The 57,671-nt window shown below is 37.9% G+C and carries 54 protein-coding genes, 1 tRNA gene and 1 pseudogene (1 of these 56 running past the window's edge); 21 read left to right on the forward strand and 35 right to left on the reverse strand.

Annotated features, from left to right (window positions below; translation table 11 throughout):
- The 4 genes and pseudogenes from H5120_RS13655 to H5120_RS13670 all read right to left on the reverse strand — a co-directional run.
- Positions 1-2,370: FimV/HubP family polar landmark protein (locus H5120_RS13655; protein WP_310735979.1), on the reverse strand; the 2,370-nt coding region annotated here is incomplete at its 3' end.
- 354 nt (positions 2,371-2,724) lie between these two features.
- Complete coding sequence (locus H5120_RS13660) at positions 2,725-3,741, reverse strand: aspartate-semialdehyde dehydrogenase (RefSeq protein ID WP_182675037.1); 1,017 nt, start codon at positions 3,739-3,741, stop codon at positions 2,725-2,727.
- Positions 3,742-3,788: 47 nt separating this feature from the next.
- The gene (locus tag H5120_RS13665) at positions 3,789-4,910 is read right to left on the reverse strand and encodes a 4-phosphoerythronate dehydrogenase (RefSeq protein WP_182673111.1); all 1,122 of its coding nucleotides are present in this window, start codon (positions 4,908-4,910) and stop codon (positions 3,789-3,791) included.
- 265 nt (positions 4,911-5,175) lie between these two features.
- A pseudogene (locus H5120_RS13670) lies at positions 5,176-7,398 on the reverse strand (TonB-dependent receptor).
- A 409-nt stretch (positions 7,399-7,807) separates the two neighbouring features.
- Here H5120_RS13670 and H5120_RS13675 point away from each other — a divergent pair.
- Positions 7,808-8,398: a LuxR C-terminal-related transcriptional regulator gene (locus H5120_RS13675; protein WP_182675039.1), complete on the forward strand. Its 591-nt coding sequence runs from the start codon at positions 7,808-7,810 to the stop codon at positions 8,396-8,398.
- Here the strand turns inward: H5120_RS13675 and H5120_RS13680 are convergent.
- The 6 genes from H5120_RS13680 to H5120_RS13705 are packed head-to-tail and all read right to left on the reverse strand — an operon-like array spanning position 8,388 to position 14,110.
- Positions 8,388-9,239, reverse strand: coding sequence for a hypothetical protein (locus tag H5120_RS13680; protein WP_182675042.1), 852 nt, complete (start codon positions 9,237-9,239; stop codon positions 8,388-8,390). The two genes, H5120_RS13675 and H5120_RS13680, sit on opposite strands and share 11 nt — an antisense overlap.
- On the reverse strand, positions 9,229-11,637 hold the full coding sequence (locus tag H5120_RS13685; protein WP_182675044.1) for a fimbrial biogenesis outer membrane usher protein: 2,409 nt from the start codon (positions 11,635-11,637) through the stop codon (positions 9,229-9,231). Before H5120_RS13685 ends, H5120_RS13680 begins: the two co-directional genes overlap by 11 nt.
- A gap of 2 nt (positions 11,638-11,639) precedes the next feature.
- Entirely contained in the window at positions 11,640-12,314 is a 675-nt protein-coding gene (locus tag H5120_RS13690; protein WP_259396093.1) for a hypothetical protein, read from the reverse strand.
- 41 nt (positions 12,315-12,355) lie between these two features.
- Positions 12,356-13,054: a molecular chaperone gene (locus tag H5120_RS13695; RefSeq protein WP_182675046.1), complete on the reverse strand. Its 699-nt coding sequence runs from the start codon at positions 13,052-13,054 to the stop codon at positions 12,356-12,358.
- 56 nt (positions 13,055-13,110) lie between these two features.
- A complete protein-coding gene (locus tag H5120_RS13700; RefSeq protein ID WP_182675048.1) occupies positions 13,111-13,587 on the reverse strand; it encodes a hypothetical protein in 477 nt (158 codons plus the stop codon).
- A gap of 52 nt (positions 13,588-13,639) precedes the next feature.
- Complete coding sequence (locus tag H5120_RS13705; RefSeq protein ID WP_182673104.1) at positions 13,640-14,110, reverse strand: hypothetical protein; 471 nt, start codon at positions 14,108-14,110, stop codon at positions 13,640-13,642.
- Positions 14,111-14,573: 463 nt separating this feature from the next.
- Here H5120_RS13705 and H5120_RS13710 point away from each other — a divergent pair, with 463 nt between their 5' ends.
- Complete coding sequence (locus H5120_RS13710) at positions 14,574-15,704, forward strand: porin (RefSeq protein WP_182675050.1); 1,131 nt, start codon at positions 14,574-14,576, stop codon at positions 15,702-15,704.
- A 12-nt stretch (positions 15,705-15,716) separates the two neighbouring features.
- Positions 15,717-16,124, forward strand: coding sequence for a hypothetical protein (locus H5120_RS13715; RefSeq protein ID WP_002962772.1), 408 nt, complete (start codon positions 15,717-15,719; stop codon positions 16,122-16,124).
- Positions 16,125-16,350: 226 nt separating this feature from the next.
- On the opposite strand, the gene H5120_RS13720 is transcribed toward H5120_RS13715, so the two are convergent.
- From H5120_RS13720 to rlmE, 8 genes are all read right to left on the reverse strand, one after another.
- On the reverse strand, positions 16,351-17,976 hold the full coding sequence (locus tag H5120_RS13720; protein ID WP_182675052.1) for a methyl-accepting chemotaxis protein: 1,626 nt from the start codon (positions 17,974-17,976) through the stop codon (positions 16,351-16,353).
- Between the two features lie 208 nt (positions 17,977-18,184).
- Positions 18,185-18,269 (reverse strand) — tRNA-Leu (locus H5120_RS13725).
- 80 nt (positions 18,270-18,349) lie between these two features.
- On the reverse strand, positions 18,350-18,703 hold the full coding sequence (gene secG, locus H5120_RS13730; protein WP_182675054.1) for a preprotein translocase subunit SecG: 354 nt from the start codon (positions 18,701-18,703) through the stop codon (positions 18,350-18,352).
- 1 nt (position 18,704) lies between these two features.
- Positions 18,705-19,454: a triose-phosphate isomerase gene (tpiA, locus tag H5120_RS13735; RefSeq protein ID WP_182672336.1), complete on the reverse strand. Its 750-nt coding sequence runs from the start codon at positions 19,452-19,454 to the stop codon at positions 18,705-18,707.
- Between the two features lie 71 nt (positions 19,455-19,525).
- Positions 19,526-20,875: a phosphoglucosamine mutase gene (glmM, locus tag H5120_RS13740; protein WP_182675056.1), complete on the reverse strand. Its 1,350-nt coding sequence runs from the start codon at positions 20,873-20,875 to the stop codon at positions 19,526-19,528.
- Entirely contained in the window at positions 20,875-21,720 is an 846-nt protein-coding gene (gene folP, locus H5120_RS13745; RefSeq protein WP_182675058.1) for a dihydropteroate synthase, read from the reverse strand. The genes glmM and folP overlap by 1 nt, the downstream gene beginning before the upstream one ends.
- 79 nt (positions 21,721-21,799) lie before the next feature.
- Entirely contained in the window at positions 21,800-23,743 is a 1,944-nt protein-coding gene (gene ftsH / locus H5120_RS13750) for an ATP-dependent zinc metalloprotease FtsH (RefSeq protein ID WP_259395785.1), read from the reverse strand.
- A gap of 66 nt (positions 23,744-23,809) precedes the next feature.
- Positions 23,810-24,439: a 23S rRNA (uridine(2552)-2'-O)-methyltransferase RlmE gene (gene rlmE / locus H5120_RS13755; protein WP_002963155.1), complete on the reverse strand. Its 630-nt coding sequence runs from the start codon at positions 24,437-24,439 to the stop codon at positions 23,810-23,812.
- An 88-nt stretch (positions 24,440-24,527) separates the two neighbouring features.
- On the opposite strand from rlmE, the gene yhbY reads away from it, so the two are divergent.
- Positions 24,528-24,824: a ribosome assembly RNA-binding protein YhbY gene (yhbY, locus tag H5120_RS13760; protein ID WP_002963153.1), complete on the forward strand. Its 297-nt coding sequence runs from the start codon at positions 24,528-24,530 to the stop codon at positions 24,822-24,824.
- Positions 24,825-24,906: 82 nt separating this feature from the next.
- Here the strand turns inward: yhbY and H5120_RS13765 are convergent, their stop codons facing one another.
- Complete coding sequence (locus H5120_RS13765) at positions 24,907-25,407, reverse strand: histidine phosphatase family protein (protein WP_002963152.1); 501 nt, start codon at positions 25,405-25,407, stop codon at positions 24,907-24,909.
- A complete protein-coding gene (locus H5120_RS13770) occupies positions 25,404-26,558 on the reverse strand; it encodes a serine hydrolase (RefSeq protein WP_024597089.1) in 1,155 nt (384 codons plus the stop codon). Before H5120_RS13770 ends, H5120_RS13765 begins: the two co-directional genes overlap by 4 nt.
- Positions 26,559-26,670: 112 nt before the next feature.
- Here H5120_RS13770 and H5120_RS13775 point away from each other — a divergent pair, with 112 nt between their 5' ends.
- From H5120_RS13775 to H5120_RS13800, 6 genes are all read left to right on the forward strand, one after another.
- On the forward strand, positions 26,671-27,474 hold the full coding sequence (locus tag H5120_RS13775) for a hypothetical protein (protein WP_002963149.1): 804 nt from the start codon (positions 26,671-26,673) through the stop codon (positions 27,472-27,474).
- A gap of 478 nt (positions 27,475-27,952) precedes the next feature.
- Positions 27,953-28,735, forward strand: coding sequence for a MipA/OmpV family protein (locus H5120_RS13780; protein WP_004335751.1), 783 nt, complete (start codon positions 27,953-27,955; stop codon positions 28,733-28,735).
- On the forward strand, positions 28,725-29,108 hold the full coding sequence (locus tag H5120_RS13785; protein ID WP_024597091.1) for a DUF3019 domain-containing protein: 384 nt from the start codon (positions 28,725-28,727) through the stop codon (positions 29,106-29,108). Before H5120_RS13780 ends, H5120_RS13785 begins: the two co-directional genes overlap by 11 nt.
- A gap of 24 nt (positions 29,109-29,132) precedes the next feature.
- A complete protein-coding gene (locus H5120_RS13790) occupies positions 29,133-29,837 on the forward strand; it encodes a response regulator transcription factor (RefSeq protein WP_039484510.1) in 705 nt (234 codons plus the stop codon).
- 19 nt (positions 29,838-29,856) lie between these two features.
- Positions 29,857-31,149, forward strand: coding sequence for a HAMP domain-containing sensor histidine kinase (locus H5120_RS13795; RefSeq protein WP_182675062.1), 1,293 nt, complete (start codon positions 29,857-29,859; stop codon positions 31,147-31,149).
- Positions 31,150-31,353: 204 nt separating this feature from the next.
- The gene (locus H5120_RS13800; protein ID WP_182672328.1) at positions 31,354-32,709 is read left to right on the forward strand and encodes a sodium-dependent transporter; all 1,356 of its coding nucleotides are present in this window, start codon (positions 31,354-31,356) and stop codon (positions 32,707-32,709) included.
- Between the two features lie 78 nt (positions 32,710-32,787).
- Here the strand turns inward: H5120_RS13800 and H5120_RS13805 are convergent, their stop codons facing one another.
- Both H5120_RS13805 and H5120_RS13810 read right to left on the reverse strand, forming a co-directional pair.
- On the reverse strand, positions 32,788-33,237 hold the full coding sequence (locus H5120_RS13805) for a GNAT family N-acetyltransferase (protein WP_004335742.1): 450 nt from the start codon (positions 33,235-33,237) through the stop codon (positions 32,788-32,790).
- A gap of 69 nt (positions 33,238-33,306) precedes the next feature.
- Complete coding sequence (locus H5120_RS13810; protein ID WP_004335740.1) at positions 33,307-34,050, reverse strand: sporulation protein; 744 nt, start codon at positions 34,048-34,050, stop codon at positions 33,307-33,309.
- Positions 34,051-34,316: 266 nt separating this feature from the next.
- On the opposite strand from H5120_RS13810, the gene H5120_RS13815 reads away from it, so the two are divergent.
- Positions 34,317-35,891, forward strand: coding sequence for a cation:proton antiporter family protein (locus H5120_RS13815; protein ID WP_182675064.1), 1,575 nt, complete (start codon positions 34,317-34,319; stop codon positions 35,889-35,891).
- 350 nt (positions 35,892-36,241) lie between these two features.
- Entirely contained in the window at positions 36,242-36,463 is a 222-nt protein-coding gene (locus H5120_RS13820; RefSeq protein WP_024594942.1) for a DUF3820 family protein, read from the forward strand.
- 91 nt (positions 36,464-36,554) lie between these two features.
- Here H5120_RS13820 and H5120_RS13825 read toward each other — a convergent pair whose 3' ends face one another.
- The 6 genes from H5120_RS13825 to ilvY form a co-directional block, all read right to left on the reverse strand.
- A complete protein-coding gene (locus H5120_RS13825) occupies positions 36,555-37,802 on the reverse strand; it encodes an ATP-binding protein (protein ID WP_182672327.1) in 1,248 nt (415 codons plus the stop codon).
- A 25-nt stretch (positions 37,803-37,827) separates the two neighbouring features.
- On the reverse strand, positions 37,828-38,520 hold the full coding sequence (locus H5120_RS13830) for a response regulator (RefSeq protein ID WP_004335729.1): 693 nt from the start codon (positions 38,518-38,520) through the stop codon (positions 37,828-37,830).
- Positions 38,521-38,534: 14 nt separating this feature from the next.
- The gene (locus tag H5120_RS13835; protein ID WP_024594944.1) at positions 38,535-38,915 is read right to left on the reverse strand and encodes a DUF3019 domain-containing protein; all 381 of its coding nucleotides are present in this window, start codon (positions 38,913-38,915) and stop codon (positions 38,535-38,537) included.
- A gap of 1 nt (position 38,916) precedes the next feature.
- On the reverse strand, positions 38,917-39,729 hold the full coding sequence (locus tag H5120_RS13840) for a MipA/OmpV family protein (RefSeq protein ID WP_182675066.1): 813 nt from the start codon (positions 39,727-39,729) through the stop codon (positions 38,917-38,919).
- A 395-nt stretch (positions 39,730-40,124) separates the two neighbouring features.
- Positions 40,125-41,171: a GGDEF domain-containing protein gene (locus H5120_RS13845; RefSeq protein WP_182675068.1), complete on the reverse strand. Its 1,047-nt coding sequence runs from the start codon at positions 41,169-41,171 to the stop codon at positions 40,125-40,127.
- Positions 41,172-41,287: 116 nt separating this feature from the next.
- The gene (ilvY, locus tag H5120_RS13850) at positions 41,288-42,193 is read right to left on the reverse strand and encodes an HTH-type transcriptional activator IlvY (protein ID WP_024594947.1); all 906 of its coding nucleotides are present in this window, start codon (positions 42,191-42,193) and stop codon (positions 41,288-41,290) included.
- A 138-nt stretch (positions 42,194-42,331) separates the two neighbouring features.
- Here ilvY and ilvC point away from each other — a divergent pair, with 138 nt between their 5' ends.
- Entirely contained in the window at positions 42,332-43,804 is a 1,473-nt protein-coding gene (gene ilvC / locus H5120_RS13855) for a ketol-acid reductoisomerase (RefSeq protein WP_004335714.1), read from the forward strand.
- A 192-nt stretch (positions 43,805-43,996) separates the two neighbouring features.
- Positions 43,997-45,916, forward strand: a complete 1,920-nt coding sequence (locus tag H5120_RS13860; protein WP_182675070.1) for a methyl-accepting chemotaxis protein — start codon at positions 43,997-43,999, stop codon at positions 45,914-45,916.
- A 94-nt stretch (positions 45,917-46,010) separates the two neighbouring features.
- Here H5120_RS13860 and H5120_RS13865 read toward each other — a convergent pair whose 3' ends face one another.
- A complete protein-coding gene (locus tag H5120_RS13865; RefSeq protein ID WP_004335709.1) occupies positions 46,011-46,340 on the reverse strand; it encodes a GIY-YIG nuclease family protein in 330 nt (109 codons plus the stop codon).
- A gap of 107 nt (positions 46,341-46,447) precedes the next feature.
- Between H5120_RS13865 and H5120_RS13870 the strand changes: the two genes are divergently transcribed.
- Positions 46,448-46,807 (forward strand): outer membrane protein assembly factor BamE, encoded by a 360-nt coding sequence (locus tag H5120_RS13870; protein ID WP_004335706.1) that lies wholly within the window; start codon positions 46,448-46,450, stop codon positions 46,805-46,807.
- A 132-nt stretch (positions 46,808-46,939) separates the two neighbouring features.
- Here the strand turns inward: H5120_RS13870 and H5120_RS13875 are convergent, their stop codons facing one another.
- Positions 46,940-47,263 (reverse strand): RnfH family protein, encoded by a 324-nt coding sequence (locus H5120_RS13875; protein ID WP_004335703.1) that lies wholly within the window; start codon positions 47,261-47,263, stop codon positions 46,940-46,942.
- The gene (locus tag H5120_RS13880) at positions 47,260-47,700 is read right to left on the reverse strand and encodes a type II toxin-antitoxin system RatA family toxin (RefSeq protein WP_004335701.1); all 441 of its coding nucleotides are present in this window, start codon (positions 47,698-47,700) and stop codon (positions 47,260-47,262) included. The genes H5120_RS13875 and H5120_RS13880 overlap by 4 nt, the downstream gene beginning before the upstream one ends.
- A 147-nt stretch (positions 47,701-47,847) precedes the next feature.
- Here H5120_RS13880 and smpB point away from each other — a divergent pair, with 147 nt between their 5' ends.
- Together smpB and H5120_RS13890 are read left to right on the forward strand one after the other, a co-directional pair.
- Positions 47,848-48,327 carry an SsrA-binding protein SmpB gene (gene smpB, locus H5120_RS13885; RefSeq protein WP_004335699.1) on the forward strand — a complete coding sequence of 160 codons (480 nt, stop codon included), beginning with the start codon at positions 47,848-47,850 and terminating at the stop codon, positions 48,325-48,327.
- A 426-nt stretch (positions 48,328-48,753) separates the two neighbouring features.
- On the forward strand, positions 48,754-51,345 hold the full coding sequence (locus H5120_RS13890) for a TonB-dependent receptor (protein ID WP_182672322.1): 2,592 nt from the start codon (positions 48,754-48,756) through the stop codon (positions 51,343-51,345).
- A gap of 87 nt (positions 51,346-51,432) precedes the next feature.
- On the opposite strand, the gene H5120_RS13895 is transcribed toward H5120_RS13890, so the two are convergent.
- Both H5120_RS13895 and fadR read right to left on the reverse strand, forming a co-directional pair.
- Complete coding sequence (locus H5120_RS13895; protein WP_007378637.1) at positions 51,433-52,038, reverse strand: peroxiredoxin; 606 nt, start codon at positions 52,036-52,038, stop codon at positions 51,433-51,435.
- Between the two features lie 362 nt (positions 52,039-52,400).
- The gene (fadR, locus tag H5120_RS13900; protein WP_182672321.1) at positions 52,401-53,114 is read right to left on the reverse strand and encodes a fatty acid metabolism transcriptional regulator FadR; all 714 of its coding nucleotides are present in this window, start codon (positions 53,112-53,114) and stop codon (positions 52,401-52,403) included.
- Positions 53,115-53,641: 527 nt separating this feature from the next.
- Between fadR and dsbB the strand changes: the two genes are divergently transcribed.
- Both dsbB and H5120_RS13910 read left to right on the forward strand, forming a co-directional pair.
- Positions 53,642-54,160: a disulfide bond formation protein DsbB gene (dsbB, locus tag H5120_RS13905; protein WP_182675072.1), complete on the forward strand. Its 519-nt coding sequence runs from the start codon at positions 53,642-53,644 to the stop codon at positions 54,158-54,160.
- A gap of 1 nt (position 54,161) precedes the next feature.
- Positions 54,162-54,464 carry a DUF6170 family protein gene (locus tag H5120_RS13910; protein WP_004335687.1) on the forward strand — a complete coding sequence of 101 codons (303 nt, stop codon included), beginning with the start codon at positions 54,162-54,164 and terminating at the stop codon, positions 54,462-54,464.
- 24 nt (positions 54,465-54,488) lie between these two features.
- Here H5120_RS13910 and H5120_RS13915 read toward each other — a convergent pair whose 3' ends face one another.
- Positions 54,489-54,785, reverse strand: coding sequence for a helix-hairpin-helix domain-containing protein (locus tag H5120_RS13915; RefSeq protein WP_182675074.1), 297 nt, complete (start codon positions 54,783-54,785; stop codon positions 54,489-54,491).
- Positions 54,786-55,100: 315 nt separating this feature from the next.
- On the opposite strand from H5120_RS13915, the gene H5120_RS13920 reads away from it, so the two are divergent.
- Positions 55,101-55,418 carry a YebG family protein gene (locus tag H5120_RS13920; RefSeq protein ID WP_004335683.1) on the forward strand — a complete coding sequence of 106 codons (318 nt, stop codon included), beginning with the start codon at positions 55,101-55,103 and terminating at the stop codon, positions 55,416-55,418.
- 273 nt (positions 55,419-55,691) lie between these two features.
- On the opposite strand, the gene putP is transcribed toward H5120_RS13920, so the two are convergent.
- Positions 55,692-57,170: a sodium/proline symporter PutP gene (putP, locus tag H5120_RS13925; protein ID WP_182672319.1), complete on the reverse strand. Its 1,479-nt coding sequence runs from the start codon at positions 57,168-57,170 to the stop codon at positions 55,692-55,694.
- A gap of 331 nt (positions 57,171-57,501) precedes the next feature.
- Here putP and H5120_RS13930 point away from each other — a divergent pair, with 331 nt between their 5' ends.
- Positions 57,502-57,671: the 5' end (the start) of an EAL and HDOD domain-containing protein gene (locus H5120_RS13930; RefSeq protein WP_182675076.1), read on the forward strand. Its footprint extends 1,057 nt past the window's final position; 170 of the gene's 1,227 nt are visible here — the first part of the coding sequence; its start codon is at positions 57,502-57,504; its stop codon lies beyond the right edge, outside the window.

Below are 57,671 nucleotides of genomic sequence, written 5' to 3' on the forward strand. Positions count from 1 at the left end.
AAGCTCAGGCTCTTCTTCAGGCTCAGGCTCTTCTATAAGCTCAGGCTCTTCTTCAAGCTCAGGTTCTTCTATAAGCTCGGGCTCTTCATTTAATGATGAAGCAAGCGACTCAATATCATCAACATTTAACTCTTCTTGAGCATCTGCTAAATCCTCAACTGAGTCTGCCAATGCATTATCAATTTCTGAATCTCTTACATCTGAATTTTTTACTTCATCATCAATTAGGTTATCTATGTCGTCTAAATCAAAGTCATCGCTTTGTTCAACTAATGAATCATTTGCAGTATCAACCGCAGTCTCATCAATTAAGCTATCTATGTCGTCTAAATCAAAGTCGTCACTTTCCTCAACTAATGAATCATTTGCAGTATCAACTGCTGCCTCATCAATTAAGCTATCTATGTCGTCTAAATCAAAGTCGTCACTTTCCTCAACTAAAGAGTCATTTGCAGTATCAACTGCAGCCTCATCAATTAAGCTATCTATGTCGCCTAAATCAAAGTCATCACTTTCCTCAACTAATGAATCATTTGCAGTATCAACTGCTGCTTCATCAATTAAGCTATCTATGTCGTCTAAATCAAAGTCGTCACTTTCCTCAACTAATGAGTCATCTGCAGTATCAACTGCTGCTTCATCAATTAAGCTATCTATGTCGTCTAAATCAAAGTCTTCACTTTCCTCAACTAATGAGTCATCTGCAGTATCGACTGCAGCCTCATCAATTAAGCTATCTATGTCGTCTAAATCAAAGTCGTCGCTTTCTTCTAGAAGTTCATCTTCGTCGAGTAACTCTGCATCAAGTGAGTCATCTACCACATCACTTTTTGGGTCATTCGCCTCATCAATTAAGCTATCTATATCGTCTAAATCAAAATCGTCGCTTGTATCAAGTTCAGCTGAAGTGTTATTTGAGGTATCTAATTCTGTTGATGTTTGATCTAATAATTCATCTATATCAAAATTATCTTCATCTGCAAGCTCTTCACTTAAAGCCGCCATTTCATCATGAGATTCTAAGCTGTCATCCTCTAAAGCTTCGCTTGTTTGCGGTGCATCAAATTCAGGTAGACTATCGTCTTCATCAAACAAGCTATCTAAATCGTCATTAGTTAGGATTTCATCATTGTTAATTGAGTCATCAGATAAGTCTAAATCTATATCTTCAGCGTTTTCATCTGAAGGTTGATCAAACCCTTGCTGCATAAAAATATCGAGCTCATCATCGCCATCGGTATTTTCATCATCAAAAACAATGTCATCGCTTAGCAAGCTTTCGAGCTCATCCTGATCAAGTAAATTTTCGTCGCCAGAAAAATCATCTAAGCCGTCGTCTAAATCATCATTAGGCAACATATCACTTTCGAGACTATCATCTAATTGAACACTCAAGTCATCTAAAGGGTCAGGTACAATTGGATCGTCATTTAAGCTTGGGCCTAAATCATCATCGCCAGCATAGGTTGGGGTTTGTGGTAAAAAGTCATCATCGTTTTGCGGCTCTTCTTGATTACTTGCTCGTTTGCGTAAAAACATAACGATTGCAAAAATAATCAGTAACCCAGGAATAAACATTAACAAGCCCAGTACTATGGGATTTGAAAATAATGAGCCAAAATCAAATGACTCTTTTGGTATTACTTCTTGTTTTTTTTGTTGGGCAATAATCTCGTTTTGTTTAACAATGAGTTCTTTTAACTGATTTTGAATTTCGCTGTCTTGTCCTAATTGCAAACGTAAGTTTTCGAGCTCTTTTGATATTCCTGATAACTGTTTTTTAAGATTATTATTTTCAACTAAAATCTCTTCTACATTACTAACTGAGCTTTTAAACTGTTGTTGTAACTCAACTAGCTTAGTACCTTGCTCTGTTTTTATTTCATTTAATTCTTTCTGTATCTCTTTTTTAGCATCGTCTACATCAATTTTACGCGCTTGAGTTACTTTTGTTTGCGCTGAGTTAATTTCGCTTTGTGTAAGCGTGCCATTTTTTTTCTTTTCCCATAATGCATCATCTTGCTCAGAGCGTTGCTTTGCGAGCTGCGTATTTACAGCTTTTATTTCGGCTAAGGTAGGGATTTTTAAATAGGCACCATTTTGAATGTGGTTAAGATTTTGTTCTAAAAATGAATCGGGATTTTTGTTATACAAAGCCTGCATAACTTGATAAATACTGACAGAATTGTCTGGGCGCACTTTAGCTGCTATACGCCAAAGCGTATCAGTTGGTTTAATTGGCCCAATTGATCGCCCTTGCGCACCATAGTCAACGCCTTTAGGCCCCTTTAATTGGGTACTGTCCTGAGAGTAAACTGGCGTTACTATCAATGCAGACGCTAATATAATAAGTGTAGCTAAACCGCGCATGCTGATCCTTTAATATTTAAATATTAATAAAACACCTAAAACTTAAGTGCATAAATATTGTTTATTATTGCTATTATCAGCCAAATGACTGACTCGCATTTATTATTACAATCTATTTTTATTGCAAGCTCTATTCCAATTACAAACTATAAACCAGTTAGAGCGTAATATCCATCGCAACACCTTGAAAATAAATGCCTTAAAACATCTTTATAAATATTAATTTATTGAGTGTTATCAATCAGTTTTTGTATTTTTAAAATTAAACGGCAAAAATTTGACAAGCCATATAAACAAAAAGCGGCAAACAACTACTGTTTACCGCTTTAAAAGCATGTTTAGCGCAATTAACTATTACATGTAATTGGCAATAAGCTCTTCTGCAATTTGAATGCTATTAGTTGCAGCACCTTTACGAGTGTTGTCACTTACAACCCACATGTTTAGTCCATGAGGATGAGAAATATCAGCACGTAATCGACCTATATACACAGTATCGTTACCGCTAGCGTCAGACACTGCTGTTGGGTAGTCACCTTCATCATCAATTAGCTCGACACCAGGCGCATCTTTTAAAAGTTGCTTAACGTGTTCAAAGTCATAAGGCATGCGCGTTTCAATATTAATTGATTCTGAGTGCCCAAAAAATACGGGAACACGTACACACGTTGGGTTCACTGCAATAGTGGTATCACCCAAAATTTTATGAGTCTCGTTTACCATTTTCATTTCTTCGCGCGTATAGCCATTATCTTCAAAGCTATCAATTTGAGGAATAACGTTAAATGCAATTTGCTTTGGAAATACTTTATTATCCATAGGGCGTGCATTCATCAAATTAGCTGTTTGCTTTGCAAGTTCATCAACCGCGTCTTTACCTGCACCCGATACAGCTTGGTAAGTAGATACATTAATACGGTCTATTCCGTAAGCATCATAAATTGGTTTAAGTGCTAACATCATCTGAATAGTTGAACAGTTAGGGTTAGCAATAATATTACGATTTCTAAAATCAGCTAGGCTTGAGGCATTAACTTCTGGCACCACGAGCGGTATTTCAAAATCATTTCTAAAGTGCGATGTATTATCGATTACAATACAGCCGGCTTCAGCAGCAATAGGAGCATATTTTTCAGATACACTGCCACCAGCAGAAAACAAACCTATATGCGCTTGGCTAAAGTCAAAGCCTTCAACGTCAAGTACTTCAATGGTCTCACCACGAAACTTTATATCTTCACCTGCGCTGCGGCTGCTAGCACGTAAAAAAAGCTGATCAACAGGAAACTTACGATCTGCTAGCGTTTCAATGATTTGACGGCCTACTAAACCAGTAGCGCCAAGTACGGCAACGTTATATTTTTGCGACATATTTCTTCCTCTATAAACGACATTAAACAACATCGTTAGTTAAATAATTATTCAGCTATACTAAAGCCAAGCTGGCTAAGTGCTGCTAGTTGTGGACTATCACCTTGTAGAAATAAGGTGCTAAATTCTCGCCTTATAGGATAGTTTTTACGTAAACTATCGAAGCCGTCGCTCTCTAGGCGACGAAGTAAAATTCCGTCATCGCGGCGAACGTCATAAATTAAATGCACTAAACGAGCAATATCTTGCTCATTAAGGCTTTGCGTAACCGTTGCATTTGTAACGGCTGGTGTTGGTAAAAAATCATCCAACGATTTAATCGCCTCAACACCTTTGAGCTGACACAGTTTTTGATACAACATTTGTGTACCACGAGCTTTCCCCTCAAGTGTATGCCCTGCAATGTGCACACTAGCGTAACGAACATGCTCTAGTAATTCAGTTAAAATATTGGGTTCTTTCTCCCATACATCAAGTACTAAATCTAAATCAGCCCCAGCTTCCATTACCTCAAGCAATGCTTGGTTATCAATTACATCGCCACGGCTTGCATTAATTAGCGTGGTTCCTGGCTTAAGTGCTTTTAAACGCTCTTTACCCATCATGTGCAGTGTTTTGTGCTCGCCACTTTTAACAAGGGGAACGTGAAAAGTAACAACATCTGATTGCGCTAATAACTCGTCAAGCGCTACATGTTCTTGTAGTAAGCCTTGTTCGTGCTTAATCGGATCGCACAGCAGTACAACTACGTTGAATGCTTTTAATTTTTGCGCCAAACATGTACCAATGTTTCCCATCCCTACAATACCAATTGTTTGACCACACAATGGACGCGCATTTTCTTGGCTTAATGCAAATAAGCTACTAATTACATATTCAGCTACAGCAACCGCATTACAACCAGGTGCACTTGTAAAAGCAATATTTCTGTCATGTAGTAATTGCGTATCAATATGGTCAATGCCGATTGTGGCAGTACCTACAAAGCTCAACTTGTTAGCTTGTACCAAAAGTTCATGATTAACATTTGTCACCGAACGAGTAAGAAGAACATCTACATCTATTAATTGTTCAGGCGTTAATTTACGACCATCAAAACGCTCAACCTCACCAAAGTCTGCAAAGTACTGCTCAACTAAAGGCATATTTTGATCGGCAAGAATTTTCATTACAGAGTCCGTTTGGCAATTAAGAGGCGCCATTGTAGCGAACAACCTAACCTTTACACAAACTAAAAAGGCGCATTTTAGTTAATACAAACACTCAAAAATGGGGATGTGGATTGTTTTAAATCAGCAATTAAAATTAGGAATTTAAACGATGCAAATAATAACCTTACTATTGAATACACAAAGGCCGAATCACAGCATGATTCGGCCTTTATTATGCAAAATAAACTTCAATTACATTATATTTTATTTACTTGATTTTAGTTTATAGTTCAAAATCTTTTTTGAATTTCAAACCAAATTCACTTCGATCATTACTACGCATTACGCCAACAAAACCTGATTGTTGTAGACGACCAACATCGTAAACTTCGTTTAGAACGTTTTCACCATACAGTGTAACTTCCATATCGCCATATGGATTAGTGTAGGAAATATTAAAACCAACTAGTTCACGAGAATCAATGGTCTCACTTTGGTTATAAACTGATTGCCCTTGCATTTCGCTTCGGTACGAATAGTTAGCATTAAACGCAAGTGTTGCGCCGCTCTCTAAATCCATAAAGTAAGAAGGTGCAACCATGACAGTCCAGCGTGGTGTAAGTGCTGGTGAATCGCCTTTACCTATACCTTGTACACCCTCAGCCACTTCTGTTATTTCAGAATCTAAATAACCAACTGCACTGCGAATAGTAAAGTCATCAGTAATAGCGACGGTTGTTTCAAGCTCAATACCTTGCGCTTTAGACTGACCCGCATTTTCTACAATTGTTACAAAACCGCCACCTGCTGTTGGGTCTGAAAACGGTAATGCTAAATCAGTGTAATCAGTCACAAATACCGCAAGCATCATAGATACATTTTCGTGTACTTGGCCTTTTAGACCCATTTCGTAGTTAACCGCTTTCGTTTCGTCAAATGATACAAACTGGTCTGGTCCACCAAATGGGCGCGGTGGAAAACCACCTGTTTGGTAGCCTTTTTGAATCTGACCATACACATTCATATTATTGCTAAGCTGATAAGATGCATTTACATCCCACGTAACTGCATCAAAATCTGCACTTACATACTTACGAGTAGGAAATGATGGGAATATAGCATTTGCATCTTTTTCATCTTTTGAATAACGAAGACCACCACCTACCGTTAAATCGTCAGTTAAATCGTAGCTTGCATTAAAGTAGGCTGCGTAAGAATTAGTTTATTGGTTAATTTCAAAAGCGCCGTAACCACCAAATGATTCGGTTACTCCGTCATTCAATAAGCCATTGGGTGTATTAAATGGTCTAAAGACAAATGGGCCTGAACGTGTAAAGCCATCTTCATTAAAAAAGTAAAGGCCTGACACAAAGTCCATATTATCAAATGTTGCATTTAGTTGAATTTCAAACGAGTACTGATCAGCTCCGCCCTCTTCTGGAAACTCAGATAAGTTTAAAGGTGATGCATCGTCATCTAGGCCACCTTCATACTCAGATGTACGGTAGCTTGAGATAAACTTAGTAGTATAAGTATCGTTAATTGCCCAATCAGCCGAGAACGATGTGCCCCAACCTGAGTAAGAAGTTGATTCAATACCTGCAACGGTTGTACCTAAATCATCAGGGTCTGATGGAATTAAATCTTGAGTCAATAATGGGAAGTCGCCATTAAACACATCGTTTGCATCTAGCGGGTCAGTTAATTCAATTGTGTAAGGCGATTGACCTGACTCGTTATCAACTCCATCTAAAGCAAAAGTGAATGCTAAATCGCTGTTCGCTTGCCATTTAAGGGCTACACGACCACTGAATTCCTCTTCCTCACCAATTTCTTTCTCTGGATTTGCTAAATTAACAGCTTCACCAACACCATCACGTGTTTTGTAAGATGCACTCGCAGACATGCTTAGTTCATCGTTTAGTGAGTTATTAAAATAAACATCACCAGCAATACGTCCACGACTTCCCAGCTTAGCTGAAGTTGTTACAATACCTTCATCACCAGGTTGCTTTGTAATTACATTTACAGCGCCACCTAATGTATTACGACCATATAAAGTACCTTGTGGACCACGAAGCACTTCAACACGCTCAACATTAGGTAATGATAAATTAGAACCCATTTGACGACCTAAATAAACGCCATCTAAGTATACGCCTACACCTGGATCAGTAGTTATTATGTGATCTTGCAGACCAATACCACGAATGAACACAGACGCATGTGCTGCATTACCAACACCGTAACGGGTGATGTTTAAGTTTGGAACATATTTACCAATATCTTCAAGATTACTCATATTGGCTTTATCAATTAGGTTCGCCCCAATTGATGTGATAGCGGTTGGAGATTCAAATAAGCTCTCTGTACGTTTACGAGCTGTGACTTCGATTTTTTCAAACGCGTCTTGTTTTGCTGTTGTTTTAGCTTCTTCAGCATTTACTGAGGTAGATAGTGCAGCGACAATTGCTAGGCTTAACTGTGAGAGTGTGCGTAGTTTCAAAATATTCTCCAAAGGATACCGTGTGATTTTTGTTATGCTTTTATATTGATAATATAAATTTTAGGCATAAAAAAAGACGCTAAATAGCATCTTTCCTCTGGACAGGTATTATATGACATTATTGTGAATAAATGTATAAAATTATTTAAATAAATTCATAGAAAATGACAGTAATTTAAGCATTGTTAGCTTTAGATGAATTATCATAAATAACCCCCTCTAATATTTACCTCACTAATTAATTGTTTTAAAACAAAAAATCTCATAAATACTACTTTAAAGAGCGCATAAAACATACTCATACATGTACTTTAGTGTATAAAAAAAGAGCTAAAACACATTCAGGTATCATTGAAATTAACTAAAAATAAGAATATAGTACTAAAATGTAGTCTATGGATAGAATATTATGAATATTGAAAATACAGTCAATAAAAGCCCCACATGCTTCACCAGCCCAAATTACACGTCACTTTTTTGTGTTGCAGCTGACTTCAACGTCCTACTTGTCAATTATCAAGCTTTAAACGTCATTATCAACCATGAACTTATAAATCAGTTTATGCTAAAAAACGGTCATCAAGGTCTCGTTATTTTTGACGTGCCCAAAGACGGTGATGTTTTGGCATTAAAAGAGTGGCCTAATTTAAAAGGTTTGTTTTATGAAGGCACTGACGAAGTACTATTGCAGCAAGGATTAGAAGCAATAGAACAAGGAAAACTTTGGTTTCCACGTGCGGTAACTGATGGTTGGATGAGACAAATGCTAGCGAGTGAACAACAAACTGCGCTGCAATCAAATAACTTAACCTGCAAAGAAATGAAAGTATTAAACTTGTTATTTTCTGGCTTACATTCAAGCGCAATTGCAGACACTTTATTTATCAGTGAAGCTACAGTTCGTGTACATTTACACAAAGTGTATCAAAAAATCGCTGTAAAAAACAAGCAACAGGCATTACTTTGGTGTAAGAAAAACTTAAGTAAGATCAATAGTTAAGCGGGCTTATTTGAAACCTGATTGTATCTGAGTACTCACCGGCAGCTTGCCTTTCGAAATCATTTAATTGAATTTTTAAAGGTAATAGATAAACGGTTTGTCCTGAGTATGTAAATTTATGTTGTGATAAGTTATCTAGTTGAAGCCAACTTCCAGCCAGATCTAGACTGTAATTAATTGCATATCTGTCTCTATAGAAACTATGTATTAATTTCCCATTATTATCTGAACTTACAGACAATTGAACATCTGAATTAGTAACGACTTGTAAACTAGGTAACATAGTGTATTCCTTACTCGGAATTAGTTCTCCCAAATTGATAGTATTTGAAAATGTATTATACCCAAGTACAGAAAGACTTGTCCTAGGGGCAATATTTTCTTGAATACTATATTCTCGCTCATCTAATAACTTACTCCCCTGATCATATAATTTCATTTGGAGCCTATCTGAGTATATACCTGCTTTAATTGGTGTTCCTGACGGTAGGACTAATGTCAATATCGTCGAAGAATCAGTAAAGTTTAACTTTAAAGTTGATGAGCTGACTAACTTACTTTGTATACTCTGCATCTCGTAGGGAATACTTTGAAATTGCCCTTTTAGCTGAGCTTGATTCTCACTTGTTAGCACGAGTTGTAATTGACAGCTTTCATCATTAGTGACGCTTATCCGTAGCTCTTTCTTAGAGTCTACTTGCTGTAAGGCATGGTAGCTTTCAAAATCATCATAAATATGTTCAATCTTATCGAACCTAGCGGCGCATTGCGCATGAATTAAGGGCGTAAAAATAAATAGTGCTAAACCACCCAATAATAAACTTACTTTTTTATTGTACATAAATAGCTCCTTTGCGCTGTAATTGCTCACCTTCAGATACTTGAATCGTAAAATGTGACTTTTCTGCATTCTTAAGTGTAATTTTATAATTACAGGCGGTTAAACCTGTTAATGCAAATCGTCCTTTTTTATTTGTAAAAAATGTATGCTCTTTTTGGCTGTTTTTATCGATACAAATTGCTGTACCAACTTGTAATGATAAGGGTTTTTTCTGTTGATCATACAAAGTCGCAATCACTGATATGTTTGCAGCAGTCCCTATTGTGATTGCATGACCTGTTCGATAAGGTGAGTAAAGGGTAATTATGCCAGAACCAATATCATACCCCAGCTCTAAGTTATCAATATCGACTGTAACGTTGGTTGAGGCATATGAACTAATATCGTTTAATAAAATAGTTTCGAAGTCTTCATTATCAGCCCTATAGTTATCCTCATATTGTCCCAAGGTGATCTTTTTTCCTCTAAGGCTAGAGTGGGGTTCTATCAAAGCAAAGCTATCGTATATGGGTTTCCCAACAGCCCAACTCTTATCTGCAAATGCTATGCTTGATGCCAAGCTTAATCGGCTCTGATGGTAAGCTGAGGCCTCATTAAATTGCTCGTAAAAACTCCCATGATCAAAGTTCATAACAAAACGATTCGCGTTATATTGAGTATTTAAATCAAAAACAGCTTCATTTTGATCATTTTTTTCAAGCCCAGCTCTTATATTCAAAGCTCCAACATAGCGCTGATTACTATCTTGAGAGAATTCTAAGCGTGTTTTATCCTGCCTAGATTGATGAGATAATTTAGCCCGCCGAGTATTAGAAAACTTATAAGTGACAGACAACCTTACATCCCATTGACTTTCTTCAGCGAGACCCTCCCACTGCCCACCTAAACTATATCTCCATTGGCTATTATCGATCTCACCAGAAAAACTAACTCCAACTGATTTATCAAATTGAGCTTCATCATATGACCTTGATAAACTTGTAAAAAAAGATGTTTGCGTATTCTCTCCCCAAAAAAAACTATAATTAGCCTGAATATAATGCTCTCTTAAGCGAGAACTAGATTGAGAATCAGGTCGATAGCCAAGACCTGTAAAATACCTTGATGAGTATTCATAACCCACCGTAATGTCAGTGTTATTATCACTATGATTTCTATAGTTACTATAAACAATGCGATAAGCATGACCTTTTTTTTCATTGAAACTTATCGCATTTTCAAACGCAATTTGTCCAACTGCAGCTGCATAAATATTTTTAAAACCAATCTGCTGAGAATACTCATCACCTTGTACTGCCGCACCGGCTGTCCAGCTAGGTGTAATGCCATAATCAAGATAAAAGCTAGCTAGTGGCTCGTCGTAATCATAATCTAGCTCACTACCTAAGCGTGAGGGAACGCCTAAATGAAACTCATACTCCAGTTGCCCTTGAGCAAAAAGATCTAAACCGGTCGTTACATCAAAATCAACAAAACGGACAACTCCTGCTATATCAGTAATCCTCAAAGTAATATTATTACTTCCTTCATTAAGGGGAATATCATCAAGAGAATATATACCTGCGGCTAAATTAAGTTTTTGTAATATCCGCTCGCCAACTAATACCTCAACAGAGGATGGACTCTCCAAGGTAAAACTACGTGAAGCGCTGGGCCTAATAGGCCTGTCAGAAACTAGCGAAAAATCATGTGAAAGCGACAAACCTAGTACCCGTGCCGTTGATTGAAAGTAACTACCTGAACTATAATTATCGCCAATGGATATCCGAAGCCCACTAAGCGGTAGGTCATGTATTACACGAGTACCTAAGCGCCTAATATTTGATGAAGTAGGAGCTACTTCAGATAAATACTCCACTTCGTTTTCTAAAACCCACCCTTCCCAACTCACTACCATTTCAGAGCGAATAGCTAAGAGGTCATCTGTTGTATTCTCGCCTTTATCTTGCTGATACAAATAACTTGAATAAGCATTAAAAAATCCACTCAGTTTAGCAGGTGCAAATGCTGTTAAATTCCTCGAATCTGATTTTAAACTTAGCTGTTGAGGGCGAGTCAATGTAAGAGGTACTGAAATTGCTAAGCTAAAATCACTCATATCGAATGAAATATTATATCCAAATAACTCTAATGCTTTTGTATCAATAATGTTTTTATTAACTTTAGACTCTAAAGAATCAAAATCCTCTGAAAATAAAAGTCGTTCAAATGAAACTTTAATTTCACTCCATTTAAGTGATAAATTATCATTTGGATCAACTGCAAGAGTTATTTTGCCAATAGCATTTTTATTCAGCTCTGCCTCAACGCTGAGTTCGATGGTTCTTTTAGACGGGTTAATTTTTGAATAACATAATTGAGTAAAGCTCAATAAAAATATGCATAATAAAACTCGCATAACTAGCGAGCCAGCACTAAACGTAAATGATTTAAGCTTCCTCTCTGTAAAGATTGCGGAATTGGGACTTTTATAACACTGGTGCTATTAGGAGCAAAAAAAACATCGTATCCGTTTGCTTTTAATTGATCTTTTAAAATTCGATCGCTTAGAGTTTTATTTTTAGTAATTTTTATTTCATAATCACTTAATCGTCCTGCCCCTTTTCCTTCATTTAATACTTCAGTGACAATAAAGCCATCTTCAACGTGAGGCTCTTTTATAGTCAGTTTAGGAACTAATCTAGGCTGGTCTAAATGAACAATTAAATTTACATTTAACAGCATTGTTAGTTGTGACTGTTTATCTATAGACTGGTTTACAATGGGCTGCTCAATCAAGCTAACTTGATAGCTTTTATCTGTACTAGGAAGTTTTTTATCTAACCATCTAAATTGCAACTGTTGGCTTTGCCCTGGTTGCAAAAATAGTGATGGAGGAAAAACCCACAATGGAGAATCATCTAAAGAAATTAATTTAGGCGTGCCTTGAGAAAAGTCAATTTCGTAAATTTGGATATCAAAAGCAATGTCTCTTGGTAATTGATTATGAACCAAGCTAGAAGCATTATTTGAACGACTATCAGGAGAGAAAGTAACCACCATAGGCGTTACTTCCACAGCAAAAACAGGTGTCATTACAATTACATATATAAAAAAGTAACTGCATATCCGTAGCATTAAAAATTGACCTCTAAATCACTGCTTGCTGCATTAAACCTTGTTGGAATTTTTATTGAAACCTCACGGCTAGATTTAGGTAATAAAATTTTTCCAGTCAATGCTTTACTCAATTCAGCCCCTTCTAATAATAGCTGTTGTTCATCACCTTTAATAAGCCACTGTGCCTGAGATAAACGGATATATTTATTACCAGTATTCTCTAGTAGTACACTCCATGTTTCTGTATCTACTTGACGTTTATTTTTAATTAATAATTTTGCCTCCGCACCTTTGGGAACAACATTAAACAAAGTTCTAAAGCTAACTGACATACCTACGCCTGATTGCCCCGCCTTTTCTAAATCAACAGATGCCTGATCAATGGCTACACGGTACGCTTTTGAATTTTCTAATATTGGTTCCCCAATATATCGAACAATTACTGATTGACTTTGCCCAGACGGAATAATCGTAGTCATCGGAATAATTAAAAAGTCATCGTCGTTTACTTTTAATGTTTCATCGCCATTAGAGTCAATTAGTAAATCAAACGCAGATATCTCAATAGTTAAAGGACTGTCTGAAGGGTTTGATATACGAATGGTTTGCTGTGATTGGCTACCTGAAGACTCTAGCTCCGCGACCATTGGTTTAACTTGAAAAGCCCCTGTAGAATATGAAGTTAACAACACTATAAATAGAAATATATAACGCATATAAAATCCCTCTTAATGAAGTAAAAGGCAGTAGCTACTGCCTTTTACTATGCTGCTTAGTTAGCTGTTATTGCCAACATAAGTGTATCAGCGTAAGTACCTGCATAAACGGGTGCTTGTGTTACAGTTAGTAATATATTTCCAGCTACGCCACCGGCTGCAAGGGTTGGTGAACCAGGACGACTTTGCGACTCAGATTTATCATTTATGCCATTCTCAGCAGAAAGCGTAAAATCAAATGTATCTGCAGTTAACTTGGCAGTATAGCCGACACCACGATCTTCATGGTCAGCATTTTGTAAGTGCCCTTCAGACGTTGTTAATGACATTGTTGCACCATCAACATCATTACACTGCAAATCAAAGCCTACATTTTTAGTAGCACCTTCTGACAATGTTTGAAAGAATTGTGTAGTGTTAATGTTGCTCACCCCACAAACCGATGACACTGCGCCACCTACATTTAGATTTTCAGCAAATGCTGCGCCAGATGTTAGAGTTGCGATTGCTGATAACACGATTAACTTTTTCATTTTAATATTCCTTATCCATGTGACATATTTGTTTTAATTAATAGTTAGTGTTTTACCAAACTCCACCAGATACAACCGATGGTGTCATTTCTATGCGGAGCACATCCTGGTAACTACCTGCATAAATTAAAGGCTTATCTAGTTTTAGTTGTAATTTAGCTACGCTGTTAAATAGAATCTCATCAACATCAAAATTGTAGATAGATTTAAGTTCAAGTGCCGTTGCAGAAACTTCGCTTGAAACGCCCTCTATTGACCAATTCAAGTTATAAGCATTTATTTGAGTACTTTGCTGATGGCGCAGGCCACCATTTTCAGATTGCATTGATACTCGCATAGGTGAATTGCAATTAATCACTAGCTTTGTACTCGCGAGGCCATCTGAAGAAAAGTGAAGGTTATTGTTTTGTGTAGTAAAGCCGCACACTGGTGAGATATAACCTACCAAAGTTAAACTTACTTCATCGTTACTGTATGCATTCATTGCAAAGAAACATAACAAAAACCATATTACCTTCTTCATCCGCGCCATCTCCTTTGACCGACCTCGCTAAGACAAGACTGATACTATGATAAATTTGCCGTTTAGAAAGTTGTTATTTGCTTATGACTAGCTTTACTTGTTGATAATTTCAACTATGGGAGATATACAAAAATATAAACATTTAAACTAAATAGTTTACTCAAAATCGATAGAGTGGAAGATTAAAGGCTCTATGAAGCAATAAATACAATACTTACGACTTATCAGTTACCTTAAAAAGTTATAAGCAAAAATAAAAAAGTTACTACCCACATATTTAGAGACCCAAATCTGACACTAAACATTTTTAAACATAAAATATTTGCATCTAATTTATAAAAAAAAACAATAATACTAATTAAAATTAAAATAAAAAACTTAAACTATTCTAATTATTAGATAAATAGAAGTTATGGACCTATAATAAAGAAATTAACATCCAAATAACAAATAGGAAATATATATGAAAAAGCTATCTGTAGCAGTAGCTGTATGTGCTGTACTTGCATCTAGCTATGCAAGCGCTGAAGTACGTATTAATGGTTTTGCATCTATCGTGGGTGGTAAAAGCCTAGACAGTGATCAAACCTTATACGGATATGACGACGATATCTCATTTAAAAATGAGAGTAAGTTCGCTTTACAACTATCTGCTGATCTTCAAGAGAAGCTAACGGCTACGGCTCAAATTATTGCGCGTGGAGAGGACGACTTTGACGCCACATTCGAATGGGCATATGTTACTTATGAATACAGCGATGAACTGCAATTTAGCGCTGGTAAAATGCGTGTTCCTTTCTATAAATACTCAGATTTCTTGGATGTTGGCTATGCTTATCGCTGGGTACGTCCACCTCGCTCAGTATACGGTATCCCATTTTCGACTTATGAAGGTTTGAGTGTTGTTTACAACAATCAATTAGGAGATTGGGACTCTACTTTGCAAGGGTTTTATGGCGCTTTTGATGGCGATATAGATGTATTTGGAGATAGCTTACCTGCTGAGTTAAATAATTTAGGCGGTATAAACTGGAGTCTATCATACGACTGGTTCAGTGCAAGAGCTGCATATATTGTGGCCGACACTAGCATTTCATCTAATGACAGCGGTTTAATTGGACTTGTTGAAGTACTTAATACTAACGGTTTAACGAGCACAGCAAATGATCTTATTACTGACGAAGATGAAACAACTTTTGTTGGTATTGGCTTCTCTATTGACTATGATAACTTCTTATTTGATGCTGAATATACACAGTTTGAAGTAGAGGGAAGTATTTTGGCTGAACAATCACAATACTATGCCTCTGCCGGTTATCGTATAGATGATGTTATTGTTCACTTCACCTATGAAAAAAATGATGATAAACATGATTCGTCACGTTTTAATACTCTTGAATCAATTCCTTTATTAAATACTACAGTGAACTTTGCCCTAGAGAGCATGCGTGCAGAGAGTAACGTATACACAATTGGCGCACGTTATGACTTCCACCCTTCAGCTGCATTTAAAATTGACTTTAGTCGATTTGATGATGACATCACTGACACTGAAACGGATGTAGTAGCCGTTGGTGTTGATTTAGTATTTTAATTGGAGCGGAATATGAAAAAATTAATCCTAGCTAGTGCGCTTTCATTATGTTCTTTCGGTGCTTTGGCTGAAGTTGCAGTAATTGTAAACCCTGGTAATGCAAATGCACTCGATGCAGAGACTATTAAGAAAATTTACTTAGGAAAGGCCAAGTCGTTTGATAACGGCAATAAGGTCAACCCAGCAACTCAAAACGGTACCGCTATTGCTGATGAATTCAATTCTAAAGTGGTAGGTAAATCGAGCAGCCAATTAAATGCCTATTGGTCAAAACTTGTTTTTACAGGTAAAGGGACACCGCCTGAAAAGTTTGATTCAGATCAAGCTGTCATTGACTTTGTTGCCGCTAATGGTGATTCAATCGGCTATATAGATAGCAGTAAAGCAACTGATAAAGTTAAAGTGATTGCTACCTTTTAATTGCTATTATTAAATAAAAAAAACCACCTAATCGGTGGTTTTTTTATAACTTAACTTTAATAACAATTCGCTCAATTAAGTGAGATATTTTGAAGGAGAAAAACGGTGTCGATAGCAAGGCAAAAAATTTCTTATTTAGTATTCTAAATAAGAAATTTTAACGCGGCTAGCGTCTGACCTGCCCTCTCAAAATGAATAAGCATTACTGCGAATTGGTGTAGTTACATTACTCAATTTTAAATTTAGCTGTGGCATCTAATAGGTTATCTGAAAGGTAATGAAGGTTTTTAGCTACATCCCTCACAGCTGTTAGCGAGTCCATTGTATCTTCAAATGATACGTGCATGTTTGTCACGTTTTCTACAACCATAGCAGCAACTGATGTTTGCTCTTCTGTGGCAGCAGCAATTTGTGAGTTCATTCCATTTATTTCTAACATTTGTTCTGCAATTTTCTCTATAGAAATACCTGTTTTTTCTGCTGCAGTTGCATTATCTGTAGCCATATCTCTTGCAGTCGTCATTGCAGTAACTGATTCGTTAGCCGCTTCAGTTAAAGTAGTCAACAGCTCTCTAATCTCATTTGTAGAGTGAGCAGTTCGCGATGCAAGCTCTCTAACTTCATCAGCAACAACAGCAAAGCCTCGGCCATGCTCACCAGCACGGGCAGCCTCAATGGCAGCGTTAAGTGCTAGTAAATTTGTTTGCTCCGCTATTGATGTAATAACATTTAATATTTGCGACACATTTTTTGTATCGTCTGCTAATTTATTGATAGTTGTAGCAGCGTGATTAATCTCATCACTTAACGTACGAGAAGCGGTTACTGATGTTTGTACTTGAGTTCGACTTTGCTCAACTTCTTTCTCAGCCGTTTGCGCTGCATGAGAGGCACTTGCAGCTGATTGAGAGATATCTCCTACACTCTGTTTCATCTCTTCCATCGATTGCTTTACAATCTCAGCATCAGTGGTTTGTTTAGTCGTTGCACGCTCCGCTTGTTCCATCCCCTGCACTAAGCGAGTAGAGTTTTCCATTAACGGTTCGCAAACCGCGATAATTTCTAACACCGTTCTTTTCAATATGCCAATAAAAGAGTTGAAGTTTATAGATACTTGACCTATTTCATCTTCAGAGTTAACTGTCAATTTAGTGCTTAGCGAGCCTTTACCGCTTGCTAATAAGCTTAAATTATTTGCCGCATCACTTGCCGAAGAAGCAATTCGCTTAGCTATCCAAATAGCCATAAAGAGCAATAAAATAAGCGATACAATAGAAACAACTAACATTAGCGTAAGGGCGTAATCAGAGCGGTCCTTTGTGCTTGCAACAAGTTCAAAAAAACGATCGTCAGCTTTGACTTGTGCTGCCTTAAACTTTTCTAGGACATCGTTATAAAGCGCTGTTTTCCTCTGTGCTTGTTGTTGAATTTTACTAAAATCTGCTGTTCCATTTACCATGCCATTTGCGATAGTCGCTGATATTTTTTCGTAATTTGCGAGCTGCTCTTTAGTGTTACTGTGAATGTAAGAGGCATTTATTTTTTCTATCGCAATAATATTCAATTCAAGTTGCTTGTATGTGTCAGATGCTTTCTCGACTAAATCTTGCTCACCAAATGTTACGGCTTGGGTGTAAAGTTCGTCCAGCTTCTCTAAAATGCCAACATTAGCTGATGTTAACTTAACAACTTTGTAGGATGAATTTTCCATTTCATCAAGTGCAATTCTATTATCATTCATAGCAAAATAGTTGATCAGAACAATCACTAAAAATGCAACGACAGCAATACTCGTAATCGCATGTATTTTTTTACTTATGCTGAGATTTTGAAAAGAGAAGCCTGAAGCCATTGTGAATACCTTATTTTATTGTCTAAATCTATTATCGGCTTATTACTCATAAGTGTTAACTAAATTTGTAATATTTCTAGTTTTTTTTACAAAGAATTCAAAATTCTACATAACTAATTGCCCTTTAAAAAAGAAAGTACAAATAACACTCAATTTAAATCGCAGGCACAAAAAAACCAGTAACATTTCTGTTACTGGTTTCTAAATTTGGTGCGGATGGGGGGACTTGAACCCCCACGCCCGAAAGCACCACCCCCTCAAGGTGGCGTGTCTACCAATTCCACCACATCCGCATTTTTAAGCTCTCGCTTATTTGTTAAACATATGATTTATTTGAGGAGTATAAATCGTTTAACGATAACATTACGCTAAATTAGTTCGGTACGTCAGAGCTTTGCTCTTTCGTAGATGTTAACGGAACATCTTCTTCAACAGGAACTACAGTTTCCACTGCAGGAGCTGCTTCTAGGTTTTCCCACTCGTCAGTCTTTTTAATTTGACCTGCAGTTAGGTTACCTAGCACAATGCTTAAAACAAAAAATACTGTTGCTAAGCTTGTGGTTGTTTTTGTCATAAAGTTACCAGCACCTGACGAACCAAAAACCGTGCCTGATGCACCAGCGCCAAATGAAGAACCCATATCTGCGCCTTTACCTTGTTGAATTAAAACCATTCCAACTAGAGCTAAAGCCACAACTAAATAAACTACTAATAAAATTTCGTACATCTTATACAGTCCCTTTTGCACTGTTACAGATTGCAGAAAAAGATTCTGCTTTTAGACTTGCGCCGCCAATTAAGCCGCCATCTATATCTGTTTGTGCAAATAATAATTCGCTATTTTTTTCATTAACGCTACCACCATATAAGATGGTAAGCCCTTGTGCTAAAGTGCTATCAAGTGCAGCAATTTTATCACGGATAAATTTATGAACAGTTTGTGCCTGCTCTGGCGATGCAGTCTTACCTGTGCCTATGGCCCAAACGGGCTCGTATGCTATCACAGAATCTTTCAGTGCTGCTACACCTAATTTTTCAATTACTGCATCAATTTGTGCAGCAACTACTTGTTCGGTTTGACCGTTTTCTTGCTCACTTTCACTTTCGCCAACACATAAAATTGGTGTTAACCCAACTTCTTGTGCTCTAGCAAACTTTTCAGCGACAGTTTCATTACTTTCGTTATAAATACTGCGGCGTTCAGAGTGACCAACGAGTACGTAAGTTGCACCTAAATCTTTTAGAAGCTGTCCGTCTACTTCACCGGTAAACGCACCAGGTGTATTTTCAGAAACAGTTTGAGCACCTGTAGAAACACCACTAGCTATCATCGCAGGTACAAGTGGGAATGGAGGAAATAAAACAATGTCCATCTCTTGTGATTTTACATCGTTAATAGCATCAGACATTTGTTTAACTAGCTCTAACGAACCATTCATTTTCCAGTTGCCTGCGACCATCGCCTTGCGTATTGCCATTTTCCACTCCACATTAGAAAGCGGGCGAGATACTAACTTTTCTCGCCCAAAGTTACAAGAGGTTATTGTTATTAATCAGTCTGTTTGCTCATAGATTCTACAACAGCTGCAATTTTTTGAGCGCTGTCTATTACAATTTTTTCTTGCTCGGCTTCAACCATAACACGAACAACAGGTTCTGTGCCTGATTTGCGCAGTAAAACTCGGCCTTTGTCGCCTAAAGCAAGCTCAACTTCTGCTACAGCTGAAAGTACCTCTGGCGCTTTTGTCGGATCTGTTCCAGCGGTATAGCGCACGTTAATCATTTTCATTGGATATTTAGTAAAACCAGCACCCAAATCTTGTAGTGTACGGTTTTGTGCAACCATAGCTGCAAGTACTTGCAAACTTGATATAATGCCATCACCCGTGCTAATTAAATCTAAATTTAATACATGGCCTGAGCTTTCACCGCCAATTTTCCAGCCTTTTTGCTGTAGTAATTCCATTACATAGCGGTCACCCACTTTACTGCGAGCAAACTCGATACCTTTCGCTTTTAAAGCATTTTCAAGACCCATGTTAGACATTACAGTGCCAACTACACCTCCACCCAACATATCATCTTCGGCAGCTTGGCAAGCAATAATATAAACTAAATCGTCACCATCAAATACACGACCATTATGATCAACCATCATTACACGATCGCCATCTCCATCGTATGCAATACCTACGTCAGCTTTGAGTTCAAGCACTTTGCGTTTAAGAGTATCTACATGAGTAGCGCCACATTCATGATTTATATTAACGCCATTAGGCTCACATGCATGTGTTATAACTTCAGCGCCAAGTTCGCGCATGACAGAAGGAGCTATATGGTATGTAGCCCCATTTGCGCAATCGACAACAATTTTAAGACCTTCTAAAGATAACCCTTGGGGGAACTGGCTCTTACAAAACTCTATATAACGGCCGTCTGCACTAACTAAACGCGAAGCTTTACCTAATTTATCTGAAGCAACACAGGTCATTTGTTCATCAAGCATCGCTTCAATTTGAAGTTCTACTTCATCGTCAAGCTTTAGACCCTGCCCATTGAAAAACTTAATACCGTTATCATAATAAGGGTTATGTGAGGCACTAATTACTATGCCTGCCTCTGCACGAAATGTTTGCGCTAAATACGCAACTGCAGGTGTCGGCATTGGACCCAGTAATACAACATCAATACCAGCGGCAATTAAACCAGCCTCAAGTGCAGTTTCAAGCATGTAGCCAGAAATACGCGTATCTTTACCTATAATGACTTTTTTAGTACCACTTTGAGATAATACGCGCCCTGCAGCCCAACCCAACTTCATTGCAAACTCAGGGTTAATAGGTGGCGTTCCTACTAGACCACGTACGCCATCAGTACCAAAATATTTTCTTTCTTTCATTATGCAATTCCTTTCTCGCAGGCTTGATATACACCAAGTACGTCTGCGGTTTCTTTAACGTCATGTACACGAATAATTTTTGCGCCATTTTGCGCCGCGATTAACGCACCCGCTAAGCTGCCCGCTAATCGCTCATTTGTTTCTCTATTTAATAGATTACCTATCATCGACTTACGAGATAACCCAGCCAATAACGGCAATCCTAATTTATTAAAATCATCAAACTTAGCCAATATTTGATAGTTATGGCTAAGTGTTTTTCCAAATCCAAAACCAGGGTCTAGAATAAGTCGCTCAAACTTAATCCCTGCTGTTTCACATGCTTTAATACGTTCACTAAAAAACATATTTATATCTGCAAACAAATTATCGTAATGAGGTGCCGATTGCATGCTCCGGGGCTGCCCTTGCATATGCATTAAACAAACAGCAACATCTTTAAATTGTGCAACAGTTTCTAAGGCTCCAGCTTCTTGCAAAGCCCTTACATCATTGACTATATCTGCCCCTGCGAGTATTGCTTGTTCCATTACCGGTGCTTTACTAGTATCAATTGAAATAACGCAATCACTATACTCACGTATCGCTTTAATTGCAGGGATCACGCGAGCAAGTTCATCTTTTAAACTCACATCTGGCGCGCCTGGACGGGTTGACTCTCCCCCTATATCTAAAATCGTCGCACCGTCATCTAATAACTGCATTGCGCGCTTTAGCGCTATTTTGGGGTCTAAAAACTGCCCGCCGTCAGAAAATGAGTCTGGCGTTACATTTAATATTCCCATAATAACAGGCTTTTCAATACTGAGCGTACGTCCTCTGGGAAGCTTTAATATATTAGTCATTGCCAACCTTTATTCTTTTTCTAAATAGCTGATACAAAAAAGCCCCGAAATTCGGGGCTTTCACTAGCTATTTTAACGATTATTCAGCTTTATCATCAAGGTTTGTTTCATCTTTTTTCGATGAATCATCAGTCTTTTGACTTTCATCAGCAACTGGTTCTTGAGGTTCTTGCTCTTTTACCGGTTTAGCTTCATGACGGTCATGAGCATCGCGCGGCTCACGCACTGGTTGGCGCGCCATTAAATCATCAATTTGCTTAGCGTCGATTGTTTCGTATTTCATTAACGCGTCTTTCATTGAGTGAAGAATATCAATATTTTCTTTTAATATTTCTTCTGCTCTTTGGTAGTTACGATCTGAAAACAAGCGTACTTCAGCATCAATTACTTTAGCAGTATCATCCGACATACTAGATGCACGGCTTCCGCCACCACCCATATACATCTCGTTCTGATCTTCAGCGTAAAGCAATGGACCTAGCTTTTCACTTAAACCCCAATGTGTAACCATTTTACGTGCAATATCAGTTGCGCGCTCAATATCGTTACTTGCACCCGTTGTTACTTTATCAGCACCATAAATAAGCGCTTCAGCAATACGGCCACCATAAAGGCTTGAAATCATTGATTCTAAAAGCTCTTTTGAATGACTAACACGGTCTTGTTCAGGCAAGTACATTGTTACACCTAGCGCACGGCCACGTGGAATAATAGATACTTTGTAAACCGGATCATGTTCAGGAACCATACGGCCCACAATTGCGTGGCCTGCTTCGTGATATGCTGTCATTTCTTTTTCTTGCTCGCTCATCACCATGGTTTTGCGCTCTGCGCCCATCATGATTTTATCTTTAGCAGCGTCAAATTCAGCCATACTTACAACACGTTTATTACCACGTGCAGCATAAAGTGCAGCTTCGTTTACTAAGTTCGCTAAATCAGCGCCAGAAAAACCAGGTGTACCACGTGCAATAACAGCCGCTTCTACGTTATCGCCTAATGGCACTTTACGCATGTGTACTTTAAGTATTTGCTCACGACCACGTATATCAGGTAAACCGACTTCAACTTGACGGTCAAAACGACCTGGACGAAGTAATGCAGGGTCGAGAACATCTGGTCGGTTAGTTGCCGCAATAACGATAATACCTTCGTTACCACCAAAACCATCCATTTCTACTAGCATTTGGTTGAGTGTTTGCTCACGTTCATCGTTACCGCCGCCCATACCTGCGCCACGTTTACGACCAACCGCATCAATCTCATCTATAAAGATAATACAAGGTGCCGCTTTTTTAGCTTGTTCAAACATATCACGTACACGTGACGCACCAACACCGACAAACATTTCAACAAAATCTGAACCAGAAATTGTAAAAAACGGTACTTTCGCTTCACCCGCAACAGCCTTTGCAAGTAACGTTTTACCAGTACCAGGAGGACCAACCATTAGTACGCCTTTAGGAATACTACCGCCAAGCTTTTGAAACTTAGAAGGGTCACGTAAAAAGTCTACCAATTCGGTAACATCTTCTTTCGCTTCATCACAACCAGCAACATCTGCAAACGTTGTTTTAATTTGATCTTCGCTCATTAAACGAGCTTTACTCTTACCAAATGACATAGCGCCTTTACCGCCGCCGCCTTGCATTTGACGCATGAAGAATATCCATACACCAATAAGCAGTATCATCGGGAACCAAGAAATAAATATACTTGCTAAGAATGATTGTTCTTCAGGTTGTACACCCTTCACATTTACATCATTTTTAAGTAAATCATTTATTAAGTCTTCATCGTACATTGGCATCGTTGTTTGAAAACGCTCACCACTGCTTTTAGTACCAGTAATATTTCCTGTACCGCGGTCGATAATAACTTCTTGTAAAGAGCCACTGCGGACATCTTTAACAAATTGAGTGTAACTTGTTTGACGATCAACTTGCTCGCCACCATTAAAGCTCTGAAAGACTGACATCAGCACAACTGCAATCACCAGCCATAGTATTAAATTTTTCGCCATATCGCTCAAGGGGTTAACCTCTTGTATCCAATTAATTTAAATTCAACTAAACGCCAAGCAACTGTACTACAGTTTGTATCCAGTCGCTACTATATATACTTCCCGAGAACGGGCACGTGAGGCATCAGGTTTGCGTATTTTCACTGCTTTAAAACTATTACGTACATCTTGCAAGTATTGATCAAAGCCTTCACCTTGGAAAACCTTAACAATAAATGCGCCATTTTTCTTTAGTACTTGACTACACATATCCAGCGCAAGTTCTACCAAATACATACTACCCGCTTGATCTACTGAGTTATTACCACTCATATTTGGTGCCATGTCAGAGAGTACCACATCAACATTTTTACCATCAATACGTTTTAGCAACGCATTTAACACAGCTTCTTCACGAAAGTCACCTTGTAAAAAGTCAACACCCGCAAGTGAGTCCATAGGTAATATGTCACAGGCAATTACTTGACCTTTGTCACCTACTTTTTCTGCCAAATACTGTGACCAGCTTCCTGGAGCTGCTCCTAAATCAACAACGGTCATACCAGGGCGAAGTAACTTATCTCTATTTTGTACTTCATCTAATTTAAAAACCGCTCGTGAACGCCAGCCTTTTTTTTGCGCTTCTTGAACATATTTATCATCAAAATGTTCTTTCAGCCATCGCTGTGAACTGGCTGACTGTTTTTTATTTGTCATAAATTAACACGCAACTAATTAGTAATATTCTCTAGATGGCGTTAGAATACCCTTAATTCAAGCCATATTCAGCAAAATTTGTATAAACATGACATTATCAAACAAACAAAAGCAGTTTTTAAAAGGTCAGGCACATAGCCTCAAGCCTGTAGTTTTACTAGGTTCTAACGGTTTAACCGAAGGCGTAGTAGTCGAAATTCAAAGTGCATTAGAAATTCACGAATTAATCAAAGTTAAAGTTCCAACTGATGATCGTGAAACAAAAGCACTTATTTTTGAAGCAATCGTACGTGAAACTGGTGCGACTAAGCTACAAACGATAGGTCACACTATTGTGCTTTATCGTCAAAGTGTTGAGAAAAAAATACATTTACCACGTAACTAATTAATCCTATTTAAAGGATTTAGTACGTTTAAATTAAAAAACCAGCTTAATGCTGGTTTTTTGTTATATAACACTTTTTAATTTAAAAGCTCATTGTATGGTGCGTTACATCATAATCAGTGCCATTACTTCTGGGCTTATTATGCAATATAAAATACTGAGTAAATTGTGTCTCACTCATAGCTGGCACTTTTTCATTGGAGAGTAGTTCAGCCAGTTGCGGCGTCGTATTACTGTGCCCAATAACAACAACTACACCCTTTAGTTTGAGTAACTCATTTTTTAAATCACCTAGCTCACCTGCGTTATACACATTTAATTTGGTATTAAAATGTGCCTGCAAAGGTGCGGCTGTTTGCAACGTGCGTTTATAGTTGCTGCTAAAAAGATGTATATTTTGATGTTCTTTAAACAAAGTAACTAAATTATTTGCACGTGCCTTCCCCTCTTCTGAGAGCGCTGGGTTTTTCCCCGTTAACTTTTCGCTATGACGAAACAAATATACCTCGTCAGGGGCGGCAAATGCCAAACTACAATTAAATGACAAGGCTAAAAAAGTGATTGCTAATATTATTTTATTCATATTTTTTTACCTCGTTTGTATTCTAATAGCCTGTCGATAAATTCAGTTGTTAATTCATTTATTACGCCGGTTTCAGCATTAACGATTAAACTAAAACCAACATTTAAGTGGGGAAACACAACCACATCGCTTCTATATCCTTGCACCCAGCCACTATGATAGTAAAGCGTTTCATCAGCGTAATTATAAACCCGCCAACCTAGTCCGTAATAAGCCTCATTAAGGTGTTTTTTCCACACCCTGCGATGCATTTCTTTTTTTGTATGTGTATAAGGACGCGTTTGCTTTGCTAGAGTATCCAATGACAAAACATCTGGGTATTGCCCTAGCTGGGCTTTTAACCAAATGGCCATGTCATTTGCACTTGCGTTTACACCCGCTGCAGGTCCCACTTTATAATAATTTTTTTTAAGCTTAGCGCTATACCAACGTTTTGTACCGCGCACGTGTGGTAATGCGTAATTTTCATCCTGAACCATAGATTCAAAACCTAAGCTGGCATCACTCATTTTTAAAGGCGCAAAAATAGTTTCCCGTAACCACTGCGCGTAACTTTTACCACTGCTTTGTAATATCACATTACCTATAAGGCTAAACATAACATTTTGATAACCGTAACATTCGCCTGGTTTGCAAATAGGTTTAACACTAAGTAATTTTTCAACAATACTGGGGTAATCCATACGAGACTCTATCAAATTATCGTACGCATTAGGCACTAACCCACTTGCATGACTTAGAAGGTGAAATACCTTTAAATCATCTTGATAAACAGTCCCTTTGAACTCAGTTATGTAATCGCTAACAGCTTTATCTAATTTAAGTAAACCCTCATTGGCTAATTTAGCTGATAACGAGCCTGCAAATGTTTTAGAAACAGACGCGAGCCTAAACCGGGTATGCTTATTTACTTTTTGTCCATTTCGGGTTTTAGTTACACCCATGGTGTGGATGTAGTCTGAGTTGTTTGTACTTACAATCGAAAGTGCAGCGCCTGGTATACCTTTATTTTTCAGTTTTTTTTGCGCATAACGGCCGTACTTTTTTACAAATGCATCCCAATCAGGATCTGCTTTTGCTGCAAAACTCACAGAGCTAAACAACAAACACAAAGCAGGTAGGCTATACAATAAAGATTTGAGATACTTCATTTTTATAAATTTTATCTTTTTAACTACATCTATGTAGATAATATCATGAAGTTTTGTTTGGACTAACGTACAATACGACAATTATTTGGTTTTTAGTGAGTGTTTAGTACTTATGCGTTTTTTAGTTGTGTCACTTTTTGTTATATTATCAACTGGTTGTACTCTTACAAAGCAGCCGGCCGAGCCACTGGCTATGCCATTAAAGCCAACATTAAAAAGTCAGACCTACCAGCTTGAGTACACCACAGAACACTCATCCCCAAAAGTTAAATCCGTTCAACTTCCTGCACATAAGGTAGTTAGAAACCAAACAGTAAAAATTATTACCGATAAGGCAAGTGTAACCGATAAACTTTTATCGCAAATTAGCCAAGCACTTAACGATAAACAGCTAAAAGTAACCACTAAAAATAACAGCGACTACACACTAACTATTCAGCAACTTGATTTAACTTTCACTGACGATGTTAAGTACGCAATAAAGCAACCTGAGAACCCTTTTACATTATATTCAGATATTGCTCAGCAATACCCAACTCAGGAATGCGCTGCAATATTCGCACAAGTAAGTATGCGCCTCACACACAAAGCATCGGGTGATGTTGTTTGGTTTGCTAAATCTTCTATTGATAGTGCAAGTTTTCATCGTGAGCCACTAGTTTATAGTTTCACCGAAGAGCAAAAAATAACTAATGAGCTTGAGGTTGTCGCTTTTGTCCATCAGCAAAATACTGATGAAGCCCGCATGGAAAGACTTGGAAAAGACATTCAAATTCCTCAGTACAAAACGTTGTCAAAGTTATCTAGCCTTGCCAAGCTTAGTGGTCCATGTAACAGAACAGAAGTAAGCGCATTAACGCCTATGATGCAGTTTTACTTAAGCAGTATATTAATCGATAAAATTAAAGTTCAGTAAATTAGGGTCTGTTGATCTTTACGGATTAAAATTTGTTCAAACTAGGGGCTATTTAATCGCGGCGCTCGGTTTGTAACCTAGTGGGCTCGATAACTGCTCCTGCGTTATTCTAATGGCTTACATCCATGTAAGAATAAGTAAAAACCGAGCAACAAAGCGTAAATAGCCCTTAGGAAGAACCCATTGGGCAGCGCCTGTTTGGCATTAATGCTACGTTATCGCCCATTTATGGGGAATAGCCACACTGCATAGGCTCTGCCTTGCCTATATACCAAACAGACTGCTGAAAATTTAACCTTAAAAGTTCAACAGACCTAACACTTACTACATTTTTTTACAGATTAAAGGAACGAATTAACAATATACTACGCTTAATAACAAATAATAATTAGGCCCCATAGGGATGAGAAACACTTTGCTTAACCATACTTTAGTGAGCATAACATTGCTTTTTTGCTTTATTTTTAGCACCACAAGTATGGCAAGTAATCGCTATTATGCAGACAATACGTTAGAGCCAACCCAAGGCTTTGCCTGGGATTGGAGTGCAGGTGCGGGCTTTTATATTGAAGATTCTTACCTAATCGGTATCGAATCTTACGATAAGGGCGTTGAGCTTGATTTAAGTCTTGCTGTTTCTTACGATAAATTTTATCTTGATTTTGATCACAATCAACTCAGCGGTGGTCTTGTAATTGGTTACAGCCTTATAGATAAATTTGATTGGGGCTTAGATATACTTGGCACAAATACTCAAGCCGGGTTTGACGAAAAAGGCCTCGGGTTTTATAACCACGGTGTTATAAAAGAACTCCAAGGTATTAAAAAACGTAATTACGATTTTGATGTTGGTCTTAGGCTCTCGCGCCGATTTGAAAACTCACAATTCTCCTTTGAATACCTTCATGACATATCTGGTGCCCATAATGGCTGGGTTATAAATAGCTTTTTTAGCCACATTTTGCCATGGCGAAACTGGGAATTTAGGTCTGGTGTTGGTTTAAGCGCCTACTCTGCTGACTTTACCAATTATTACTTTGGCATTGATAGCGATGAAGCCACCAGCCTTCGCCCGATTTATACCAGCAATGCCAGTACTAGTATTATCTTTGAGTTCCATGCTGAATATCCAATAAGCCAAGATTGGGTGTTTTTATCCGGTTGGCTTACTACATGGTTTTCAAAAGAAATTGACGACAGCCCAATTATTTCCCAAGGATATCAACATAAAGCCAAGGTAGGCCTACGTTATGTATTTTAGATGGATCTGGGTATTACTGATCTTTCCCAGTACCTTTACTGTTAAAGCGCAGGACCCCCCTGAAGCACTCATAGCACTACCCGACACTTGTGTTGCACTGCGCGAAGGGCGTAATTGCTATGCCGATGTCACACTTACGTGGGAGCAACCTATCATTGGCAATTACTGCCTACGCGATGCAACTTCAAAGTACATTATGCAATGTTGGCTAAAGCAACAAAGTGGTACTTTTAATTATGCTTTTGACTCACAGCAAAGCATTTCATTTGAACTATTTGATAGCAATACATCCAAAGTCATCAGTACAGCAGAAGTAAAACTACAATGGGTTTATCAAAACAGACAAAAAAAACGCCGCTGGCGACTATTTTAATACCAATCGCATTAGGGATTTTTTATGGATAACTACGGCACTATTTTACTTGTTGAAGACGATGCATCACTAGCGCAATGGGTTGCTGAATATTTAACAGAGCAAGGCTATACAACGCATGTTTGTCATCGTGGTGACGAAGTTGTTAGCAAGGTCAAAACGTTAAACCCAAATATTGTGCTCCTTGATATTATGCTCCCGGGGCAAGATGGTATCAGCGTATGTAGAGAGCTTCGTAGCTTTTATAATTCGCCTATTATAATGCTCACAGCACGCGATGAAGAGATGGATGAAGTTATTGGTTTAGAAGTTGGCGCAAGCGACTACATAATGAAACCGGTGCGTCCGCGTGCATTACTAGCGCGAATAAAAGCAGCACTGCGTCAAAACAATGAGCCAAATAAGCCACAGGTTAGCCAAAGCGTTATTCAAGTTGGTGCACTTAGTATTAATACCGAATCTAGAAATGTGACCCTTAACGAGCAAGACATAAACATATCAAGCGCCGAATATCTATTATTACACTACCTTGCAAGCAATGCAGGTCAAGTTGTCTCACGCGATGCCGTATTTAAAGCGACGAAAGGTAGAGAGTACGACGGGCTTGATAGAAGTGTTGATGTACTTATTTCTGCACTTCGTAAAAAATTTAATGATGATCCACAAAACCCCGAAAAAATTAAAACTATTTGGGGCCGTGGATATTTACTTGTTTCTACCGCGTGGTAATAGAGCGATGAATAAATAAATGAAAAAGTTTTATATATCGCTTCTAGGCAGTGCACTTTTATCTATTTTGGTATTGGGCTGGCTTATTGATGCTTTTAGTCAACAAGCGCATACCCCACAAGATGAATTTAGTCAGCAAAGTAAAATGATCATGGGTTTTAATAAGCAGTTAGCTAACATACCTACATCTGAGCGCAGCGATTATGTAAAACAACTAGCCCGAGAGTTTGATGTTTTAATTGACTACAAGCCAAATGAGTCACTCGCCTTACCACCTTCTTTGTTATTACAAATGCACACGCCAGGTGGGCTGATTTTAGAGGATCAGCAAGGCTTTTATATGCTTTATAGTAGCGACGTTTTAAATCCTTTTCACTTATCAATGCGCTTAGATAAAATTTTTGATAGCGAGCAGCATAACGACATTATATTAACTCTACTATTTTACGCAGGCCTATGTGTATTTATGGGGTTTATTATCGCGCCCTTAGCTAAACGGCTAACTGTCTTAAATGAAGCCGCTAAAAAGTTTGCCTCTGGTAATGTTCAAGTCCGAATAAAGGTATCGCACTTTACCTATATAAAAGATGTAGAGCTTACTTTTAACCGCATGGCTAGCCAAATAGAGAAACTTGTCGCCGAAAACAAACTAATGGCCTCGAGCTTGTCTCACGACATCCGCACCCCTATCGCGTGCCTGCGATTTGGTTTAGATGCGGCATTAGATAGCCATGATGAGCAAAAAGTAAAACAGTATTTAACCCGTATGGAAAACGATTTAGATCATATGGAATCGATGCTTAGTAGCTATTTAGCATTTGCTACTTTAGAGCAAAACGCGAATAAACTAACCTATTCATCAACCAATATTAAATCCTACCTTGAAGATATTTTAGTTCAACTTGCACCAAAACTTGAAATGCAAATGCTCAACGTACAGCTCAATAGTACAGATAAAATAATAAATGCAGATCTTCACTGGCTGGCTCGTGCAATTACTAACTTATTAACTAACGCATGTGATTTTGCAAACCAACATATTTACCTCAGTGCAAAGTTACACGAGCAACAGCTTATAATAACGGTAGAAGATGACGGCCCTGGTATCGCACAAGAGAACTTTAGTAATGTATTTAGCCCATTTTTTAGAGAGGAAGATCACCGTAACAGAGCCGATAAGAGTTATGGCCTTGGCCTAGCCATTGTTACCAAGGTAGCTGATTGGCATCATGGCAGCGTTAAAGTAAGTAAAAGCACCCAGTTAGGGGGGGCGTGCTTTACTCTCACTATTGCACAGCACCATAATTCGTAAAGCAATAGTTACAGACTGTAATTAACAATTATTAAACAAAATCAACTCGTTATTTTAAACGACTTAATAACAACAATTAAAATCGATGGTTATAACATACACTTTACTTATTAATTTGTGCTAGATCAGCAAATAAGCACTTTTTATTTTTTTACATTTCCAGTAGATTGTCACCGCCGTCACACAATAGAGAAGTACAATAATATGAGCGCAGTTAGAGGCGAGTTTAGCTCTCGCTTTGGTTTTATTATGGCCGCCGCGGGTTCTGCCGTTGGTTTGGGCAATATTTGGGGATTCCCTACACAAACAGCAAGTAATGGCGGTGCTGCATTTTTAGTCGCATATTTAGTGCTTGCGTTCTTTTTAGCCTACCCCGCTTTAATGGCTGAACTTATGATTGGACGTCATGGCCAAGCAAACGCAGTGTCATCACTTCAAAAAATATCTAATAAGTCATGGCAAAAACACTTTGCTTTTGCTGTTGGTTTTGGCGGTATTTTATGCGCTGGCTTTATACTAAGCTTTTACGCCATTGTTGCCGGTTGGATGCTCAGCGCCACAGCTGAACCCATAGCCACTTTAGTTGGTGCCAACACAGCATCTACATGGTTAAGCGAGCAATCACTTACTCGAAATATTATATTCACTATGATATTTATTGTACTAACTGTCGCTATTATAAGTAGAGGCGTTGAAAACGGTATTGAAAAGTGGTCTAAGCGTTTAATGCCTGCACTTTTAGGCATTTTATTTGCACTTATTGCTTATGTGATGACGCAAGATGGTGCTATGGAAGGCTTAAAAGCCTACTTAGTTCCTGACTTTTCATCTATTTTTGACGCAAAACTATTAGTAAGTGCACTAGGGCAAGCTTTCTTCTCTTTATCGCTTGGCACTAGCGTAATGATTATTTACGGCTCGTACATTAGTAAAAAAGAAAATCTTGTTTCTTTAGGTGCCTATGTGACCCTTATTGATGTATTTATAGCCTTTGTTGCAGGTTTACTGATTATTCCGGCTATGTACGTAGCACAAGCTCAAGGCGTTGAAATATTCTCGGCCACAACGGGTAAGCTACTCTCTGAAGATACATTAGTGTTTCAGGTACTCCCCGCTTTATTTGATGGAATGGGCGAAGTTGGCTTATTTGTGGGTTTTTCATTTTTTGCGTTAATGAGTATTGCCGCTTTAACATCATCTATTTCAATGTTAGAGGCGCCAGTATCATACACCGTAGAGCGCTTTGGGATGAAACGCGTTCAAGCAACGTGGTTAATTGGGGCGCTAATCGCTATCGTCAGTATTACAATTGTGTGTAACCTTAGCAGCTTATTTGGCTTAGTAATCACTCTCACTACAAAAGTAGCTCAGCCTTTACTTGGTCTTATGTGTTGTATATTTGTAGGCTGGATTTGGTATAGAGGCTCATTACTAAAAGCAATTCAAGAGGGTAACCCTGAAGTTCACAATACATTGTTTTGGAAAATATGGCCTTGGTATACTAAGTTTGTATGTCCACTTGCTATTGGCATGGTGTTTTTACACTCACTATTGAGCTAAATGATACCTTAGCCTTAAAATAGTTTTAAATAAAATAGCCCACATTAGCGGGCTTTTTTATAGCTACTTAAATTAGATTTATTGAGTGAGTTTTAAAATCATATCTTGATGAGGTATACCGTCTTCTAGATATTCACTTTTGTAATCTTCAAAGCCAAAGGAGCGGTAAAAATCAAGTAAGTAGGTTTGTGCGCCAATATAAATATCTCGTTCAGGCCACCGCTCTTTACAGCATTCTATAGCTTTACTTACAAGTACAGTGGCGTCGCCTTTGCCACGCGCACTTTTACTTACCAGCACGCGCCCTATTGCGCTGTATTGCTCATTTTTTTCATAGCATCGGGCATAAGTGTGTAGCCGCCCATTGTCTAGTGTATATAAATGCTGTGTATTTAAATCAATATCTACATCATCAAGTTCAGGGTAAGGGCACGCCTGCTCTACAACAAATACGTCTACACGTCCTCGCATAATAGTAAAAAGAGTATGCGCATCTAAAGCATTAAACTGCTCACATTTAAATTGCATTTTAAATCCTATAAACAATAAACCCAGCCTAGGCCGGGTATAATAAAATTATTCACTTGTTAGTTTATATTAAGCAAATAAGCGCTCTAGTTGGTCGCACAACTGCGATAAATTCACGTGGTCATGCTCTATCGTTAAATCTACATAACCATCGCCTCTAAAGGCCCTGTCTAGCTCTATAAGCACGTGTGTTTTATGTGCCTCTGGTACAAATGACAACTCGATCTCTTGAATGCCAAATAAACTACGGCTATTTGGCTTATATTCAAGTTCCTGATAACAGCCCGATAACGATTGAAATGTTGAAGCGCGCAAATGGCCTTTTTCTACATCAGCTTTCATTAAGCTAAAACCTAGCTTTTCCATCGCCTGCATGCACGTTTTAACAGCTTCATTAGGGTAAATATGTAAATGGTCTTTATCGCTCGGATCAAGTGCTAAATCAATATCTAAACCTGTTTCAAGCCACACATGAGATTGATTGTAACCTGCATTAATTTCTGTAATAGGTGTTTCAGAATGAAGACGTGCTTCAAAAGGGATACTTTTAACTTCGCCAGGCTCAATTGTACCTATATCTGTAATTCGCCATTGGTCAATCACATGATTGGTAAAATAATCACCATCATCACCTGCCACTTTAACACGGGTCATAAGTAATAAATCTAAGCCTGCAATATCTTGGCTAACATCACCTGCGGTAATGACTATTTGTGCATTAAAAAGCTGACCAGGTTGTAGGTGTTCAGTCTCTAAAACAGTATCTACTTTTGCAGCACCAATACCTACCGACGCTAAAATCTTTTTAAACATATATTTCTCCTTAAGCTGAGCGGTTCTATTATTTGCTCTTGCTTAAACTTCTTCGTTATCGCATCTTAACCATATTTAAAAGCCAATGTCAGTGAAAAAATGTTATTTACATGCTATTTACGATTAAATATATGTTTGATGCGCATTTTTTATACACAGCTAGGCAAGTATTTGATTAGACGCGTTCATTTTTAGGTCTATTTTTATTTTCAATGGTATAAATTTTTCGTTACACTGCAACCCCAAATGAAGTGATATTAAGAATTATGGAACTAATCTATTTTGCCGCCGCGTTTGTGTGTGGCTTTGCTGTTTATCAGTTAAAGCTGCCTCCTCTTATTGGATTTTTATTAGCAGGTTTTGCTTTAAATTTATCGGGTTATAAAAGTACAGAGTTGCTCGATACAATAGCAGCACTTGGCGTAACCCTTCTTCTTTTTAGTATTGGTTTAAAGCTAAAGGTAAACAGTTTAATTAAACCCCAAGTGTGGGCGCCTGCAACATTGCATATTATTTTTAGCAGCGCGCTTTTTAGTGGCTTTATGTTATTGCTTGGTGTTTTCGCTATTCCACTGTTTATTGATTTAAGTTGGCAAAGTGCTTTATTAGTAGGGTTTGCGCTTAGTTTTTCAAGTACTGTATTTGCAGTAAAAGTGCTTGAAGAACGCGGAGAAATGGCAAGCCTTCACGGTAAAATAGCCATTGGTATACTAGTCATGCAAGATATCTTTGCTGTTATCTTTTTAGCGATTAGTACAGGTAAAATTCCAAATGTATGGGCAATTGCATTAATAATTGCTCTGCCTTTATTACGACCTGTCATGTATGGCGTATTAAATCGCTCTAAACATGGTGAACTATTACCATTATTTGGTTTTTTCTTTGCTTTAGTTACTGGTTATCATGCATTTGAATTTGCAGGATTAAAAGGCGACCTAGGCGCACTCATAATTGGGATGATGTTTGCACCACATAAAAAAGCAGGAGAACTATCAAAATCTCTGCTTAATTTAAAAGACATATTATTAGTCGGTTTTTTCTTAAGTATTGGCTTGAGCGCAGAGCTAACCACTAGCTCATTAATCGTTGCTATTATACTTGTTTTAGTTTTACCTATTAAAATAGCGCTTTATTACGTGTTCACAAATATATTCAAACTACGCGCACGTACATCATTACTTACCGCCTTTAGTTTATCTAACTACAGTGAATTTGGGTTAATTGTATGTGCAGTAGCAGCTAGCACAGGCATGATCACTTCTGAGTGGCTGGCCGTAATGGCAATTGCTGTTTCTATTACCTTTGTAATTGCCTCGCCGTTAAATAAGCGCTCAAACGAGCTATACGTAAAAATAGAGCACTGGCTATTAAAGTTTGAAAGCAAAACTCGTTTAGCTGAAGAGCTACCTGTTAACCTAAACGATACTAAAATAGTCATTTTTGGTATGGGACGTATTGGTACTGGTGCTTATGAAACAATCAACGCGACTCACCCAAATGTTGTTGCAGGCATAGATATAAAACCTGAAGTGGTAGATAAGCACGTTAACAGAGGCCGCAACGTATTAATTGCTGATGCAACAGATCCTGACTTTTGGCAACGAGTAAATCATTCGCAAGTAGAAATGGTCATGCTTGCAATGCCAAAGCATATGCAAAATATTTTTGCGCTAGAGCAACTACAAGCCTCAGGTTATAAAGGCCAAGTAACAGCTATTGCAAACTACCCTGATCAACAAAAAGAGCTAGAAGAAATGGGTGTTCATTCTACTTATAACTTTTACTTAGAAGCAGGTAGTGGTTTTGCAGAGCACGTTAAACAAGAGCTATTTAACGAATAATCACTTTTTATAACGTCTATAAATAACAAAGCCTTAAAATCATTAAGGCTTTGTTATTAGTTTTTAAATGAAAAGCAATTCTATTTACATTCCTTTACAAGCCATTTCACCACGACCATAAAAAACAGGTAGACTATCCATGTTGGTTAAATAAAACCCCATGTTCTAATAATAACTTAATTAGATCCCAGCTAATTAAAGTTCAACTAGGTTTATATTAATCAACAAAAAATTATTAAATCAGAGGGCCTACTCCCTCGCAAAATAGGCTGTTTCTTGCCCGTCACAGCCTATTTTATATTTCTAAAATCCCTTACACTTACGCAGACTTTAAAACCTAAGTAACTCTTATGGATCCAAAACAATTAAAAATAGCTGTAAATACAACGATGCCTTTTGGGAAATATGCTGGGCGCCCTTTATTACTACTACCAGAACCTTATTTGGTGTGGTTCAAACAGCAGGGATTTCCTAACTCGAAACTTGGTAGCCAACTAGCGATGATGTATGAGGTTAAACTAAATGGCCTTGAGCAAATGTTAATGCCATTACTTGAAAAAAATAAAAAATAATTGAGAACTTTTTTAAATACTTGCGGTCTATTATATTGCTACTTGTTGATTTTGGTTTTTAACCGCAAAAAAAGCGCCTTAGGCGCTTTTTTTATGTCTTAAATTTAAGAGGTAAATATACAATAAATTTAGCACCACCTAAGCTTGAGCTTTCTGCTTTACACTCCCCTTGGTGCCACGACACAATTTTAGCAACTATAGCAAGCCCTAAACCAAAGCCACCAGTGTCCTTGCCTCTACTTTTATCTAATCGAGTAAAAGGCTTAAATACGTTTTCTCGCTCAACGGGGTCAATCCCTTCACCATCATCTTCAACAATCAATACGATGTGAGTTGCCTCTTGTAGCAATGAAATTTTGACTTGTTGATGAGTGTATTTGAGCGCATTGCCAATTAAATTTTGAAATACTCGCGCCATAAAGTGGCTATCACAGTAGTAATTTAAATGCTCAGGGAGGTTTATAGAGAGCGTTGTTCTAGCTTCAAAATTTAGCTTTTCAATAGTGGTTTTTACCAGCCCAGCTAAATCGCAGTTTATTGGCTGTAAACTTGGTTGTTGAGAGTCTAATCGCGCGTATTCAAGCATTTCAGAAACTAGTGACTCAAGCTCACTAATATCTGTTTGCATGTTTGTTAGGTATTTTTCGCCTTTTTCGTCAAGCATTTGTTCTTGTAGCATGACTATTGCAAACTTTAAACGTGCTAGTGGCGTTCTAAACTCATGCGACACCGATGAGGTAAGTTCTTGCTGCGCACTAAGTAAAAACTCAATACGTTGCTGCATTACCTTTAATGTATCAGTTATAGGTAAAAAGAAAGACTTAGAAGAGTCATTTAGTTGAAAGTCTTGCAAACCCTCTACCGCTTCACACGCTTTACGTAGCTTTGCAAAGTCACGCCAGAGTAAAAAGCTCCATAGCCCAACTGGTATACCTACAATAATAAGTAGTAATAAATACGGCCAAACAGAAGATGATTGCTGCGTTAATACGCCTACCGGTCCTACTTGAAGTAATGAATCATTACCGAGATCTACATACCAAACAATGCGTTGTTGCTTATCATACAAATATAAGTAGTGGTTTTGATTTAGCTGCGATTGTTGTTTTTGAGGAAGTATTAAATCACGTCGTTCAATCACTTTACTTTCAAAGTTATGCTTTAGTTTTTTAAGACCATTTGGGGTTTGTGAAAGCAACCACAGTGATTGCCCAAACTCATCGTCTAAGAAGACCTGCTGCTGCGACTCTTCATAGGGCCACAGCTGCTCAATAACACCACTTACAACAAATAATGAAACAATGATATATAAGTATAAGCTGGTAAACAGTTTTCCCATTACAGCCGATTAACCTTAAATAGTTCTAAAGATCCCATGCATCAGAAACAAATAAATAGCCTTGTCCCCATACGGTTTTTATACGATACGGCTTATCACTATTATCGCCTAATTTTTTACGAATTCGTGATACGCGTACATCCACAGTTCTATCAAGTCCGTCGTATTGACGGCCAATCATATGTTGGTGCACATGTTCTCTGCTTAGTACTTCACCCGCATTTGACGCTAATAGCCATAGTAGTTCAAACTCGTGCGAAGTTAATACAATCTCTGAATCACTTAGTTTTACAATACGGCTTGTTTTATCGATGACTAAATCACCAAACTGCAGCTCTTCACTAGATTTTACTATTGGTTGCCCACGTCGTAGTAATGCATTGATCCGCGCTAGTAATACACGTGGCTCTGCTGGTTTTATTACATAATCATCAGCACCAAGTTCTAAACCAAGCACTTGGTCGAAGTCTTCACCTTTAGCAGTCAACATTAAAATTGGTAGAGTAAATTTATCTCTTACTTGGCGGCAAACGCTAAAGCCATCTTTACCTGGCAGCATAACGTCTAGAATCATTAAATCGGGTGTATTGTTTTCTAGGTAATTAAACACTTCGTCACCGCGGTCTAACACTTCGACTTCAAGGCCATTATGTTCAAGGTAATCTTTTGTTAGCTGTTGTAAACCGAGATCATCTTCAACAAGTAAAATTTTTGGCATTAGTTGCTCCTAAATTAAAAAAAGCTCCACGGAGAGCGAAGCCTACGCCTATTTTTTTTAGCATGGGCGCTTTGTACTTCAACCTGTGTTTTTGCTATTAACACACCCGTATGAGGATTGATTAAGGAGTATATGGTCTCCACCTGAACACGCGCTTTATAATTAAATTGCCCAGAACGCTGCTGCTGCCAGCATTGAAGTAGTTGTTCTTGTTGATACAAACAGACATCACTATAGGTGTTTAATAGCCATTTAAACTGTAAATCAAGATCGCAAAAATCCTGCTGTTCGGAAACCACGCAGACTTTTGGAGAAACACTAAAAACAGGGGTTTGTGCCACACTAAAACCACTAAAAAAAGTGGTAATAAACACAACTAATATTGAATACTTCATATTAAAAAGTACGATCGAATCCTATAAATGCAGTCATTGAATAAGTACGTTCAAAGAGCGGACTGCCATCCATAGCCGAATAGTCGTAATATGCTACATGAAAACGAAGAGAGTCAGCCTTACTCAGTGGCCAACGTGCGTCGATTTTAGCATAAGGTTGCCAACTACTACCAACGTCTATTTTGCCAAATTGAGTTTCACCCTCATTAAGTCCATAAAAATAGCTATTTAGTTCCGCAGATTTATAGTTTATTCCAAGTGTTGGCTTTATTTTAAGCTTTCCTAGCACAGTATGATATTGCCACTGCAATGCACCGCGTACACCTCGATAAACATCGGTTATATCATGCAGAGCCTGAACTGAAAAAACATGGTCTTCATTTACATAGTGATATGCAATACCCGCATCCAAGGCAATTTGCCGTTTATGCAAATTATCAATATCAGCGTAGCGAGAGGACGAGGCTTCATTTTGCATTACAAACTGATTATTAAGTGCACTACTTTGCAATGCAAATACATTTTTAGGGTGCCAGTCTATAAAAAAGCGAGATTCAGAGTTGAGTTCACTAACTAGATTAAAGTGATGCTTTGGGGATTGTGAAAATGAATAGCCAAGGCGGCCATTATCAAAAAACCATTGCTCTGCATAAAACGCAATTTGTGGAATAAGCACAAGCGGAATATTATCTCCACCATGCAAAGGGTTGGTTATAACTCCAGCCCCAACACTTAAACTCAAATGCAGGCGATCAGTTGTTATATCTTGCTCTGTATAATCGTCAGCATGCTTGCTTGCCTGTGTTGCTTGCACCGAAGCAAACAAAGTGCTAAAACATAGAGCAGTTAATAAGGAGAAGGAATACCGCATCAGCGTACATCAAAGTATTAAATTAAGTAAGTTCCCCATACTAGCAAGGTCTTTTTAAACTAGCTCTAGCTGGTTACAATTATTCACAATTTGTATACACAAATGTTAACTTTTGTGTTTTTGAAGTGACAAACCCTTCAAATTAGTTATGTGCGTTGGCTAAGCTGGCACTGCTTTGAGAAACTTTGGAAATGAGGGATAACCTCGCAAATGCTTTAATTCAAATAAAATCTGCAGGAAGCCAACTCTAACAACTTTTTTTTATTAACCTTACAAGCTACTAGGTTACCAAAGTTAATAGCGGCTTTAGCCGTAATAAATCAAGCTTCTGATGCTTATTAAATATCAGGGGCTATTTCTATTCGGTTTCGGCCATGTGTTTTTGCGATATATAAGGCTCTATCTGCACGCTCAACTAAAACTGAGCTATTAGTAAATGGACGTAAAATAGCTAAACCAAAACTTGCAGAAATAGCACGTTTAGCTGTTATATCATGCTTTTTACGAATCGCTAATTTCGCAATAGCTAAACGTATACAATCGGCAAACGCTATTATATCGTTAATAGTGTCAAAATAAGCTGTTATACAAAACTCTTCGCCACCGTATCTATATATATTTGCTGTTTCAGTTGTATTTTCTCTCACTTTTTTGGCAACTAACCTCAACACTTCGTCACCCTTTTGATGACCAAAGTCATCGTTAAAACGTTTAAAGTGATCAATATCAAACATAATTAGTACGGCAAGAGAATCTTCCTGTGCTTTCTCTGAGTATTCAAAACAAAATTTTACGATATCTGAATCAAACTTACCTCGGTTATAAAACCCCGTAAGCGTGTCGGTATCAGCTGCTTCTTTTGAAATATTAAGTGCTTCTTTTAAATCTTTTATTTCGTTGTAAGCAACAGCTAACTTAGTTTGAAATTCTCTAGCATAATCCTGCATAGCAATAGAATCGTCGGTTAAGCGCTCTACACAACCTAATATTTCATTATAAGAATTTACATCAGCAAGCATATTTAATTCATTTTGTGAATCAACTAAACTTGTTGTAAAGCTTTTGGAATGCTCAAGCGTGGTGCTTATATCTTGCTGGACTTGCTCCATAGTTGTATGGAACTTTTCAGTCATGTCTTGAAAGAAAGCCAGATCGTCTTGCGTTAAATGCTTATCAAAAATTTCTTTTGCTTTGTCTTGTGAGCATGTTTGTTGCTCAGCAATAACATGGTCTAATTCAGCATTTAATGAAGGGTTACTCCCTTGAATGTAACAGTACCAAATTGCATAGTTGATAGGGGTTACCGGCATACGGTATTTTACCATCAAAGGAATCGCCTTTTTAAGGCATTGAGCAGAATGAGCAAGTGATACGGCGTGGTTCATAAATAAACTCTCAAGCGTCATTGTTTTTATTATTAGCACTCAATGTTAAGTAATAGTAAACTCATACGCAACCTATATTCATACTATTTAACTAATTTGCTTGCTCTGTGTGCATATTAAATTGCTTTTGCTTCTAAAGTTTGCGCAATATTCCACAACGCACTGATTGCAGGGTCATTTAACTCTTTTCTTAATACCGCCAAACCGATATCAAACCCTTCAGGTGCTTGCATTTTTGGTGTTAGTATTTGTACCTTATCCTGCAGCGGGCTATTATCTAGCACTATTTTAGGGACCATTGCGACGCCTAGCCCTAAGCTCACCATAGATACCATTGCTTCATGTCCTGCAACTTGGGCGTAGATTTTTCCGTGAATATTATTTTTGCGCCACCAGTGCTCTAACCTTTGGCGAGAAAAACCTTGTTCTGGGACAATAAACTCTAAATCAGACCAATTAATGTCATCACTATTTTGTGTAAGCTTTTGTGTGATCGGACATTGAATTTTTGGGCCAATTAATAAAAGTGGTGAGTGCCCAATATCAACAAAGGCAATTTGCGACGGTAATTTATTAGGCTTAGCTGCAATTGCCATTAATTCGTGGCCATCAAGTACACGATTTATAGCAAGTGCTGGGTCGCCTGTATTTAATGTTATCTCTATGTACTGATGCTGCGCACGAAGTTGTTCTAATATTTGATGTAAAAAACTATAAGATGCAGTTACAGAACAATAAATACTTACTTTGCCGTAAATATGCTGTTGTGGGTCTTTTACATTCGTTTTAAAACGTTGCCAATTAGCAAGCGTTGCCGTTGCGTAATCAATAAAGGACTCCCCCTCACGCGTTAATTTAACACTTCGGTTATCGCGGATAAACAATGCCACTCCAACTTCTTCTTCCAAATGTTTTATATTTCGGCTCAAAGTGGGTGCGCTTATGTGGCAAAGCTCACTTGCGCGCCCAAAGTGAAGTGTTTTAGCCAACGCTAAAAAGTAGTTTAAGTGCTTATGTTCCATCCAACCCCCTGCATTTCATATTATGAAACACTTTAATTCAAATATATCATTTTACGCAAGCAACGATTTTACATATGGTGTTTGTAAGCGCAGTAAACATTGCGCATCTAACAAACATGACTTTATAGGACACTAACAATGGCGAATTATTTCAATACCTTACCTTTACGCGAGCAATTAGCGCAATTAGCGCAATGTGAATTTATGGACGCAGGCGAATTTGCCGATGGCGTTGATGCACTTAAAGGTAAAAAACTAGTTATTGTAGGCTGTGGCGCACAAGGTTTAAACCAAGGCTTAAACTTACGTGACTCTGGTTTAGATGTTTCTTACACATTACGCGCATCAGCTATTTCTGAGCGTCGCCAATCATTTTTGAACGCATCTGAAAACGGCTTTACTGTTGGCACTTACGAAGAACTAATCCCAACAGCTGATGTAGTACTTAATTTAACACCAGATAAGCAACATACTGCTGTAGTAAGTGCAATTATGCCGCTTATGAAAAAAGGCTCTACACTTGCCTACTCTCATGGCTTTAATATTGTTGAAGAAGGCATGCAAGTACGTGAAGACATTACTGTAATCATGGTTGCGCCTAAGTGTCCTGGTTCTGAAGTACGTGAAGAATACAAACGCGGTTTTGGTGTACCAACTCTAATTGCTGTTCACCCAGAAAATGACCCTCAAGGTCATGGTTTAGCACAAGCTAAAGCGTATGCAGCAGGGACTGGCGGACACCGTGCAGGTGTACTTAAATCATCATTTATTGCTGAAGTTAAGTCAGACCTAATGGGCGAGCAAACCATTTTATGTGGCATGTTACAAACTGGCTCTATTTTATGTTTTGATAAAATGATAGAAAAAGGCGTTGATGCGGGTTATGCATCAAAGCTAATTCAATACGGCTGGGAAGTAATTACCGAAGCACTTAAGTACGGCGGCGTTACAAACATGCTTGACCGCCTTTCAAATCCTGCAAAAGTAAAAGCGTTTGAACTAAGCGAAGAGCTAAAACTAATTATGCGCCCGCTTTATAATAAGCATCAAGATGACATCATCGACGGCACTTTTTCACGCACCATGATGGAAGACTGGAATAACGATGACGTAAACTTACTTAAATGGCGCGCTGAAACAGCAGAAACTAACTTTGAAAAGACTCCTGCTGGCGATGTAGAAATCTCAGAACAAGAATTCTTTGATAACGGTATTTTAATGGTAGCAATGGTAAAAGCAGGTGTTGAACTTGCTTTTGAAACCATGACAGCAGCAGGTATTATTGAAGAGTCAGCTTACTACGAGTCTTTACATGAAACGCCATTAATTGCTAATACAATTGCACGCAAAAAGCTTTTTGAAATGAACCGTACAATTTCTGACACTGCAGAGTATGGATGTTACCTATATAACCATGCATGTTTGCCATTACTTGCAGATTTTATGAAAAAAATTGATACAGATGTTATTGGTAAAGGCCTTGGCGAGCACAGTAACCAAGTTGATAACCAAACATTAATTCAAATTAACGCCGCCCTTCGTGAACACCCAGTTGAAAAAGTAGGTGCTAAATTACGTGGCTACATGTCAGCAATGAAAAAGATTGTTTAACCCTAAACGATAAATGTTTCGCTTGTTAGAAACCAAGCCCATATGCTTTGCTTATGGGCTTTTTTATGCATATTCATAAAACTTTAACCATAACACGCTACCTTCTATTCATTTCACAGTAGGCAATATCTAGCTCTAAATAAATAATGTGCTAGTATAGTCCTCTACTCAGTTGTAAAATTAATTAATATCATGACGATACAAAACCTTTCTATTACTCAAAAAATCACAGCTTTAGGCAGTGTTATTGCTATATGCGTAGCGGCACTGATTGGCTTGACCTCTTTATACAGCTCTAAAGACATAATTGAGCAACGTATGATCGAGTCAGAGCTACCTAGTAAACTGCAAACAATTAGTAATCATATAGGCGGTGAAATTAATGAGTTACTTGGTGCTGCTCAGCAACTATCATCAAACGAATTTGTTTTACAATGGGCTCAATCAAACAACCAAGACGATACATTACTATTAAAAGAATTAAATCGCGTTGCCCAGCAATACGATTTAGCCACAGCATCTTGGGCAAATAGAGACACTGCACAGTACTGGAACCAAAATGGTTTTTTGCGTGTGTTAAAAAATGATGCAGCCGATGGCTGGTTCTTTGCTTTTAAGCAATCAAAACAACCTTATTCTATCAGTATTTATCAAGAGTCAGCCAATGATGTGAAAATGTTTGTAAATCATCAGCAGGCTAATGGTACTGGTTTAGCAGGTCTTGCAAAAAGCATCACTGATATGCAAAAGCTATTACAGCAATTTAAAATTGAGCAAACAGGTTTTGTATTTATTGCAGATAAAAATGGATTAATTCAACTTCATAAAGATGCCAATAAAGTAGCAAAAGCAAATATTGACGATTTATATACTGCAAATATTCACAGCCAACTATTTAATAGTAATGGCTTTGCACTAGAAGAAATTAACTTAAATGGCGAACCTACTCTTATAGCTGCAACCCCAATTAAAAACACTGACTTATATGTTGTAGCTCAAGTACCAAAAAGTGAAGTATTCGCAAGTGTAAACACCCTACAATGGCAAATATTTACTTTTACAGTAATTACCGCGTTAGTTGCTAGCTTGATTAGTTACTTACTTGCTCGCTCTCTTTCGTCTCCACTTTCTAAAATGGCTGAGTTATTTTCACGCTTAGGCTCTGGCGATGCAAATTTAGCGTACCGCTTACCAGAATCAAGCCAACCAGAGCTCAACAATCTAAGTAATGGCTTTAACCAGTTTATAAATAAAATAGAAACAGCGATTACTCAAGTTGCCAGTGAAAGCCACGATATTCGCCAAAGTTCTGATCATGTATTTGAACAGGCAAAACGAAACTCGCAAGCAATTGATAATCAAAAAGAGCAAACAATATCTGTCGCAGCAGCTATCAACGAAATGGGCGCTACAGTGCAAGAAATAGCACAAAGCGCAGCGAATACAGCTAAGTTAACCGATAACAGCCGTGAGAACACCATTCAAAGCCACAAACAAGTATTACAAAGCCAGGCAACTATCTCAGCCCTAGCTAGCGATATTGATGGCATAACAGAGCAAGTTACTTTGCTTTCTAAAAAAACGGTTGATATAGCAAGTATTGTGGATTCAATTAGAGGGATATCGGATCAGACTAATCTACTTGCTTTAAACGCGGCAATTGAATCCGCTCGCGCAGGTGAGCACGGCCGAGGCTTTGCTGTTGTTGCTGATGAAGTACGCGCTCTGGCAAACCGTACATCGCAATCAACCACCGAAATTCAGTCTATGATTGAAGAGCTTACAAGAATATCTGATGATGTAGTTAACGATATTAGCCAATCAAAAGATAAAGCGCAGCAAAGCGTTGGAGCCATGCAAAGCTCAGTAGAATTACTCGATGCGATAGCCGAAACAGCTAATCAAATAAACGATATGGCTACGCTTATTGCAACTGCAACTGAGCAGCAAAGTAATGTGGTTGCTGATGTAGGTCGTAACATAGAGCAAATAAGTGAAATTAGCGATAAAGCAATGAGCGAGCAAATCAATACAGAGCAAGCTATTAGTGACTTGGCAAACAGCGCTCAAACACTCGATGCACTTGTCGCTACCTTTGAAAAACATCGCTAAGCAGCTATAACTGCTATATTTCCTTTGTGAGCAAAAGCTATATTAAAAGCTAGCTTTTGCCCACAGCGAATACGGTTTAATCTAAGTAAATTAACTAAATAATTTTAGTGTCGCCGGTATTAAATGCTAAAACGTATGCTTCTTTTTTGGCTCTAGAAAGCTTTTTTAATTGATACTCAAGTTTACTTGCTTCACTTTTATTACCAACTTGTTGTTGATGGATAAGTAAAAGCGGCCCTTTCCCTCTAAGGTTTTTGGCCCCTTTGCCGGCTTGATGAGTTGCAAAGCGTTTTTCAACATTAGTCGTGATCCCTGTGTACCAATGACCAAATCGTGTCTCAACTATATATAAAAACCAAGTAGACTCCGTTTTTAAAATATTCGTTTCGATGTGCTGTAAACTTTTTTCATTATTAATGGTCAAAACATTACCTTAACGCCCTTAACATAAAACAATTGCTTAAAAGGGTTTTACCTTCAGTGACTAATCGGTATCATGCAGATTATAAAAAATAAGGATCACAACTAACAATGCAGTCGTTAAAAACTTTTTCTCTTTGGCTTATCGTTGCTTTAACACTTAGCTCAGCAGCAGGTTGCTCTAGCTGGGTATACCGAATTAACATCCCCCAAGGCAACTTTTTAGAGCAATCGGATGTTGAAAAACTTCGTGTAAATATGACTCGAGAGCAAGTTGTTTACGTACTAGGCAGACCTATTGCTGAGGACGCCTTTGATAACAATACTTGGCGTTATATTTACAGCTTTAATAAGGGCCGTAAAAACGAGCAAAATAAAGAGTTAGTAATTAACTTTGAAAATGAAAAGTTAGTTTCAATCTCAGGTGATTATGACCAACCTGAAAACTTTACTACACCGCTCGAGCAATAAATTTCTCAAGTGGTAAAAAAAGGTGAGCATGGCTCACCTTTTTTATTGGTTTATTTAAAAGCTTTTACCATTTTAAACAACGTTAGCGTGTGATTTAATCCGTTAAATTTTCCACGTTTATACCGATCTTCGTTACTTTTCGAGTGGGCGGCCACCTGTTATTTTATTTGCACGCCCCTCTTCTTTAGCTTTTTCTGCACGCTTTCTACGCGCATCTTTAGGGTCTGCAATTAATGGACGATATATTTCTATACGGTCACCGTCTTTTAACTCATAGTTAGCTTTTACAGTTCGATTCCACACACCTAACGTTAGCGATGTAGCATCTATCTCAGGGCACTTTTGTATAATACCTGACTGAATAACAGCTTGCTCGACTGTAGTCCCTTGTGGCACTTCAATTGATAAACACGTGGCCGTGGTTGGTAACGCAAATACCACCTCAACATTAATCATGCTCTCGCTCCATAAACCTGTTTTGCACGTTGAGTAAATGCACTCACCATATTTTTTGCAACATCGTTAAAAATCTTACCAAAGGCAAGCTCTATTAACTTACTTGAAAATTCAAATTCTAGTTGCAAGTGAACTTTACATGCTTTGGCGTCAAGCTCTTGAAAGTGCCAGCGCCCTTTTAACGTCTTAAATGGTCCATCAACAAGGCTTAGCAACACGGTTTGCTCATCAACAAAGGTGTTTTCGGTGGTAAACCACTTTTTTATACCCGCCTTGGATATTTCTAAACTCGCGGTCATGTTATTATCATGCTGTGAAACAATTTTTGAGTCTGAGCAATTTGGTAAAAACTGCGAATAAGCTTCTACATCATTAACTAGATCAAACATCTCTTTAGTGCTGTACATAACCAGCGCACTTTTTTCTATTTGTGGCATACTCACTCCCAACTGTGTGGGCGAATTTTAGCAAGCTTTGCGCGTTTCCCCAAATTTTCATGCTGCTTAAATTAAAGCTTAATTTTTAAAAGCATTATTAAAAAAATCGATGTAAAACATCTCACATTACGTATATTATAGGGCACTATGGCTAAGAAAAATTCATCAAAATCGACAAGTAATACCATCGCGCTAAACAAAAAAGCGCGACATGAGTATTTTTTACACGATAAGTTTGAAGCAGGTGTTGAACTACAAGGCTGGGAAGTAAAAAGTATCCGAGCAGGTAAGGTAAACATCACCGAAACTTATATTCATCTTAAAAATGGCGAAGCATTCTTGCTTGGCGCGCAAATCCAGCCACTTAATAGTGCATCAACCCATGTAATTTGCGATCCGTTGCGTTATCGTAAGTTACTATTAAGCAGACGCGAACTTGACCGTCTACTCGGTGCAACAGAGCGAGATGGCTATTCATTAATAGCTACAGCTATGTACTGGAAAAAATGTTGGGTGAAACTTGAATTTCATCTAGCAAAAGGTAAAAAGTTGCACGATAAACGTGACGACGGGAAAAATAAAGATTGGTCTCGCGAAAAAGAACGTTTAATGAAACACAAAGTATAAGCACAGCGCCTAACTAACAAGTTAGGCGTTTTTTTTATTAAAAAGCCAACTATTATTTGTTTTATTAATATACAATAAGATTACTATTCATTCAGAATATACATGTAAATAATTTATTACAATTTTATTGTGAATTAATTAATTTAATTATTACTCGCATTTAGGCTGTATTTGTTATTTCCAAAATAAAGCATGTGCGCCTATTTCAACCTCCTTCAGCGCATAACATCTGCTTTAAAATCATCCAAAAACATACAAAAAACCATACTAAAATCACATTTCAGTCTAATTGCTAACACTTAAGTTACATGATATTAATGTCGTCGCTTGTTATATCAATCCGCTTAAATATGGGATTTATTTAACAATTTAAAAAGGATTGGTATAGAGCAACTAAATTTATAACATATCAACAAGGACTTAAGGATGAAGCAATCAACTGCATTTACACCTAGCTTAATTGCAGGTGCTACAATCGCACTTTCAGCAGGTTTTACAACAACAACTTACGCTGCTGAAGAAGCTAAAAAAGTAGAGCGCATTGAAGTAACTGGCTCACGAATCAAACGTTCAGATATCGAAGGACCTTCTCCGGTTCAATCAATCGCAAGAGCTGATATTGAGAACATGGGTTATGACAACCTACAACAACTCCTCGAAAGAATGCCTGTCGCGGGTAGCGGTACTTTCTCAACACGTGGTAACAACCAAGATTCAACTGCAAATGGTTCTGCTGCTGTTAGTTTACGTGGCTTAGGTGCTGATGCTACGCTCGTACTAATCAATGGCCGTCGTGTATCTATTAGTGCATTTGCCGAAGGTATCACAAACTCATTTGTAGATATTAACAGTATCCCAGTTTCTGCCATTGAGCGAATCGATATACTAAAAGATGGTGCTTCAGCTATCTACGGCTCAGACGCAGTGGCGGGTGTTGTAAACGTTATCTTGAAAAAAGACATTGACGGTGTTGAAGTTAATTTGGGCTACGGTGGTACTGATGGTCCAAATTATGAAGAAACAACAGCAAGTTTAGTATGGGGTACTACTAGCGAGAAAAGTAGCGCGTCAGTTATTATCGATTACTTCAAAAATACATCTCTTTCTTCTGATGAAATGGGCAGCTTAGGTACAGCAAATCAATCACCTTATGGTGGTGAAGATTTTCGCTCATCTCGTGGCTTCCCTGGATATTTTTATGTAGACGGTGTTAAAACAATTGATCCGGCTTGTCCTGCTGAAAATGCAACTTCAAGTGGCAGTTGTTTATTTGATTACGGCCCTTACGGTTATATCGCACCAGCGTCTGAACGCGTGGGTGCTATTTCTCAATTTGAATATAACTTTGATAATGGCATTACGGGCTTTTTAGAAATGGCAGTACAGCACAATACGTCTGTTGCGGCCGGAGCCCCTACCCCACTTGATGAAGATGCAGGCTTAACTGTCCCAGCTAGCCACCCTAACAATCCATTTGGTGAAGACATTCAAATTGGTCGTTACCGTACAGTTGATGCTGGCGCACGCCAATGGGATATTGAATCAGATACTCTTCGCTTTGTTGCAGGGCTTAGAGGTGAGTTTAATGATTGGAGTTGGGAAACCGCTGTACAAAAAGGCCGAAGTAAATCTCTGCAAACAGGTGATAGAACACAAGGTTGGGTGCGTACTGATTTCTTACAACAAGAAATTGATGCAGGAAACTACAATCCATTTGGTGGCACATACAACGACCCTGCTGTAATTAATCGTATTACAACAAGCTTAGTGCGTCGTGGTGAGTCTCACATGACTTCCTTTGATGCAAACATTACAGGCGAAGCATTTAGTTTTGGCGATGATGTAGTAATGATGGCTGCAGGTATTGAGTACCGTGAAGAAGACGTTAATGACATTCCTGATGATCAATTTCAACGTGGTTTAATATTTGGCACAGAGTCTGTATCTGCATCTGCAGATCGTGAACAATACGCTGCCTATGTCGAGTTTTCTATCCCTCTTGCTGATAATTTAGAGCTACAACTTGCTGGCCGTTACGATGACTACAGTGACTTCGGTACAACAACAAACCCTAAAGTAGCTCTTCGCTGGGCGCCTACTGATGAAATCACAGTGCGTGGCTCTTGGGCACAAGGCTTTAGAGCGCCTTCTTTGGCACAAGTTGGTTTAGGTCCATCTCAAGAAAGCCAATTCTTTGTAGATACATACCGATGTGAAGCAACAGGCCTTGATTGTGATGCACTTGATTACAACATTGAATTTGCTGGTAACCCTGACCTTGAAGCTGAAGAATCAGAATCATGGAATGTCGGCTTTATTTGGGCGCCTTCTGCTGAGTTTGGTTTAAGTGTCGATGTGTGGAGCATCACTCAAGATAACAAAATTGATGAGCAAGAGTTTGGTCCAATTTATAACTCTGAGTGTAATAACCAAGATAGTACTGTATGTGTACGCTTAACACCTACAGGTGGCGATAGCTTAGGAACAATTCAAAAAATTTACAGCACATTTGAAAACGTTTCTTCGCAAGAAGTATCTGGGGTTGATGTTTCAGCTAACTACAATCACTCACTTGATGACTTAGGTTTATTGAAATTTAATTTAGAATGGGCATACCAAGATAAATTTGAAAAAGATGGCCGCGATTACACCGGTGAGTATGGCTATCCAGAGCACCGCTGGATTTTCTCTACAAACTGGGAAATTGGCGAGTTTAATACAAACGTAAACATCAGTTATGTAGGTGAGTTTGAAGATACCCCAGATATTGATTTTGACGGTAATTTAGACTTTGATAGCAATACATCACGTATGGTTGATTCGCAAACACTGGTAGATTTACAAACATCTTATCGTGTTACTGACTCAACTAAAGTATCGCTAGGTGTAAATAACTTATTTGATGAAGAGCCACCATTTGCAATTGGTGATGGCGACGCTGATCTATACGGTTATGCTTCAGGTGTACACAACCCTAGAGGCCGATACTTTTATACTAAAGTTAGTTTCTCGTTTTAACTTTGCGAGCTTATTTTAAAGTGAGCTAACGCTACAAATAAAAAAACCGCCAATTGGCGGTTTTTTTATTTAAAACTAAGGGCTAAATTATAGCTCGCCTTCGTTTTCAGATAAGAACTTAGCAACGCCTTCAGGGCTTGCGTCCATACCTTTTTTACCTTCAGTCCAACCAGCAGGACATACTTCACCGTGCTCAGTGTGGAACGCTAGCGCGTCAACCATGCGAAGCATTTCGTCGATGTTACGACCTAGTGGTAAATCGTTCACTACTTGGTGACGTACGTTACCTTCTTCATCAATTAAGAAAGAACCACGGAACGCAACACCCGCTTCTGGATGCTCAACGTCGTATGCTTTACAAATTTCGTGTTTAACGTCTGCAACTAGTGCGTATTGAACTTTACCAATACCGCCGTCTGCTACAGCAGTGTTACGCCATGCGTTATGTGAGAATTGTGAATCGATAGAAACACCAATTACTTCTACGCCACGCTTTTGAAACTCTTCAAAACGCTTATCAAATGCAATAAGTTCAGAAGGACATACAAACGTGAAATCTAGTGGGTAAAAGAAGATAACTGCTTTTTTACCTTTAATTGTTTCATGAAGGTTATAGCTATCTACAATTTCACCGTTACCAAGAACAGCTGCAGCGGTAAAGTCTGGTGCCTGGCGGCCTACTAATACACCCATTTTATTCTCCAAATATTTTGAGTTTGTTTTCAATTGCTTTCGCAATGCTGGTACTTATATGGGCGCTAAAAATTAAAAACCAATAGCGCATACATATAATTAATTGGCATTCTAAAGTTATTCACTGCAAAAGAACAATCGCATTTAACGATGTGAGCAATCGAAAATAACGAACACTTGCAACTTGCGCTAATATGCTTAAATAATAGGTCTAATTTAAAGTGTAAGTTGCGTTGTAACTAAGTAGAAATTTTAAAAATATCGAAGTGGTTTATACATTAAACTTTTTAGAATTTCATATACGGTGGCGCTAAATTTTACAGATATAAAAAAACCTGCAAATGCAGGTTTCTCGCTTAGACTTAGTCCATTATATCTGAGGGCATATCACCACGGATTTTTTGCCAAATCTCACCCGTTTGATGACCATATTTACGCATCATAGAAATAGCACCATCATGCTCTTTCTTTTCTGCCAAAATGGTTAAATCTTTATAAAACTGACGAGCAAGTTCACGAGTTCCGGCATCAGAGAAGTAATGACAACCAATCTTTGAATAAAAACCTCTAAAGCCGTTAAGTATTAATACATAAATACGGTTATTACCCGCAACGGCTAATTCGTGATGCACTTTATAATCATAGTCAGCAAATGCTTGAGCGGTGTCTTCTAGCTCATTGCTTTGTGATAAAATTTCAATCACGCGTTCAGGATTTAACTTAATTGCAGCACGTGTATAAATAGCACTAATATTAGTACGTGCAGATAAAAGCTGATCTGTCAGCTCTGGCATCTTGTCTTCATCTAAGCGCGCTAATGTTTCAAGAATGTTTAAGCCAGACGTTTCCCAAAAGTTATTTACTTTTGTAGGTTTACCATGCTGAATTGTTAGCCAACCATCACGCGCTAAACGCTGTAATACTTCTCTCAAGGTTGTTCTTGTAACACCAATTAACTCTGAAAGTTCTCGCTCGGCAGGTAAAATTGAACCTGGAGGGAAATCGCCGTTCCAAATGGACTCAACTATATATTCTTCAGCAAATCCTGCTGGGCTTTTCGCTTTAAAAATTCTCATCCAGTTCCCACTCGAATTAATCAACACTCATCGTTTTACACGAATAACTGACTGATTGTACCAGACGAAGCACAACTAACAAGTAAAGTAATATATTAATAAAGCAAATGGGTAGAAATTTAAAATTAATAAATAATTAAATTTGGGTTTCTCTAATTTAGCTACAATTCATGAATATCTAGAGTAATATTCATTGTAGGTACATTGTTATTATGGAGATATTTTTATTTACGCAGCGCCTGAGCTTAATTAACTTATCCCGCACTTGCCATAAGAAAAAGTAAAAAAAGTGCAACCATAAAAAATTCTTTAGATGATGCATCACCTTAGTATAAGTAAGCAATATAGCTGAGCTTATGTATCGATGGGGAAATAATAGAACGTCATTTAACCTTTGCTAAGGCTGAATTGAGTAGTCATTAATTTCATCTTATAAAAAGCGACTTCGGTAGCTTTTTTTTCCTTTTTGTTGCTGCATACTTTATCCTACGTCATAATCTAACGTCCTATTAAAACGCGGAATTTTTATGAACTGGCTTGCACAATTACCTACCCAACGAACCCCGTGGCTTTTATTTACAGCTATCGTTTTTTTACTTGAAGTTACCGCTCTTTTCTTTCAATACAAAATGGGGTTAGCGCCTTGCATAATGTGTATATATCAACGCACTGCAGTATTGAGTTTATTAGGCGCAGGGATTGTAGGCTCGAGTAAACCACAAAGTAAAACTGTGCGTATGATAGCGTATGCTATTTGGGGGATATCGAGTGTTTGGGGATACTTAATTGCTCGCGAACATATTGATATGCAAACCACCACAGACCCTTTTGCATTTAGCTGTGAGTTTGAACCAAATTTCCCATCATTTATGCCACTACATGAATGGATACCTAGCTTTTTTCAAGCTACCGGAGATTGTGGAAATATAGATTGGCAGTTTGTTGGCATGAGCATGCCTGCTTGGATGGAAGTGATATTTGGGATTTTCTCACTAACGCTATTTATTATAATTATTGCCCGTTTATTAATTAAAAAGTCGATTTGATATGTTTACATTTTTTTCAAGCCAATTAGCCCAGCTTAAGCATTTAAAAGTACGCCAGCGTCAAGACGTAATTGCGCTTGCATTAAGTAAGCTATCGCCAACTGATAAAGTTCTATTGCGTATTATAAAACTGCTATTACTTAGCCCACTATTTTTAATATTCACTGTATTTAAAGGTTGGATATTAATACCATTTTTGATACTTGGCGGATTGTGCTATCCACTATTAACTACACCTATTGAGATTAACTTTGCTAAAAAGCACTTAAGCGATGCGCTAAAACAATTTAATCAGGGCGCCTAGCACCCTGATTACTATTTAGAAATATTAAAGTGAAAGTTTCCCCTCTAATTTAGCTAAAAGTTTTTTGCCAACCCCTTTAACTTGCGATAAATCACTAACGCTTTTAAATTCGCCATTTTCTTCGCGATAATCCACAATTGCCTGCGCTTTTTTCTTACCTATACCAGGTAACTTAGCAAGCATCTCTGCATCAGCATTATTTATACTAATTGTCTCAGCTTGAGGCATTTGCTTAGTTACTTCTGATAATTGTGCATACGCGGTAGTCGCGGGTAGTAAACATAATAAACTTATGATGAGTAAATTTTTTAACGTTTTCATTAAACTTGCCCTTATTCTTCTTTTCTTAATTTTGAGTATTGCTCAGGAAATCAATAAATAAGGAACTGTAAAGTTCATCACTTAAAGTGTACCTAAACGCATTATCACTAAGATCCGAAATCCTGAAAATGCAGCTGGTACAACAAAGTGATTGCTTAACTAAAGTAAAGTTACCGTTTTTTGTCAAATTTAAGACACCTAAAAATTAATACTTCGCGCTTGCAAATTTACTTACAAACCATTACTGTACATAAAAACAGTAATCTAATGGTTTTTTAAAAAACCACGGTGCCAAGCAATTTTGCAGGAGAAATCATGGCTGTTGTTGTTAAATATGTTGTAGAACGAAACGGAGTCGAGCGTATGACGTTTACTACCAAAAAAGAAGCTGATGCTTATGACAAGATGCTCGATATAGCAGAATCACTTGAGCTGATGCTAGAAAAGGTAGACGTACCGCTTAGTGAGCAACAAATTGAATCACTTGCTTTAGAAATAGCGAAAAGCAAAGATGATTTTATGACCATATTGAAAGGTGGCAAAGATCCAGCTGTTACCAAAGCGCCAGCAAAAAGTAAAAAGTCAGATAACGTTGCATCAATTGAAGATAACAACGATAAAAAAGTAAGTTAATTCATAGAATGTTCCCTCCTCGAACGGGACAAACTAAATAAAAAAGGGAGCAACTAAGTTGCTCCCTTTTTTATTATACCAATTCGCTTAATTAAGTGATCTCTTTGAGGGTGGAAAAACGTGTTGATAGCTAGGCAAAAATTCGATATTTAGTTGTACTAAATGAGAATTTTTTAACGCCGGTAGCAACACGTTTAGCCCCGCAAAATGATTAAGTATTATTGCGGATTGGTATTAATTACTACTCACTTTAAAATAAGTAGTAATTGCTAATTAAAGCTCTTTTTCTACTTCATCAAATAAAGCAGTGATGTTTTGCTCTGGCTCTTTTGTTACTAAGCTAACAACAATAATTGCAATACTCGCTAAAATAAAGCCCGGTACTATTTCGTACATAAAGCTACTTAAGCTTTCACCATTGATAGTAAATGGTCCATATATCCAAATTAGCACAGTAAGTGCGCCTACTAACATACCAGCTAACGCACCTGCAAAGTTCATGCGTTTCCAATAAAGGCTGAACAATACAAGAGGTCCAAACGCAGCACCAAAGCCAGCCCACGCATTACTTACTAGGTCTAAAATAGAGCTATCTCTATCGTAAGCTAAATAAATAGCGAACATAGCAACTACGGCAACACTAATACGGCCAACAGCAACTAGCTCTTTATCACTGGCATCTTTACGTAAGAATGTTTTATAGAAATCTTCTGTTAATGAACTTGAACTAACCAATAATTGAGATGAGATAGTACTCATAATCGCAGCCAAAATTGCAGCAAGTAAAAAGCCAGCAATAAGTGGGTGGAACAGCAACTCAGAAAGAATTAAGAAAATTGTTTCAGGGTCTTCAACTACAATGTTGTTCTCATAAGTATAAGCTGCACCAAATATACCAGTACCAACAGCACCAATGGCAGCAACAATCATCCATGTCATACCAATACGGCGTGCTTTAGGCATATCTTTAACACTACGTACCGACATAAAACGAACAATGATATGTGGTTGGCCAAAATAACCTAAACCCCAGGCCATTGCAGAAATAATACCTAATGCAGAACCTGCACCAATCCAATTAAGCATATCTGGATTTACGCTATGTAAAGTTGATTCTAAAGGTTGTTCAAGCAAAGAGTATGCAACCGTTGGTACTAGAATAAGTGCAATGAACATAATACAACCTTGCACAAAGTCAGTTAAGCTTACAGCTAAAAAACCACCAAACAAGGTATATAAAACAACTACGCCCGTTGTAATGTATAAACCCATTTCATAAGTTAAACCAAATGAACTTTCAAACAATTTACCACCAGCGACAACACCAGATGAAGTATAAAGAGTAAAGAAAACAATAATTACCACAGCTGATACAACACGTAATAAATTAGATTTATCATTGAAGCGATTTGAAAAATAATCTGGGATTGTTATAGAGTCGTTTGCTTTTTCAGTGTAAACACGTAATCTCGGTGCAACTAACAGATAGTTTAACCAAGCACCAATCACCAAGCCAATTGCTATCCATGTACTACTAAAACCAGTAACAAACATCGCACCAGGTAGGCCCATTAAAATCCAGCCACTCATATCAGATGCACCTGCAGACAGTGCAGCTACACTTGGAGATAGATTTCGTCCACCTAACATGTAACCAGATACATCGTCAGTAGATTGCTTATATGCATATAGTCCGATACCTAACATTACAATAAAATATAATGCTAGTGAAATAATCATTCCTGTTTCCAAATTAGCCTCCGCATAATTATTAATAATAGGCTTTAATCCAAATAATGACTCTTAAAATTTTATAGTTAAGACACTATTGGGGTAAAAACCATTCTCGCTGACTATATCATGCTTGATAATAAAATCTCCAACTTGTTGCCCTCACCTGATACAAAAATACTCATGTTGAATAATTTTAAAGCGAATTGGTGAAATATAATAAATTAAATACAAGAAACACCTTAATTTTTAATGATAATTTATTAATCTAGCAAATATACGTAATGCTATTTTGAGTCTTTTGCCATATATTATTACAATAACTAATTAGATTACTCTTACGGAACTGTTTATGTATTTTTACGCTGCACGCCAACCTATTTTAGACAGAGATAAAAAGCTCATCGGATATGAACTTTTATTTCGCGATGGCGTTGATAACGTATTTCCCAATATAGACGGTGACGAGGCAACTACACGACTAATTGAAGGTAGTCAGTTTAATTTCGGCTTAGAAGATTT

Source organism: Pseudoalteromonas sp. SR43-2, from assembly GCF_014163885.1.
In the GTDB taxonomy this organism is placed as follows: domain Bacteria; phylum Pseudomonadota; class Gammaproteobacteria; order Enterobacterales; family Alteromonadaceae; genus Pseudoalteromonas; species Pseudoalteromonas distincta.

Excerpts from the sequence above, each read along its gene's own strand:
- H5120_RS13660 (WP_182675037.1), bottom strand. The coding sequence starts at position 3,741 with ATGTCGCAAAAATATAACGTTGCCGTACTTGGCGCTACTGGTTTAGTA.
- H5120_RS13665 (WP_182673111.1), bottom strand. The coding sequence starts at position 4,910 with ATGAAAATTCTTGCCGATCAAAATATGCCTTTAGTTGAGCAGTACTTT.
- H5120_RS13675 (WP_182675039.1), top strand. The coding sequence starts at position 7,808 with ATGAATATTGAAAATACAGTCAATAAAAGCCCCACATGCTTCACCAGC.
- H5120_RS13680 (WP_182675042.1), bottom strand. The coding sequence starts at position 9,239 with ATGTACAATAAAAAAGTAAGTTTATTATTGGGTGGTTTAGCACTATTT.
- H5120_RS13685 (WP_182675044.1), bottom strand. The coding sequence starts at position 11,637 with ATGCGAGTTTTATTATGCATATTTTTATTGAGCTTTACTCAATTATGT.
- H5120_RS13690 (WP_259396093.1), bottom strand. The coding sequence starts at position 12,314 with ATGACACCTGTTTTTGCTGTGGAAGTAACGCCTATGGTGGTTACTTTC.
- H5120_RS13695 (WP_182675046.1), bottom strand. The coding sequence starts at position 13,054 with ATGCGTTATATATTTCTATTTATAGTGTTGTTAACTTCATATTCTACA.
- H5120_RS13700 (WP_182675048.1), bottom strand. The coding sequence starts at position 13,587 with ATGAAAAAGTTAATCGTGTTATCAGCAATCGCAACTCTAACATCTGGC.
- H5120_RS13705 (WP_182673104.1), bottom strand. The coding sequence starts at position 14,110 with ATGAAGAAGGTAATATGGTTTTTGTTATGTTTCTTTGCAATGAATGCA.
- H5120_RS13710 (WP_182675050.1), top strand. The coding sequence starts at position 14,574 with ATGAAAAAGCTATCTGTAGCAGTAGCTGTATGTGCTGTACTTGCATCT.
- H5120_RS13715 (WP_002962772.1), top strand. The coding sequence starts at position 15,717 with ATGAAAAAATTAATCCTAGCTAGTGCGCTTTCATTATGTTCTTTCGGT.
- H5120_RS13720 (WP_182675052.1), bottom strand. The coding sequence starts at position 17,976 with ATGGCTTCAGGCTTCTCTTTTCAAAATCTCAGCATAAGTAAAAAAATA.
- secG (WP_182675054.1), bottom strand. The coding sequence starts at position 18,703 with ATGTACGAAATTTTATTAGTAGTTTATTTAGTTGTGGCTTTAGCTCTA.
- tpiA (WP_182672336.1), bottom strand. The coding sequence starts at position 19,454 with ATGGCAATACGCAAGGCGATGGTCGCAGGCAACTGGAAAATGAATGGT.
- glmM (WP_182675056.1), bottom strand. The coding sequence starts at position 20,875 with ATGAAAGAAAGAAAATATTTTGGTACTGATGGCGTACGTGGTCTAGTA.
- folP (WP_182675058.1), bottom strand. The coding sequence starts at position 21,720 with ATGACTAATATATTAAAGCTTCCCAGAGGACGTACGCTCAGTATTGAA.
- ftsH (WP_259395785.1), bottom strand. The coding sequence starts at position 23,743 with ATGGCGAAAAATTTAATACTATGGCTGGTGATTGCAGTTGTGCTGATG.
- rlmE (WP_002963155.1), bottom strand. The coding sequence starts at position 24,439 with ATGACAAATAAAAAACAGTCAGCCAGTTCACAGCGATGGCTGAAAGAA.
- yhbY (WP_002963153.1), top strand. The coding sequence starts at position 24,528 with ATGACATTATCAAACAAACAAAAGCAGTTTTTAAAAGGTCAGGCACAT.
- H5120_RS13765 (WP_002963152.1), bottom strand. The coding sequence starts at position 25,407 with ATGAATAAAATAATATTAGCAATCACTTTTTTAGCCTTGTCATTTAAT.
- H5120_RS13770 (WP_024597089.1), bottom strand. The coding sequence starts at position 26,558 with ATGAAGTATCTCAAATCTTTATTGTATAGCCTACCTGCTTTGTGTTTG.
- H5120_RS13775 (WP_002963149.1), top strand. The coding sequence starts at position 26,671 with ATGCGTTTTTTAGTTGTGTCACTTTTTGTTATATTATCAACTGGTTGT.
- H5120_RS13780 (WP_004335751.1), top strand. The coding sequence starts at position 27,953 with ATGGCAAGTAATCGCTATTATGCAGACAATACGTTAGAGCCAACCCAA.
- H5120_RS13785 (WP_024597091.1), top strand. The coding sequence starts at position 28,725 with ATGTATTTTAGATGGATCTGGGTATTACTGATCTTTCCCAGTACCTTT.
- H5120_RS13790 (WP_039484510.1), top strand. The coding sequence starts at position 29,133 with ATGGATAACTACGGCACTATTTTACTTGTTGAAGACGATGCATCACTA.
- H5120_RS13795 (WP_182675062.1), top strand. The coding sequence starts at position 29,857 with ATGAAAAAGTTTTATATATCGCTTCTAGGCAGTGCACTTTTATCTATT.
- H5120_RS13800 (WP_182672328.1), top strand. The coding sequence starts at position 31,354 with ATGAGCGCAGTTAGAGGCGAGTTTAGCTCTCGCTTTGGTTTTATTATG.
- H5120_RS13805 (WP_004335742.1), bottom strand. The coding sequence starts at position 33,237 with ATGCAATTTAAATGTGAGCAGTTTAATGCTTTAGATGCGCATACTCTT.
- H5120_RS13810 (WP_004335740.1), bottom strand. The coding sequence starts at position 34,050 with ATGTTTAAAAAGATTTTAGCGTCGGTAGGTATTGGTGCTGCAAAAGTA.
- H5120_RS13815 (WP_182675064.1), top strand. The coding sequence starts at position 34,317 with ATGGAACTAATCTATTTTGCCGCCGCGTTTGTGTGTGGCTTTGCTGTT.
- H5120_RS13820 (WP_024594942.1), top strand. The coding sequence starts at position 36,242 with ATGGATCCAAAACAATTAAAAATAGCTGTAAATACAACGATGCCTTTT.
- H5120_RS13825 (WP_182672327.1), bottom strand. The coding sequence starts at position 37,802 with ATGGGAAAACTGTTTACCAGCTTATACTTATATATCATTGTTTCATTA.
- H5120_RS13830 (WP_004335729.1), bottom strand. The coding sequence starts at position 38,520 with ATGCCAAAAATTTTACTTGTTGAAGATGATCTCGGTTTACAACAGCTA.
- H5120_RS13835 (WP_024594944.1), bottom strand. The coding sequence starts at position 38,915 with ATGAAGTATTCAATATTAGTTGTGTTTATTACCACTTTTTTTAGTGGT.
- H5120_RS13845 (WP_182675068.1), bottom strand. The coding sequence starts at position 41,171 with ATGAACCACGCCGTATCACTTGCTCATTCTGCTCAATGCCTTAAAAAG.
- ilvY (WP_024594947.1), bottom strand. The coding sequence starts at position 42,193 with ATGGAACATAAGCACTTAAACTACTTTTTAGCGTTGGCTAAAACACTT.
- ilvC (WP_004335714.1), top strand. The coding sequence starts at position 42,332 with ATGGCGAATTATTTCAATACCTTACCTTTACGCGAGCAATTAGCGCAA.
- H5120_RS13860 (WP_182675070.1), top strand. The coding sequence starts at position 43,997 with ATGACGATACAAAACCTTTCTATTACTCAAAAAATCACAGCTTTAGGC.
- H5120_RS13870 (WP_004335706.1), top strand. The coding sequence starts at position 46,448 with ATGCAGTCGTTAAAAACTTTTTCTCTTTGGCTTATCGTTGCTTTAACA.
- H5120_RS13875 (WP_004335703.1), bottom strand. The coding sequence starts at position 47,263 with ATGATTAATGTTGAGGTGGTATTTGCGTTACCAACCACGGCCACGTGT.
- H5120_RS13880 (WP_004335701.1), bottom strand. The coding sequence starts at position 47,700 with ATGCCACAAATAGAAAAAAGTGCGCTGGTTATGTACAGCACTAAAGAG.
- smpB (WP_004335699.1), top strand. The coding sequence starts at position 47,848 with ATGGCTAAGAAAAATTCATCAAAATCGACAAGTAATACCATCGCGCTA.
- H5120_RS13890 (WP_182672322.1), top strand. The coding sequence starts at position 48,754 with ATGAAGCAATCAACTGCATTTACACCTAGCTTAATTGCAGGTGCTACA.
- H5120_RS13895 (WP_007378637.1), bottom strand. The coding sequence starts at position 52,038 with ATGGGTGTATTAGTAGGCCGCCAGGCACCAGACTTTACCGCTGCAGCT.
- fadR (WP_182672321.1), bottom strand. The coding sequence starts at position 53,114 with ATGAGAATTTTTAAAGCGAAAAGCCCAGCAGGATTTGCTGAAGAATAT.
- dsbB (WP_182675072.1), top strand. The coding sequence starts at position 53,642 with ATGAACTGGCTTGCACAATTACCTACCCAACGAACCCCGTGGCTTTTA.
- H5120_RS13910 (WP_004335687.1), top strand. The coding sequence starts at position 54,162 with ATGTTTACATTTTTTTCAAGCCAATTAGCCCAGCTTAAGCATTTAAAA.
- H5120_RS13915 (WP_182675074.1), bottom strand. The coding sequence starts at position 54,785 with ATGAAAACGTTAAAAAATTTACTCATCATAAGTTTATTATGTTTACTA.
- H5120_RS13920 (WP_004335683.1), top strand. The coding sequence starts at position 55,101 with ATGGCTGTTGTTGTTAAATATGTTGTAGAACGAAACGGAGTCGAGCGT.